This window comes from Actinoplanes sp. HUAS TT8, assembly GCF_051380535.1.
Taxonomy (GTDB): Bacteria; Actinomycetota; Actinomycetes; order Mycobacteriales; family Micromonosporaceae; genus Actinoplanes.
Window position 1 is genome coordinate 9555063 of the sequence record NZ_CP195646.1, and the last position, 57272, is coordinate 9612334.

General features: G+C 68.6%; 50 protein-coding genes, 3 tRNA genes, 1 other RNA gene and 1 pseudogene (2 of these 55 cut by a window edge). 34 read left to right on the top strand and 21 right to left on the bottom strand.

Features of this window, described 5'->3' with window-relative positions; translation table 11 throughout:
* Both ACSHV8_RS42525 and ACSHV8_RS42530 read right to left on the bottom strand, forming a co-directional pair.
* A protein-coding gene (locus tag ACSHV8_RS42525) for a DUF885 domain-containing protein (RefSeq protein WP_436525571.1) crosses the window boundary here: on the bottom strand, positions 1–862 show its 5' portion. The gene continues 809 nt to the left of window position 1, outside the view; only the first 862 of its 1671 coding nucleotides appear in the window; it begins with the start codon at positions 860–862; its stop codon lies beyond the left edge, outside the window.
* Between the two features lie 43 nt (positions 863–905).
* Positions 906–1964, bottom strand: a complete 1059-nt coding sequence (locus tag ACSHV8_RS42530) for a PHP domain-containing protein (protein ID WP_436525573.1) — start codon at positions 1962–1964, stop codon at positions 906–908.
* A 110-nt stretch (positions 1965–2074) separates the two neighbouring features.
* Here ACSHV8_RS42530 and ACSHV8_RS42535 point away from each other — a divergent pair, with 110 nt between their 5' ends.
* A complete protein-coding gene (locus tag ACSHV8_RS42535; protein WP_436525575.1) occupies positions 2075–2632 on the top strand; it encodes a hypothetical protein in 558 nt (185 codons plus the stop codon).
* Between the two features lie 10 nt (positions 2633–2642).
* Positions 2643–3605, top strand: a complete 963-nt coding sequence (gene mtnA, locus ACSHV8_RS42540) for an S-methyl-5-thioribose-1-phosphate isomerase (RefSeq protein ID WP_436525577.1) — start codon at positions 2643–2645, stop codon at positions 3603–3605.
* Here the strand turns inward: mtnA and ACSHV8_RS42545 are convergent.
* Both ACSHV8_RS42545 and ACSHV8_RS42550 read right to left on the bottom strand, forming a co-directional pair.
* Positions 3602–4171, bottom strand: coding sequence for a DinB family protein (locus ACSHV8_RS42545; RefSeq protein WP_436525579.1), 570 nt, complete (start codon positions 4169–4171; stop codon positions 3602–3604). The genes mtnA and ACSHV8_RS42545 overlap by 4 nt on opposite strands.
* A gap of 45 nt (positions 4172–4216) precedes the next feature.
* The gene (locus ACSHV8_RS42550) at positions 4217–5170 is read right to left on the bottom strand and encodes a prephenate dehydrogenase (RefSeq protein ID WP_436525581.1); all 954 of its coding nucleotides are present in this window, start codon (positions 5168–5170) and stop codon (positions 4217–4219) included.
* Between the two features lie 325 nt (positions 5171–5495).
* Between ACSHV8_RS42550 and ACSHV8_RS42555 the strand changes: the two genes are divergently transcribed.
* The gene (locus ACSHV8_RS42555) at positions 5496–6488 is read left to right on the top strand and encodes an IS481 family transposase (RefSeq protein ID WP_436536968.1); all 993 of its coding nucleotides are present in this window, start codon (positions 5496–5498) and stop codon (positions 6486–6488) included.
* Positions 6489–6511: 23 nt separating this feature from the next.
* Here ACSHV8_RS42555 and ACSHV8_RS42560 read toward each other — a convergent pair whose 3' ends face one another.
* Complete coding sequence (locus tag ACSHV8_RS42560) at positions 6512–7117, bottom strand: M23 family metallopeptidase (RefSeq protein WP_436525583.1); 606 nt, start codon at positions 7115–7117, stop codon at positions 6512–6514.
* A gap of 77 nt (positions 7118–7194) precedes the next feature.
* Between ACSHV8_RS42560 and ACSHV8_RS42565 the strand changes: the two genes are divergently transcribed.
* The 4 genes from ACSHV8_RS42565 (at position 7195) to tadA (ending at position 8851) form a co-directional block, all read left to right on the top strand.
* Positions 7195–7533, top strand: coding sequence for a hypothetical protein (locus tag ACSHV8_RS42565; protein ID WP_436525585.1), 339 nt, complete (start codon positions 7195–7197; stop codon positions 7531–7533).
* A 101-nt stretch (positions 7534–7634) separates the two neighbouring features.
* On the top strand, positions 7635–7802 hold the full coding sequence (locus ACSHV8_RS42570; RefSeq protein ID WP_436525587.1) for a hypothetical protein: 168 nt from the start codon (positions 7635–7637) through the stop codon (positions 7800–7802).
* 90 nt (positions 7803–7892) lie between these two features.
* On the top strand, positions 7893–8408 hold the full coding sequence (locus ACSHV8_RS42575) for a tRNA adenosine deaminase-associated protein (RefSeq protein ID WP_436525589.1): 516 nt from the start codon (positions 7893–7895) through the stop codon (positions 8406–8408).
* A complete protein-coding gene (gene tadA, locus ACSHV8_RS42580; RefSeq protein ID WP_436525591.1) occupies positions 8405–8851 on the top strand; it encodes a tRNA adenosine(34) deaminase TadA in 447 nt (148 codons plus the stop codon). Before ACSHV8_RS42575 ends, tadA begins: the two co-directional genes overlap by 4 nt.
* A gap of 778 nt (positions 8852–9629) precedes the next feature.
* On the opposite strand, the gene deoD is transcribed toward tadA, so the two are convergent.
* The gene (deoD, locus tag ACSHV8_RS42585) at positions 9630–10343 is read right to left on the bottom strand and encodes a purine-nucleoside phosphorylase (RefSeq protein WP_436525593.1); all 714 of its coding nucleotides are present in this window, start codon (positions 10341–10343) and stop codon (positions 9630–9632) included.
* A 118-nt stretch (positions 10344–10461) separates the two neighbouring features.
* Between deoD and ACSHV8_RS42590 the strand changes: the two genes are divergently transcribed.
* The 6 genes from ACSHV8_RS42590 to ACSHV8_RS42615 all read left to right on the top strand — a co-directional run bounded on the left by ACSHV8_RS42590 (position 10462) and on the right by ACSHV8_RS42615 (position 19246).
* Positions 10462–10551, top strand: a tRNA-Ser gene (locus ACSHV8_RS42590).
* Between the two features lie 806 nt (positions 10552–11357).
* A complete protein-coding gene (locus ACSHV8_RS42595) occupies positions 11358–11699 on the top strand; it encodes an STAS domain-containing protein (protein WP_436525595.1) in 342 nt (113 codons plus the stop codon).
* Between the two features lie 124 nt (positions 11700–11823).
* Entirely contained in the window at positions 11824–15633 is a 3810-nt protein-coding gene (locus tag ACSHV8_RS42600; RefSeq protein WP_436525597.1) for a hypothetical protein, read from the top strand.
* 584 nt (positions 15634–16217) lie between these two features.
* A complete protein-coding gene (locus tag ACSHV8_RS42605; protein ID WP_436525599.1) occupies positions 16218–16817 on the top strand; it encodes a hypothetical protein in 600 nt (199 codons plus the stop codon).
* A gap of 198 nt (positions 16818–17015) precedes the next feature.
* The gene (locus tag ACSHV8_RS42610) at positions 17016–17564 is read left to right on the top strand and encodes a hypothetical protein (protein ID WP_436525601.1); all 549 of its coding nucleotides are present in this window, start codon (positions 17016–17018) and stop codon (positions 17562–17564) included.
* Positions 17561–19246, top strand: a complete 1686-nt coding sequence (locus tag ACSHV8_RS42615) for a hypothetical protein (protein ID WP_436525603.1) — start codon at positions 17561–17563, stop codon at positions 19244–19246. The genes ACSHV8_RS42610 and ACSHV8_RS42615 overlap by 4 nt, the downstream gene beginning before the upstream one ends.
* Positions 19247–20037: 791 nt before the next feature.
* Here the strand turns inward: ACSHV8_RS42615 and ACSHV8_RS42620 are convergent.
* Both ACSHV8_RS42620 and ACSHV8_RS42625 read right to left on the bottom strand, forming a co-directional pair.
* The gene (locus ACSHV8_RS42620; RefSeq protein ID WP_436525605.1) at positions 20038–20787 is read right to left on the bottom strand and encodes a restriction endonuclease; all 750 of its coding nucleotides are present in this window, start codon (positions 20785–20787) and stop codon (positions 20038–20040) included.
* Positions 20784–20984, bottom strand: coding sequence for a hypothetical protein (locus tag ACSHV8_RS42625; protein ID WP_436525607.1), 201 nt, complete (start codon positions 20982–20984; stop codon positions 20784–20786). The genes ACSHV8_RS42620 and ACSHV8_RS42625 overlap by 4 nt, the downstream gene beginning before the upstream one ends.
* Before the next feature lie 278 nt (positions 20985–21262).
* On the opposite strand from ACSHV8_RS42625, the pseudogene ACSHV8_RS42630 reads away from it, so the two are divergent.
* Positions 21263–22501: pseudogene (locus ACSHV8_RS42630) on the top strand (IS701 family transposase).
* Between the two features lie 154 nt (positions 22502–22655).
* Here the strand turns inward: ACSHV8_RS42630 and ACSHV8_RS42635 are convergent.
* Positions 22656–22743 (bottom strand) — tRNA-Ser (locus ACSHV8_RS42635).
* An 83-nt stretch (positions 22744–22826) separates the two neighbouring features.
* Here ACSHV8_RS42635 and ffs point away from each other — a divergent pair.
* From ffs to ACSHV8_RS42680, 9 genes are all read left to right on the top strand, one after another.
* Positions 22827–22922: signal recognition particle sRNA small type (gene ffs / locus ACSHV8_RS42640), an RNA gene on the top strand.
* A gap of 92 nt (positions 22923–23014) precedes the next feature.
* Positions 23015–26275 carry a DNA polymerase III subunit gamma and tau gene (locus ACSHV8_RS42645; protein ID WP_436525609.1) on the top strand — a complete coding sequence of 1087 codons (3261 nt, stop codon included), beginning with the start codon at positions 23015–23017 and terminating at the stop codon, positions 26273–26275.
* A gap of 346 nt (positions 26276–26621) precedes the next feature.
* A complete protein-coding gene (locus tag ACSHV8_RS42650; protein WP_221502375.1) occupies positions 26622–26921 on the top strand; it encodes a YbaB/EbfC family nucleoid-associated protein in 300 nt (99 codons plus the stop codon).
* Positions 26922–26925: 4 nt separating this feature from the next.
* Positions 26926–27519, top strand: coding sequence for a recombination mediator RecR (gene recR / locus ACSHV8_RS42655; RefSeq protein WP_436525611.1), 594 nt, complete (start codon positions 26926–26928; stop codon positions 27517–27519).
* A gap of 409 nt (positions 27520–27928) precedes the next feature.
* Complete coding sequence (locus tag ACSHV8_RS42660; RefSeq protein ID WP_436525613.1) at positions 27929–28936, top strand: ABC transporter permease; 1008 nt, start codon at positions 27929–27931, stop codon at positions 28934–28936.
* Positions 28937–29008: 72 nt separating this feature from the next.
* Complete coding sequence (locus tag ACSHV8_RS42665; protein ID WP_436525615.1) at positions 29009–30787, top strand: ABC transporter substrate-binding protein; 1779 nt, start codon at positions 29009–29011, stop codon at positions 30785–30787.
* Between the two features lie 113 nt (positions 30788–30900).
* Positions 30901–31902 (top strand): ABC transporter permease, encoded by a 1002-nt coding sequence (locus ACSHV8_RS42670; protein ID WP_436525617.1) that lies wholly within the window; start codon positions 30901–30903, stop codon positions 31900–31902.
* 11 nt (positions 31903–31913) lie between these two features.
* Positions 31914–32936, top strand: a complete 1023-nt coding sequence (locus tag ACSHV8_RS42675; RefSeq protein WP_436525619.1) for an ABC transporter ATP-binding protein — start codon at positions 31914–31916, stop codon at positions 32934–32936.
* 19 nt (positions 32937–32955) lie between these two features.
* Positions 32956–33993, top strand: coding sequence for an ABC transporter ATP-binding protein (locus ACSHV8_RS42680; protein WP_436525621.1), 1038 nt, complete (start codon positions 32956–32958; stop codon positions 33991–33993).
* A gap of 94 nt (positions 33994–34087) precedes the next feature.
* Here ACSHV8_RS42680 and ACSHV8_RS42685 read toward each other — a convergent pair whose 3' ends face one another.
* The 5 genes from ACSHV8_RS42685 to ACSHV8_RS42705 all read right to left on the bottom strand — a co-directional run bounded on the left by ACSHV8_RS42685 (position 34088) and on the right by ACSHV8_RS42705 (position 39524).
* A complete protein-coding gene (locus ACSHV8_RS42685; RefSeq protein ID WP_436525623.1) occupies positions 34088–35656 on the bottom strand; it encodes a beta-N-acetylhexosaminidase in 1569 nt (522 codons plus the stop codon).
* A gap of 24 nt (positions 35657–35680) precedes the next feature.
* Entirely contained in the window at positions 35681–36043 is a 363-nt protein-coding gene (locus ACSHV8_RS42690) for a hypothetical protein (RefSeq protein ID WP_436525625.1), read from the bottom strand.
* On the bottom strand, positions 36043–36714 hold the full coding sequence (locus tag ACSHV8_RS42695; RefSeq protein ID WP_436525627.1) for an HNH endonuclease family protein: 672 nt from the start codon (positions 36712–36714) through the stop codon (positions 36043–36045). Before ACSHV8_RS42695 ends, ACSHV8_RS42690 begins: the two co-directional genes overlap by 1 nt.
* A 102-nt stretch (positions 36715–36816) precedes the next feature.
* A complete protein-coding gene (gene leuA / locus ACSHV8_RS42700) occupies positions 36817–38541 on the bottom strand; it encodes a 2-isopropylmalate synthase (RefSeq protein WP_436525629.1) in 1725 nt (574 codons plus the stop codon).
* A 185-nt stretch (positions 38542–38726) separates the two neighbouring features.
* Positions 38727–39524 carry a hypothetical protein gene (locus tag ACSHV8_RS42705; RefSeq protein ID WP_436525631.1) on the bottom strand — a complete coding sequence of 266 codons (798 nt, stop codon included), beginning with the start codon at positions 39522–39524 and terminating at the stop codon, positions 38727–38729.
* Positions 39525–39682: 158 nt separating this feature from the next.
* Between ACSHV8_RS42705 and ACSHV8_RS42710 the strand changes: the two genes are divergently transcribed.
* From ACSHV8_RS42710 to ACSHV8_RS42720, 3 genes are all read left to right on the top strand, one after another.
* The gene (locus ACSHV8_RS42710; RefSeq protein WP_436525633.1) at positions 39683–40948 is read left to right on the top strand and encodes an aspartate kinase; all 1266 of its coding nucleotides are present in this window, start codon (positions 39683–39685) and stop codon (positions 40946–40948) included.
* Positions 40949–40956: 8 nt separating this feature from the next.
* A complete protein-coding gene (locus ACSHV8_RS42715) occupies positions 40957–42012 on the top strand; it encodes an aspartate-semialdehyde dehydrogenase (protein WP_436525635.1) in 1056 nt (351 codons plus the stop codon).
* A gap of 92 nt (positions 42013–42104) precedes the next feature.
* The gene (locus ACSHV8_RS42720; RefSeq protein WP_436525637.1) at positions 42105–42665 is read left to right on the top strand and encodes a hypothetical protein; all 561 of its coding nucleotides are present in this window, start codon (positions 42105–42107) and stop codon (positions 42663–42665) included.
* Between the two features lie 384 nt (positions 42666–43049).
* Here the strand turns inward: ACSHV8_RS42720 and pyrE are convergent, their stop codons facing one another.
* Complete coding sequence (gene pyrE / locus ACSHV8_RS42725; protein ID WP_436525639.1) at positions 43050–43580, bottom strand: orotate phosphoribosyltransferase; 531 nt, start codon at positions 43578–43580, stop codon at positions 43050–43052.
* Positions 43581–43731: 151 nt separating this feature from the next.
* Between pyrE and ACSHV8_RS42730 the strand changes: the two genes are divergently transcribed.
* Complete coding sequence (locus ACSHV8_RS42730; RefSeq protein WP_436525641.1) at positions 43732–44028, top strand: hypothetical protein; 297 nt, start codon at positions 43732–43734, stop codon at positions 44026–44028.
* A 167-nt stretch (positions 44029–44195) separates the two neighbouring features.
* Here ACSHV8_RS42730 and ACSHV8_RS42735 read toward each other — a convergent pair.
* Positions 44196–44272, bottom strand: a tRNA-Pro gene (locus tag ACSHV8_RS42735).
* Positions 44273–44390: 118 nt separating this feature from the next.
* Positions 44391–45284 carry a metallophosphoesterase gene (locus ACSHV8_RS42740; RefSeq protein WP_436525643.1) on the bottom strand — a complete coding sequence of 298 codons (894 nt, stop codon included), beginning with the start codon at positions 45282–45284 and terminating at the stop codon, positions 44391–44393.
* A gap of 25 nt (positions 45285–45309) precedes the next feature.
* Between ACSHV8_RS42740 and ACSHV8_RS42745 the strand changes: the two genes are divergently transcribed.
* Complete coding sequence (locus tag ACSHV8_RS42745; RefSeq protein ID WP_436525645.1) at positions 45310–45762, top strand: GatB/YqeY domain-containing protein; 453 nt, start codon at positions 45310–45312, stop codon at positions 45760–45762.
* 72 nt (positions 45763–45834) lie between these two features.
* Here ACSHV8_RS42745 and ACSHV8_RS42750 read toward each other — a convergent pair whose 3' ends face one another.
* Positions 45835–48225, bottom strand: a complete 2391-nt coding sequence (locus tag ACSHV8_RS42750; protein ID WP_436537189.1) for a transglycosylase domain-containing protein — start codon at positions 48223–48225, stop codon at positions 45835–45837.
* Between the two features lie 333 nt (positions 48226–48558).
* Between ACSHV8_RS42750 and ACSHV8_RS42755 the strand changes: the two genes are divergently transcribed.
* Positions 48559–48861 (top strand): WhiB family transcriptional regulator, encoded by a 303-nt coding sequence (locus ACSHV8_RS42755; RefSeq protein ID WP_014695048.1) that lies wholly within the window; start codon positions 48559–48561, stop codon positions 48859–48861.
* On the opposite strand, the gene ACSHV8_RS42760 is transcribed toward ACSHV8_RS42755, so the two are convergent.
* The 3 genes from ACSHV8_RS42760 to ACSHV8_RS42770 form a co-directional block, all read right to left on the bottom strand.
* Positions 48862–49989: an ArsA family ATPase gene (locus tag ACSHV8_RS42760; RefSeq protein WP_436537191.1), complete on the bottom strand. Its 1128-nt coding sequence runs from the start codon at positions 49987–49989 to the stop codon at positions 48862–48864.
* A gap of 85 nt (positions 49990–50074) precedes the next feature.
* Positions 50075–51028 (bottom strand): ArsA-related P-loop ATPase, encoded by a 954-nt coding sequence (locus ACSHV8_RS42765; RefSeq protein WP_436525647.1) that lies wholly within the window; start codon positions 51026–51028, stop codon positions 50075–50077.
* Between the two features lie 33 nt (positions 51029–51061).
* On the bottom strand, positions 51062–51847 hold the full coding sequence (locus ACSHV8_RS42770; protein WP_436525649.1) for an Rv0361 family membrane protein: 786 nt from the start codon (positions 51845–51847) through the stop codon (positions 51062–51064).
* Between the two features lie 115 nt (positions 51848–51962).
* On the opposite strand from ACSHV8_RS42770, the gene ACSHV8_RS42775 reads away from it, so the two are divergent.
* The 5 genes from ACSHV8_RS42775 to ACSHV8_RS42795 form a co-directional block, all read left to right on the top strand.
* Positions 51963–52118, top strand: a complete 156-nt coding sequence (locus ACSHV8_RS42775; protein ID WP_203683121.1) for a DUF4177 domain-containing protein — start codon at positions 51963–51965, stop codon at positions 52116–52118.
* Positions 52115–52600: a RidA family protein gene (locus ACSHV8_RS42780; protein WP_436525651.1), complete on the top strand. Its 486-nt coding sequence runs from the start codon at positions 52115–52117 to the stop codon at positions 52598–52600. The genes ACSHV8_RS42775 and ACSHV8_RS42780 overlap by 4 nt, the downstream gene beginning before the upstream one ends.
* Positions 52601–52695: 95 nt before the next feature.
* Positions 52696–53514, top strand: a complete 819-nt coding sequence (locus ACSHV8_RS42785; RefSeq protein WP_436525653.1) for an MBL fold metallo-hydrolase — start codon at positions 52696–52698, stop codon at positions 53512–53514.
* A complete protein-coding gene (locus ACSHV8_RS42790; RefSeq protein WP_436525655.1) occupies positions 53511–57110 on the top strand; it encodes an adenylate/guanylate cyclase domain-containing protein in 3600 nt (1199 codons plus the stop codon). Before ACSHV8_RS42785 ends, ACSHV8_RS42790 begins: the two co-directional genes overlap by 4 nt.
* Positions 57111–57141: 31 nt before the next feature.
* Positions 57142–57272, top strand: partial view of a serine/threonine-protein kinase gene (locus tag ACSHV8_RS42795; protein WP_436525657.1) — the start only. Its footprint extends 850 nt past the window's final position; the window shows 131 of its 981 coding nt (coding positions 1–131); the start codon lies at positions 57142–57144; its stop codon lies off the right edge, out of view.

Here is a 57272-nt window from a genome sequence, read left to right on the forward strand (position 1 = left end):
TGCGGGCCGGGTCGGCGTCGAGCACGACCACCGCCTGATCGACCGTGGCGCCGGGGCCGGCGATGACCGCCGAGACCGCGGCCATCTCCCGCTCCAGGCGATGCAATTCCTCAAATCCCCAGAGGTACGTCTCCTGCAGATCCACCTTGGCGCCGAGGAAGTACTGCGAGGCCAGGGCGTACCGCTCCGGCCCGGCGGCCTCCTTCTCCCGCCCGCGCGGGGCCAGCTCGTCGCGCAGGAATCGGCCGAAGTCGGACGTCGCCGCGGTCGCCACCTCGGCCGCCTTGCGCAGCTCGGCGCTGAGCGCGCCGGAGGCGTCGAGCCGGTCGGCCAGCCCGTGGAAAAAGTTGTCCCGCGCCGGGTCGGTCCACGCGTCGCACTGCTCGGCCACGGCCGCCAGCTGGGCCGATGCGCTGATCAGGCCCCGATCGGCGCCCTCGAGCAGAGTCCGCCGGTACTGCGTGAGCGCGGTCGGGAACGCGGCGAGCCGGGTGGCGATGTTGGCCACCGCCTCCTCGCCCTCGGTCGGCATCAGGTCGAACGTCATACGCAGCCCGTGCAGACTACTGACGATCACGTTGACCTCGGTCGCGGCGAATCCGGTGTCGAGCCGGGTCAGCTCCAGCCCCAGCCGCTCCATCATGGCTTCCTTGGCGACCTGCTCGGACTCGTGCTCCGGCTCGATCACATCAAGATCATTGAGGGTACGGCGGGTCAGCTCGGCCTGGGCCGCGAAGCCCTCGGGCGAGAGGTCGTCGGTCTTGTCGTCGTAACCCGAGATGCCGACCGAGGTCGCGCCGGTCGGGTTCAGCTCGGCCCAGTCATCGACGTATCGGTCGGCGAGTTCGTCAATTTGTCCCACCGCCCGACCCTATGGGATCTCCCGTCGCGGGAGTCATCCCATTTCACCCATGCGATCGGGTCCATTCCAGCAGACGGTCGGCCGTCCAGGTGTTGACCACCCGATCGGCCGGCACCCCGCACAGCGCCGCCCGCTCGCAACCGTTACCCAGCCAGTCCAGCTGGCCCGGCGCGTGCGCGTCGGTGTCGATGCTGAACCGGCAGCCGGCCTCGACCGCCACCGTGAGCATCCGTTTCGGCGGGTCGAGCCGGTCCGGCCGGGAGTTGATCTCGACCGCCTTGTCGTGCTCGACGCACGCGGCCAGCACCTTCTCCAGGTCGAAGGTGCTCGGCGGGCGGGTCCGGGCGGTCCGGTGGGCGGCGTCACCGGCGCCGGCCGCGGCCACCTTCCGGCCGGTCATGTGCCCGAGCACGTCCAGGTGCGGGTTGGCGATCGCGGCCAGCATCCGCCGGGTCATCTTGGCCGAGTCGTCCCGCAGCTTGCTGTGCACCGAGCCGACCACCACGTCGAGCCGGGCCAGCAGCTCGTCCTCCTGGTCGAGCGAGCCGTCCTCGTTGATGTCGACCTCGATGCCGGTGAGGATCCGGAAGCCGTCCGGCAGCTGCGCGTTCAGCTTCGCCACGTGGTCGAGCTGGCGGCGCAGCCGGTCCGCGGTCAGGCCGTGGGCGACGGTGAGCCGCGGCGAATGGTCGGTGAGCACGAAGTACTCATGGCCGACGTCGGCCGCGGCCAGGGCCATCTCCTCGATCGGGGACCCGCCGTCCGACCAGTCCGAGTGCACGTGCAGGTCACCGCGCAGCGCCGCCCGCAGCTCGGCCGCCGCGGCCGGCAGGTCGGTGCCCTCGGTGCTGAGCAGCCGCCGCAGGTAGACCGGCTCCTCGCCGGCCAGGGACTCGGCCACGCAGCGGGCGGTCACGTCGCCGACACCGGTCAGCTTGGCCAGGGTCCCGGCGGCGGCCCGCTCGACCAGCTCGTCGTGCGGTGTCCGGGACACCGTCGCGGCCGCCGACCGGAAGGCCTTCACCCGGAACGTCGCCTCGTTCGCCCGCTCCAGCAGGAACGCGATGCGCCGCAGGTCGGCGACCGGATCACGAGATGCCATGACCCCACATTAGGCGCTGCCGGGGATCGGGGTTGCCGGACAAAGATCGGCATCGGTATGTTCCCTGCGCCGTTCCGGGGGACGGGCGGCGGCAAGGGGGAACAACCGCGATGCCCGTTTCGCTTCGCGCCACGATCTCGGTCGTCGTCATCGCCGCGTTCGGCCTGCTGATCGTCGTGGTCGGGGCGCCCGGGCACGGCTACCCGCTGATCGCCGGCGGGGTCGTCGTGGTGGCCGCCGTCGGGCTGCTGATGCGGGCCGGGCCCGGGTCGGCGACCCGCGGTCCGTCGGGTCTGACGTTCGCCGCGGGAGTGCTCGGCGCCCTGCCCAACGTCCGGGTCGACGGCGGGCACGCGGACGTGATCCTGCTGGAGAAGGGCCTGGTCTTCGTGCCCTGCCCGGACAAGACCGACGACGGCGACAAGCGGGTCGGCGCGCTGCTGGCCGGCCACGACCCGGCCGACCTGGCCACGCGATACCGCTACCTGGCCTACGACGACGTCGCGACCGTACGGGTCGACCGCCCGGTGCCGATCGACGCGACGCTGCTGCTGCACGACGGCCGCACGGTCACCGTGCGGGAACGCTGGACCGCCGAACGGGTCGACCGCAGCGAGGACGTCTTCCTGGAGATCCTCAGCGACCTGAGGGACAAGGCCGATCGGTAGTCTCGATCGCATGCGGACGATCGACTGGGTGGACGGTGCTGTCGAGATCATCGATCAGACGGCGCTCCCCGGTGAGCTGCGGGTGCTCCGGTTGCACACGGTCGGCGAGCTGATCGCCGCGATCCAGTCACTGGCGGTCCGTGGCGCTCCGGCGCTCGGCGTGGCCGGGGCGTTCGGCGTCGCGCTGGCCGCCCGGGTCCACGGCGACGACCCGGGCGCGCTGGACCTGGCCGTGCACCGGATCGAGACGGCCCGGCCGACCGCGGTGAACCTGGCCCGCGGCGCCCGCCGAGCCGCCGACCTGCTGCCCCTGGGCCCCGACGCCGTGCTGGCCGAGGCGTGCGCGATCCGGGACGAGGAGATCGCCGCCTCCAAGTCGATGGCCTTCCGCGGCGCCGACCTCGTCGTCGAGCTGCGCGGCGACCGGCCCCGGCTGCTCACCCACTGCAACACCGGCGGGCTGGCCGCGGTCGTCATCGGCACCGCGCTCGGCGTCGTCGGCGAGCTGCACCGCCGCGGGAACCTGGGCGGTGTGATCGCCAGCGAGACCCGGCCGCTGCTGCAGGGCGCGCGGCTGACCTCGTGGGAGCTGACCCGGTGGGGCGTCGAGCACCGGGTCGCAGTCGACTCGGCCGGCCCGTTCCTGATGGCCCGCGGCGAGGTCGACGCGGTCATCCTGGGCGCCGACCGGATCTGCGCCAACGGCGACGTGATCAACAAGATCGGTACGTATTCGCACGCGCTCGGCGCCCGCCGGGCCGGCATCCCGTTCATCGTGGTGGCCCCGGAATCCACGGTGGACGTGGCCACCCCGACCGGCGCGCACGTCGACATCGAGGACCGGGGTGCGGCCGAGGTGACCGCGTGGAGCGACGCGGTCAACCCGGCCTTCGACGTGACCCCGTACGACCTGGTCACCGCGATCGTCACCGACCGCCGGGTGATCCGGGTCGACCGCGGCGAGAAGCCCTAGCTCTCCTTCGACCAGGGCTTGAGCCACGGCGTCTCGGGCCAGCCCTCGGCCGCCGCCATCAGCGGGTACGCCGTGGCGCCGTCGACCGACTCACGGATGATGTCGGCGTGACCGGCGTGCCGCGCGGTCTCCTGGATCAGGTGCAGCAGGATCCAGCGCACCGTGAAGTGGTCGAGGTCGGGCCGGTTCCACGGGACCGAGTGATCGACCGGGATCCGATGGTCCAGGCCCACCTCGGCCACGGTCTTCTCGGTCTCGGCGGCGACCGCGTCGTAGCGGGCGAACAACTCCTCGACCGTCTCGCCGTCGGCCAGCTTGAAATTCTCCTGGTAGGCCCCGAAGTCCGGCTTCTGGCCGGCGCCGCGGACCTGGCCGAGCCAGTTCTCCTCGGTCGAGGCGCAATGCTTGATCAGGCCACCGACGCTGAGCGGACTGGCGCTCGGCGTGGCCCGGAGCTGCTCCGCGGTGAGGCCGTGCGCGGTCAGCTTGATCACGTAGCGCATCTGGGCGAGGTAGCTGAGCAGGCCGTCCTGCTCGTTGCTGATGGGTCCGACCTGACCGGGCATGCCGACTTCTCCTGTACGTCGTGGTTCTCGCTGTCGAGAACCACGCTAGGAGCTGAAGCGGTCAGTTTCTGGCCGCATTGTCGAGAGTTCGGTTCCGTCGACCGATGTCACCCAGCCGCCGGACCGTCCGAGGGCCAGTAGCGCGTCGGCGTCGGCGGTCATCCGGCCGGGCGCGCCCGGGGTGGGCGGCCAGGATTGCCGGAGTTTCGTAGATTTTTCGAGATAAGGGAGGATTTTTGCGGTCGGGGCGGTGTCGGTGAGGTCGTCGCGCAGCCGGATCAGGTCGGCGATCACGGCGTCCAGCTCACGGTGGACCGCGGGGGCGTTACCCGCGCACATCGCCGCGATCAGTTCGGCGCGGGTGCCGGCGACCCGGGTGCCGTCACGGAACGAGCCGGCGGCCAGCGTCGCGCTCAGGGGTGCGCCGGCCAACGTCGAGGTCAGGGCCGCGGCCAGCAGGTGCGGGACGTGACTGATCCGGGCGACCGCGTCGTCGTGCTCGTCCGCGGTGATCGGCACCACCCGGGTGCCCAGCGCGGTGAAGAGCCGGGCCAGCGTCAACCAGTCGGCCAGGTCGGTGCTGTGCGGCTCGACACAGAGCACCCAGATCGCGCCGCGGAACAGGTCGGGGTCGGCGGCGGCGAAACCGGACGCGGCCGTCCCGGCCATCGGGTGGCCGCCGACGAAACGTGGCACACCGTGCTCGTCGGCGAGAGCCCGGACCGGGCCCTTCACCGAGGTCACATCCGTCACCAGGCCGCGGTAACCGGCCAGGTCGGCCAGCACTCGCGGCAGATGCGGCAGGGGTACGGCAATCGCCGCCACCTCTGTTCCGTCGACCGCCTCGGGCGCGGAGTCGAGGATCCGGTGACCCGCCGCGCGGGCCAGCTCCCGGGTCGCGGGGTCGGCGTCGAACCCGGTCACCTCGTGCCCGGCCGCCGCGAGGGCCCGCAGCAGCGAGCCGCCGATCAGTCCGAGCCCGATGACCGCAATACGCACGCTTGCAGTTATAGACGCCGGGGCCCGTGCGGATGCACGGGCCCCGGAATGATCTCGTCTTTTGTGCTCTGACCGTGCCCACCCGACCACGTCGCCCTTTCGGGCCTCGCGTTCTGGCCGCGCCAGCGGCCTGCGAGGGTCGGAAGGGTCCCCGCGGGAGCGACGATCCGGACCACGGCGGACCTAGGTGTGATGTCCGGGGACGTTGGTCGAGGAAATGTAACCACTCGATCTGAGGATCGGGGCTGGATCTTGTGAACAGATGAAGGCCTCCGGCTGTGCAGTGGAGCTGTCTAGACAACCACTGAGCAGGCTGGAGGCCTTCATGTCCCACGCTAACGCCGCGTTGACCCCGCGGGCGCGATTGCGGCTGGCGCGTCTGATCGTGGATGACGGCTGGTCACCCGCACGAGCGGCCGAACGCTACGACGTGTCCTGGAGAACGGCCGCGAAATGGGCCGCTCGTTACCGCGCCGAGGGCGAAGCCGGCATGACCGACCGCTCGTCACGCCCGCACCGGCAACCGAACCTGACCCCGGCGCCGACCGTCCGCAAGATCGTGCACCTGCGCCGCAAACAACGCCTCGGCCCGGTCCCGATCGCCGATCAACTCGGCCTGGCCGCCTCCACCGTCCACGCCGTCCTGCGCCGGCGCCGCCTCAACCGGCTCTCCCACCTCGACCGCGGCACTGGCGAACCGATCCGCCGCTACGAACACGATCAGCCCGGTGACCTGCTGCACGTCGATGTCAAGAAACTCGGCAACGTACCCGACGGCGGCGGGCACCGCTTCCTCGGCCGTGTCCAGGGCAGGAAAAACAAGGCCGCCACGCCCGGCAAACCCCGCAACCGGCACCACAACCCGCTCATCGGCACCGCATACGTGCACACCGTCATCGACGACCACTCCCGCGTCGCCTACGCCGAAATCCACGACGACGAAACCGCGATCACCGCCACCGGCGTCCTGCAACGCGCCGTGGCCTGGTACGCCGAACGCGGCGTCACCACCCGCCGGGTGCTGTCCGACAACGGCTCCGCATACAAATCCCGGCTCTGGCACACCACCTGCCACGACCTGGGCATCACCGTGAAAAAGACCCGCCCTTACCGGCCACAGACCAACGGCAAGATCGAACGCTTCCACCGCACCCTGGCCGACGGCTGGGCCTTCGCCAAGCTCTACACCTCAGAGAAGGCCCGCCGCGCCGCGCTACCAGCCTTCCTTCACGACTACAACCACCACCGACCCCACACCGCCATCGGCAAACGCGCACCCATCACCCGGTTGAACAACCTGGCTGGACATCACACCTAGGACATGAAGATCTTGATCTTGATTTAGGCCTTGCAGTGGGTCGTGTTGCGCCAGCCGCGCATGGCCTTGCCCGGGCTCAGCTGACCGCCTTTGCGCCACGAGGCGAGGTACGTGTACGGCCAGATCACGCCGCGGCGCACCTTCCAGTCGCCCACCTTGGCGCACGGCGCCGAGATGCCGTAGTGCAGGTGGCAGACGCCGCTCGCGTTGCCGGTGTGGCCCACCTTGCCGAGCAACTGGCCGGCCTTGACCCGGACGCCCTTCTTGATGCCGGTGGTCACCGACTGCAGGTGCGAGCCGTAGTAGCGCACACCGTCGTCGCCGAGGATCGAGACGAACAGGCCACCGTTGTACGGCCCGTCCTTCATCCCCTTCTTGAACTTGTCCTTGAGGCTGATCTCCAGGACCACGCCGCTGGTCGTGGCCACGAACTTGGAGCCGCACGCCGCGAAGATGTCGGTGGCCTTGTAACCCGCGTGGGTCTTGTGCCAGGACACGTTCTTGGCGGCGACCGGGAACACATAGGTCTTCGTCGCGGCGTTGGCCGGCTCGGCCGTACCGGCGACGCCGTATCCGGTCAGGAGCACGGCCGCGACGGTCAGGCTGGAGAGGATTCGGAGTAACCGCACCGCGACATCCTGGCAGACAGCGTCGATACGGGTTGTCCCGGCTAGGCTGGCGGCCAGGACGCCGGGAGGGATTCGAGATGCAGCCTCAACCGCCGCCGGGCTACTACGCCGGCCTGCCGCCGCGCCCGATCTACCGGGAACCGAACCCGATCGGCGCCGGCCCGGTGCTCAGCGGGCTCGCCTCCGGCGCGGTGTGGGTGCTGCTCTTCGGCAGCCTCGGGCGCGACCTGGCGTCGTACGCATGGTGGACCGTCTGCGCCGCGGTCAGCGCCTGGCTCATCGCCCTCGTCCTGACCCAGCTCGGCGACCGTGGCGTGGCGCTCGGCGTCGCCTGTTCGAGCGGGGTCGGACTCTCCGTGGCGATGCTCTTCGTGACACTGCGATGGATCGACACCTCGAACTTTCCGCTCTGGTGACCGGCCCGATCCGGCGACGCTCCGGAAGGCCTTGATCGCTTTCCGAACGGGTGTGGACAGACCCTTGACGAAGGCCGGTTCCGCTCGGCACTCTCGGCACCATGGCCCCCTCACCGCAGCGCCTCGACGAGGATCGCTGTCGCCGCCGTCTGGAACTGCTGGCGGCCCTGGCGCACGCCAAATCGGTGCGTGAGTCGGCGCCACCGCAACGGGTGCGCGGGATGCGGTTACGCGAGCTGATCGCCACCCGCCGCCGTAGCACCAACTGATCTAGCTACGAGAAAGGGCGTGGCGCGTCGCGCCCGCCGCCCCACCAGCTACCGTCAGGCGCTGAGGATTAGAACCGCGTTGGGGGAATCGTGTCGATTTTCGCTGCCGCTGTCGCCCGGGGAAAGAACGGGTGGACTGCGTCGGAGCTGGACCTGACGGGCCTGGCCGACATCGACGAGGTGGTGGATGCGCTCCGGGATGCCGAGCCGGACGCCGAGCTGGCGCTCTTGTTCGTCGAGAGCGACGACGAGTACCTCGCCGTCCTGCGCCTGGACGAAGGTGAGGACCTGCGGGTCTTCGGATCCGACTCGGCCTTTGCCGAGGAGTCCCGGATCGGGTCGGTGCTGCTCGGCGAGGTGGAGGCGCCGGCCGTCGAGGTCGACGACCTGGCCGCCCAGGCCGACGACGACGAAGACGACCGGCCGGCCGCCGACCCGGACGCCGACCCGGTCGGAGACGCCGAGTTGCTGAACGACCTGGGCGTCCCCGCGCAGCGCCTGCTGGCACTGTGCGGCATGGAGGGCATGCTGCCGTCCGACATCACCGCCGAGATCTGCCAGAAGATCGGGTGCGGCGATGAGATGGAGGAGCTGCGCGAGGCGTGATCCGTCGCGAGCGGCATGAGTTGTGGATGCGGCGGGCCCTGTCCGTCGCATCCTCCTCACCGGCGGACGTGCCGGTCGGCGCGGTCGTCCTCGACCCGTCCGGCGTCGAACTGTCGGTCGCCGGCAACGAACGTGAACTCACCGGCGACCCCACCGCCCACGCCGAGATCCTGGCCCTGCGCCGGGCCGCCGCGAACCGCGGCGAATGGCGTCTCGAAGGCTGCACCCTGGTGGTCACCCTGGAACCGTGCACGATGTGCGCCGGCGCCCTCGTCCTGGCCCGGATCTCCACCCTGGTCTTCGGCGCCTGGGAACCCAAGACGGGCGCGGTCGGCTCGTTGTGGGACGTCGTCCGCGACCCCCGGCTCAATCACCGGCCCGAGGTGTACGGCGGCGTCCTGGAACCCGAGTGCGCCCAGCTCATGCGAGATTTCTTCCGCTAACCCCCGATTAGGTACGGCCACAACGCCCAGCCCGCCCCGCGTCCCCCAAGCCCCGCCGATGCCCACGCGACGCCGCAGCCCACTCCCGCCCGCCCCGCGGGTCCCGCCCCCAGCTGGCGCTGAGGGTCGTCTCCCAGGCCGCGAAGCAGCCCTCAGCAACAGCTAACCCGCGTGCCGCGCACCAGCCAAGCCCGGCCCCGCACCGTTCTCTCAGGCCCGCACCGTTCTGCCCGGCCGCACCGCTCTGCGCGGCCCGCCCAGCTCCGCGTGGCCCAGCCCACTCCTGCTTGCACCGCGTGGCGCGCCGGCCGAGCCGGCCCGCACCGCTTTGCCCGGCCGCACCGCTCTGCGTAGCCCGGCCAACTCCGCGTGGCCCAGCCCACTCCTGCTTGTGGCGCGGGTTGCGGTGCTCGGCTGGTGCTGAGGGTTGTCTCGCGGGTCGCGAAGCAGCCCTGAGCACCAGCTGGCCCGCGGGGAGCGTGGGGCGTGGGTGTGTGGCATGTGCAGGAGCGCGGGTCGCGGGCGTGCAGGGCGCGGCGGGGCGTGGGCGTGGTGGACCGCAGGCGCGGCGGGAGCGCGGGCGTGCGAGGCGCGGGTGCGGCGGGCGTGTCGGAGTGCGGCGGGGGGGGCCTGGGGGTCGCGGCGCGGGGGCCGGCCCGCCCGACACAACCCACCCACCCCACTGGGGGAAGCCCCGCTGACCATTGTCGCGGGGAATGGCGTGGTCGTGCGGGCGGGCTGTGGACAACCCGCCGGTGTGGATGACCGGGCTGGTTGGTCAGGCGTCGGCGGTGATCGTGTTCAGGCCGATTTTGACCATGTTCGAGAAGCCCTGTTCGCGCTGGTCGGCCGGCATGGCCTCGCCGCGCTTGATGTGGTCACTCACGGTCAGGATGGTGAGGGCTTTGGCGCCGTAGCGGGCCGCGATGGTGTAGATCGCGGCCGACTCCATCTCTACGGCCAGGACGCCGTAGAGGGCGAGCGTGTCGTAGAGGTCGGGCCGGTCGGTGTAGAACGCGTCGGCGGCCAGGATCGGGCCGACCCGCATCGGGATGCCTTGCGCCTCGGCGGTGTCGACGGCGGTGCGGAGCAGGCCGAAGTCGGCGACCGGGGCGTAGTCGACCAGGCCGTCGAAGCGGGTGCGGTTCATGTTGGAGTCGGTCGCCGAGCCGATCGCGGCGATGACGTCGCCCAGGTTCAGGTCCATGGCCAGGGCGCCGCAGGAGCCGATGCGGATGACCGACTTCACCCCGTACTCGTTGATCAGCTCGTGGGTGTAGATGGACGCCGACGGCATGCCCATGCCGGAGCCCTGCACCGAGACGCGCTGACCCTGCCAGGTGCCGGTGAAGCCGAGCATCCCGCGGACCTGGGTGTAGCAGACCGCGTCCTCCAGGAACGTCTCCGCGATCCACTTGGCCCGCATCGGGTCGCCGGGCAGCAGAACTCGCTCGGCGATCTCTCCGGGCTTGGCCCCGATGTGCACGCTCATGCCGTCATCTCCGTCTTCGCTCGATTTCTCTGGCCGATCTTGCCAGGTCAGCACGGCCACGGGCGGTTATGGGTGACCCGGCGACGAGCGGTCTGCGGCGTCCGGTAACGTACTTCCCGGTGGTGTGTCCGAGCGGCCTAAGGAGCACGCCTCGAAAGCGTGTGAGGGTTTACGCCCTCCAAGGGTTCAAATCCCTTCACCACCGCCATCGGAGAGCCCGATCCACACGGATCGGGCTCTCTTGTTTTCTCCCGTCACATACGTCACTCTGTGTGCCCTGATTCCGGATCGCCCGGGCGTACCGCGTCCGCCTAGTCCGTTCGGTTGTTACCCATGATCAGCGCCGTGTGTGTAACAACGAGATGTCGTCGCACGTCAACGCCTTGAATTACGGACTGTAGTGAATCATGGACGGCCCAGCGACATAGGGTGTTGCGCAAGTCACGCAACCCAAATACACCGGATCAGACAATGCGGTTCCGACCGGGCGGTGAGAAACATTCACAGAAACGCCCCAACGCAGGTTCGTCGATGCCTGTCGTAGATTTGACACGTGAGAGTTGAGCATCACTGGTGGAATGGCGACGTCCGGCTCCAGCGCCGCGATGTCTACGTCCGCACCGACGGCAGCACTTGGGAAGTCGAGGCCCAGTTGGGCGGACCTGAGGGTAAGTCGAAGGTGCAGCAGTGTCCCGGCCGGGCGTCAGCGATGATCCTGGCCGACGCGTGGCGTGGTCCACGCTGGCGGTGGCGCGAACTGTAAATCGCGCCAGGAGCCAGGGCTGCGCCGTCGGTGCTTGACTGTCTCGGCCAGCCTTTGAGATGGGCCGGACCCCACAGGGGTCCGGCCCGTTCGTATTCGTGGGGGCCGGTCGCCCGTACACGCAAGATTTTTCGTGTGTTGGGTCTTGGCTCGTGTGTCAAGCCGGTCCGCGACGCACCTTCAGTCCGATGTGCGCGATTCCTCGCAATCTACCCTGAAATTCCGTAGAACTTGGGTAGAAAGCGATTGCCATGCGCGCCACCATCACCGAGCACCGCCCTGATGTTGCCGTGCTGCACCTCAAAGGCGAGCTCGACGCGGACACCGCCGAGGAGCTGCGCGTCGTCTTCTCCGGGCTGCTGGATCGTCCGGTACCGCGAATCGTGGTCGACCTGACCGAGCTGAAGTTCTGTGACTCGATCGGGTTGAGCACGTTCATCATCAGCAAAGAGGTGATCGCGGCCCGGGGTGGCTGGCTCAGTTTCGCCGCCGCCAATCCGTTCCTCACCCGGCTGCTGCAGACCGTCGGCCTGGCCCGCTACTTCGCGATCTTCCCGGAGGTGGATGACGCGATCGCGGCCGGCCAGCTGTGACGTCGGAACGGACACGTCGCCGCCTTGGAGCTGCTGATTCCCAAATAATGGAATAGTTACCTGAGTAGATATTCACCCTGGCAAGATCCTGGCCGATTGATCGCATCGGCTGCCGGGGGATGTCGTGAGGCGTTGGATCGCCGCTGTGCTCAGCGGTCTGGCTCTGGCGGCGGGTATGCCCGCGGCGGCGTATGCCGAGGACACGCCGCCGGCCGCCGCGGCCTGCGGCGGCGCGCTCGCCTTCGGCACGCCGATCGCCTGCGACTCGATCTCCGGATCCCGGCGGGACCGCTACACGATCACCACCACCGTTCCCGGCGAGCGGGTGATGACCCAGCTCTACGCGACAAGCACCGGCGGCAGCCTGCAGGCGGTGCTGAACAGCGGCGACGGCACCTGCTTGTTCGGTTCCTACTCCGATGAGTGCACGGTCGCCGTTCCCGGCACGTACCCGATCGACGTCTCCCTCTACAACGGTGCGGGCAGCGGGTCGTACGCGATCGGGGTCCAATCCCGCGACAACCCCGCGGCCTGCACCACGCTGGACCCGGCGACCTTCGTCGTGGACGGCGATCGGCTGCCCCGGGCACTGGCCGCCGGCGCCCCGGGCGACTGCTACCGCTTCGCCGGCTCGGCCGGGATGGGGCTGCGGGTCGAGACGACCGCCACCAGCCGAGTCGACACCCGGTCGGCCGACGTGCGGGGCAAGGTGTGGAGCCCGTCCGGCGACCCGGTCTGCTCGATCCAGTTCGACACCGGGACCTGCGCGCTGACCGAGGACGGCGTCTACACGTTCTTCCTGGCCGACATCTACGGCGGCCCGCTCGACTACACGTTGCGGCTGGTCCGGACCGATCGGCCGGTCGGCTGCCCGACGCTGAAGCAGGGCGGGTACGGAACGCCGGCCGCTGATCAGATCGGCGACGCCTCGCTGGGCAGCTACTCCTACACCTGCTTCGCGGTGCACCTGAGCGCCGGCGCGAAGACGGTCCGGACCAGCGACGGTGGGCAGGTCCACTGGGAACTGAGCGACACGAGCGGGACGGTCTGCACCGAAGCCGGCGAGTACTACGGCGAGCAGTGCCGGCTCCCGGCCGAGGGCGACTACACGCTCTGGCTGCGGAACCCCGATTGGACGTACGAGCCGTACAAGTTCCAGGCCTCGGTGATCGACCTGGCCGGCAGCGCGGGTTGCCGGCCGTCCACCGGCACCGACTGGGACGGGCCGGCCGTCAGCCTGACCGCGGCCACCCCGATCGAGATGTACTGCCAGCCGTTCACCGCCGCACCCGGGGACCGGGTCGTGGCCTACACCAGCGGCGGCGGCGCCAGCTGGATCAGCGACGGCACCGGCACCCGGATCTGCGCCCCCGACGAGTCCGGGCCGGCCGGGTGCGTGCTGCCCGGCACCGGCCCGTACCGGGTGATCGGCCAGCAGAACGACCTCCGGAACGTCGACCTGCAGATCCGGCGGCTGTCCGGCCCGTCCGGCTGCCCGGTGGTCACCCCCGGCGCGTACGGAACCGCCCCGGCCGGTGCCTACGCGGCCAACCGCTGCCGCGTCCTGGACGTCCCCGCGGCCGGGAAGTACCTGGTCCGCCCGGTCGACGACACGAACAACGAGCAGTGGGCCGAGATCTACACCGCGGCCGGCACCAAGGTCTGCGACACCGGCTCGTTCTGCGACTTCCCGGCGGCCGGCCGCTACACGATGGTGATCGGCGGCAGCGGGGTGCGGGACGGCGCGTACGCGACCGTCTTCACCGCCCCCGGCGGCGCCGGCTGTGTGCCGGTCACCGTGCAGGGGCTGGCCACCGGCGCGGTCCGCGGCTCGTTCACCGCGCTCGGCGAGACCGACTGCCTGGAGGTGGACGCCCCGGCCGGCGCCCGGATCGGCGTGCTCACCCCGCCCAAGGCGAGCGGTGTGGCCCGGCCCGACTGGAAGGTGATCGACGCGGCCGGGAACAGCCTCTGCGCGAGCGACTCGAGCCGCGACTGCGAGCTGACCGGGGCGGCGCCGTACCGGCTGCTGCTCAACGCCCCGAAGGACAAGGTCACCGGCGACTACGCGGTGGCCGTGCAGCGCCTCGACCAGATCACCGGCTGCGGGTCGCTGCCGCAGGGCGCGTTCGGCAACACCGTCGGCGTGACCACCACGTTCTCCAGCAGCCGGTTCGCTGCCTGCTGGAGCATCCCGGCCGATCAGCACGCGACGACCGAGCTCGTGTCGTTCGCGCCGGTCAGCGGGACCGGGGCGGCCACGCTGAGCGTCCGGGACAGCGCCGGGGTGCAGGTCTGCGGCATCCGTGACTACACCTCGACGCAGTCGCTGAACTGCACGTTCGAGCCCGGCCAGGCGTACACGGTGGTGATGACCGCGGCGGCGTCGAGCTTCCAGTACCGGATCACCCGCAAGGACGTCACGATCGCCGGAGCGACCTGCCAGACGCCGTCGAACACGGCGCTCGGCGGGCCGGCGATGACCGGGACCATGACGGCACCGGACGACCTGCGGTGCTACCGGGTGATCGCCGCGGAGACCGACGACTACTGGCTCGGCGTGCGCAGCGCCGGGGGCGCCGCGCGGTACTGGATCTACGACGCCTCCGGGGCCGACCGGTGCAGCGGATACGTGGTGCCGTGCCGGGTCTCCGGATCGACGGCGTACCTGGTGATCGTCTGGCCGACCAAGACCGGATCCATCCCGTACGCGGTGGACAGCTGGCACCTCGCGGCCGACGGCCGTCCGGTCGCGCAGTGCCCGGCCGCCTCGGCGGTGCCCGGGTTCAGCCTCACCGGCACCCTGGACGACCGGACCACCGCGGGCTGCGTCGCCGTGCCGATCACGGGCGGCAGCCGGTACCTCGGCGCGATCGTCACCAACACCGAGGGCGGGAGCGCGCGGCCCGAGCCGTACTTCTTCACCACCGGCGGCACCGGGACCGGGCTGACCGCCTGCGACCTCGGCGGCCCCGAGCGGCTCTGCGGCGTGCGCCTGGCGTCCTCCGGCACCGGGACCGGGCTGTTCGTGGTGACGCCGACCGGGGTGGGCGGGACGTATCCGTACCAGGTCCGGACCACCTGCCCGTACAAGACCTGCCCGAACCCGCCCGCGTACACGCTCACCTCGGTCACGCCGTCGAGCGCGCCGAACAGCGGGCCGGTCACGCTGACCCTGCGCGGGAGCACGCTGACCACCGGGGACACGGTGCGGCTGGCCCGTACCGGATCGGCCGCCGTTTCCGCGACGATCCAGAGCGTCGACAACGGGATCCTCACCGCCACCGCCGACCTGACCGGCATCACGCCGGGCGCGTGGGACGTGACCGTGACCTCCGGCGCCGACGGGCGGGCGGCGACGCTGACCGGCGGACTCACCGTGACCGCGGCACCGCTGACGCTGGTCAAGGCACCCGCGATCAGCGGAACCGTGCGGGTCGGATCGACGGTCAAGGCGACCACCGGGACGTGGACCCCGGCCGCGACCGCCTACACCTACCAATGGACGGCCAACGGGGCGACGATCAAGGGCGCAACCGCTTCGGCGTACGTCATCCCGGCCACCCTCCGCGGGAAACGCCTCGCCGTGACCGTCACCGCCAAGCGCGCCGACCGGGCGAACTCGGCCGCCACCTCGGCCGGTGTCCTGGTCGGCTACGGGGTGGCGCCGAGAGCCACGACCGCCCCGAAGATCAGCGGGACGGTCAAGGCCGGACGCAAGGTCAAGGTGTCGGCGGGCGCGTGGACGCCACGGCCCGAGGCGTACCGGTACCAGTGGCTGCTCAACGGCAAGGCGATCAAGGGCGCGACCGGGTCGTCGCTGACCATCAGCCGCGCCTGGGCCGGCAAGAAGCTGTCCGTGCAGGTCACCGTCAAGAAGACCGGCTACTACGACGGCAAGAAGGCCAGCGGGGGCGTCACGATCGAGCGCTGAAAGACGGCGAGGGCCGGCCCGATCGGGGCCGGCCCTCGCCTGCACTGTTTTCGTGCCGGAGCATACGAGACCGGACGCGACCTCACTCAGGGGTATCCCCTAGTCACGGCGCGCGTGCTGACCGCGTACGGGAAACCGGTCTTGATTTTGATCCTCGTCCCGGAAAGCCGGTCCCCGGAAAGCCAAGAAGGCCGGACCCGATGGGTCCGGCCGTTCCGTGATGGCGGAGGATACGAGATTCGAATTCGTGAGGGATTTCTCCCAACACGCTTTCCAAGTCTGCGGGCCGAGGTACGGCGCTGCCCGTCACCGACTCTGAGCAGCGTTGCTGAATCGACGTCATACTTCACAGACGGCCGCGGCTGGGCCTGAACGAGACGGAGACTGAGACGGTTGAGGAACCCTGTGGCCTGGCCTGGCCTGGCCTGGCCTGGTTTTGGTGACGGCGTTCAGTCGCACACTGACACGAGGTGCCGCTTTGGGTAGGAGCGAGCTGGTTTTTAGTACTTGCCTGCTGAGGCTCCCGCTCGACATCGGCCCTTCGGCTACTCGCATCCGGGGTGCGGCTCTTCTATGGTGGTTCAGTGAATGGAATCAATTCCCAGCCGTTATGGGTACTCTTCGCCGTCGCATCCATTCCTGCCATGGCTGCGATCATCGCTGCTTTCGTCGCAGGAGGGTATGCCAAAGCCGCGAAAGCGAACGAGATCGAAGCTCAGCGGCTGCGGGATCTTGAGTCGCGGATTTCCGATCGAAAGTATGAGACCTATAAACCAATGGTGGCGCTGTTGGGTGACATGCTGAACAAGGATAAGTCAACAGATTTGCTTGCGAGCGGAGAAATCCCTTCGAAGCTTCACGACTTCACAACTTGGGCCAGCATATATTCATCCGATGAAGCTGTCCGAGCATTCCGCAACCTCATGCAGTCGACATACGTGGACGCTCCGAAAGAGATTGTTTTGCGGCTTTACTGTGATTTTGTTCTTGAGGCACGTCGAGACATTGGAAGGCCGGATACATCTACATCTTCGGAAGAGCTACTCGCGATGCGACTTACCGACATTTACGCCAGCGATGGCTTGAAATGGATTGTTTCTGAGCCGTTTGATGAAGTTTGTAAAAGAGCTGGCTGGTCGCCGCCGTGGATTGATGCTGGCAGAGCACGCCGTACTCGCCAGTGAAGTGCCCGTGGCACTGCTAGAAATTAAGTAAAGAGTTAGGTCGGCATATAGCTTCGCCTGGAGCAGCCTTCGCCTGCAGCTCGTTGAGCCGTACGGCGGGCCGATCGACCTAGCGCGTGCTCCCGCCAGAAGATCCCTGCTGAGGTGGTTTGAAAGCTCACTCGCGACCAAAGGTCGAGGCTCAACTATGCTGGGAGCATGGCTTCAGGTGGCAATGCACCTCGCGCGTTCGACGCTGAGCTCCTTCGCATCAGTAAGGCGACCAAGAGCGAACTCGACTTTTACGGCGAAGGTGTTCATATCGTCACGGCTACCTCGCGGACACTCCAGGAGCTTCAGCATCAAGCAAGTGCTGATCGTCTGGCTCTGGCAAGTTCGTTTCTCGTAGCTGGCCAGAGATTCATGCGTTTGCGGGGTGCGGGCCCGGAGTATCGAAGTGCAATCAGTCGTTTCTATTACGCCATGTATCACGCTGCAAGAGCGGTCGTTTATCACGTCTTTGGCGGAGACGATCATGAATCTCACTCAAAGCTTCCGACGAAACTGCCACGCGACTTTGTGAACGCCGCAGTCTGGACAAATGATTTAAAAGACGCGCGGAGCCGGCGCAACGCGGCGGATTACGATCCGTATCCGATGGACAATGCCTCGTGGCAGTCAATTGCCAACAGCCTTTCGGTCAAGGCTGCGCAGTTCTTGGTCGTAGCGCGCCAGTACCTGAAGAGGAAGGGTTGTGCGTACGTATGAGCGTCACGCCGTTTAACGATATCCCGGCCTACATCAGGGAAGAGTTCAGGCGGAGGGGGAACGTTGATGCGCTCGAAATCAATGTTCGCGCGTACCCGGACGAGACCAACTTTATCGTATTGGTCCGCGAGTCGGATTTAGCGGAGGCTGCTCAAATCGGTAATGAGCTCGATGACGAGATCTCATTTCCGGACAATAGAGCTTTTGTGATTGTGCGCAAAGCGCCTTCCGAACTGCTCGAAAGTAAATCTGCACCTTTCACTGATGGCGTCCAAGACCTGCGCGCGCTCGATTTGCAACGCCTAATCAGTGCGCGATCTCGTGTCTCTGAAGCACTTCCTAGCCTGTCCTACGTGCGTGACGCAACACTCAATCTTCCAGCGGTCACCGCAGGGCGGCATCAGTTAATATTCGGGCGGCGTGGCGCGGGAAAGTCGGCGCTTTTGGTTGAAGCGCGCCGTCGGCTCGAAGATGCTACTGCGATTTCGTGCTGGATAAACATGCAGACCTTGCGGAACGAGAGTCCAGACCGGGTATTTCTCTATGTCGTAGACGAAATGCTTGCGGAGATTGTCGCGAATCAGCATTCGTTGAACTCACAATCTCGGATCAGCATGAATGCGGCTTCCCTATATCAGCAGATCGAGGGAATGCTGACCCGTGATATCGTCACGCATGAAGATGTAACTCGACTTATTCCACTCGTTCAAAGGGTAGTCAAACGGTTCCTCGATGCCACTGGACTGCGTATCTACATTTTTGTTGACGACTTCTACTACTTGCCGCGGAGTCATCAACCGCTACTTCTCGACATGTTGCATGGATGCGTACGAGATTGTGATGCATGGCTAAAGATTGCTTCCATTCGGCACCTGACTCGGTGGTGGCAGTCGTCGCCGCCGCTCGGCCTGCAAACCATGCATGACGCTGATCTATTGGACCTCGACGTAACACTGCAGGATCCGGCTAAAGCAAAGAAGTTCCTAGAGACAATCTTTCTACGGTATGCCGAGCATGTAGGAGTACCTAGCCTTTCAAGGCTATTTCATCCAGCTGCTGTTGATAGATTGGTGCTGGCTTCTGGCGCTGTTCCACGTGACTTCCTTATCCTGGCAGCGAGTTCGATCGAGAAGGCGCAGCAGCGGCCGAAAGCCAAACTGGTTGGCGTTCAAGATGTGAATCAGGCGGCCGGAGACGCTGCGCAGGTGAAGATTCAGGAACTGGAAGAGGACATGGCTTCGAACGTCGCCTCGGCCCGGCGAACTGTTGAAGCTCTAAAGATTGTGCGCAACTTCTGCCTGGAAGAAACGAGCCATACCTACTTCCTGGTGGGCTATCGTCAGAAGGAAAGCCACCCTCACCTGTATAATATTCTGACTGACCTGCTGGATTTGCGCTTGATTCATTTGGTCGATAGCGGAGTTTCCGACCCTCATGCGGCGGGCCATCGATCAGAAGCATTCATGCTGGATTTGAGTCAATTCTCGGGCTCCCGTCTTAAGCAGGGGATACGAGTTCTTGACTTTTCGGGTGGCAAAATTGTTTCTAGGAAGACAAAGGGAGCTTCGGTTGGAGGAGTGGATAGAGCAGGCGACACGCCGCTGAAGGTCATCGCGATCCTTCGTGCAGCGCCAGCCTTTGACCTCAACTTCTTCTCGCATCTGGTCGGAGAAGCGCTCTAGCCTCGGCCCTTCGTTAAGGGGGTGTCCAAGGACTGGGCCGGAAATGAAGAAGTGCCTTCTGATCAGGGAAGATAGGACTCGCTGAGGGTCCAATATTCCTGTCACGGAAGGCACTTGCTGGGCACGGCCGTTTCATGATCGATAGTGGCGGAGAGTGACGATGCCCGCATCGGCGTGTCGGATATGGACGAAGCCCCGTTGAGACCAGGTCTTCTTCACGGAACTGGTCCAACGGAGCTCCGTCGTGCAGTCGGTCGCAGTCGAACAGTTTCCCGTCGAGGATGACGTGTGACCAGCCCCCGGCGGCGACCCGGCGCAGGGCGGTGTGCAGATCCTGAGCCTGGGCGGCCAGGACGGCGACGCCCTCGTCGCGGTAGCGGTACGCCCCGTGGCCCGGGAGACGCCGAAGCCGGCTCCCAGCAGCGTCAGGTCCTCGGCCTTGCGGAACTAGACGAGTACAAGAAGTGCCTGATAGAAGCAGGTCAAGGCGCGAGTTCCGGTCCTGGTGTCCCGGACTCTGCGCTCGGCGGCGAGCAGCCGTCCAAGGTGGCGTACGAGTTTCCTCGGGACGTCGAGCATGGCAGGATAAGCAATCACGTGGAGCCCTCTCGAACACCGGTTTCTGTCGCAAGGACTCGTCTATCGATGGCTCCACGCCTGTATCCAGCATCGTCCGGTACGCGGCAATCATCCGTGTCGTACCAAATCAGCCGCTATTCCTTACTGAGATCACCTCAGTGAGTTATTTGGGCCGGACTGGAGGTCCGGCCCAACGTCTTGGAGCCACCTGCTCAGCTGATCAGGTATTCATCTCTTATCTCATCCGCTGAATATTCTATAACCATAAATTGGAGGCTTCCATCTTTTTCGACTGGGTGCAGAATCGCGAAGTTTGTGCCAGAATCCGGCGCCGCTGAGACGACGAAGCGCAAGGTTTGCTGTTCAACGCCCCTGACGCATGCGGTCGAAGCATCGAAGTGGCAAGCGTCGAAAAATTGCTGAGCTTGGTAACGTGAGTAGAATAACGGAAGTATTTTGCCGTTATTAGGCAAGGTCATCCAGTTCCCTGTGATTTTGGAATTGCGTAGCTCCATGATGGTCCAGAAGGGCTGTCCTATGGCCTTTTCGTCGGGCAAGGCTACGGTGGCGACGATTTTCCCAAGGACAGATCCGAAGCTCGGAAGATCATTTCCCGCGAGGTGCGTGACGCCGTGGTCTTGCAGATATTTCTTCGCGCCCTGCTGAAATCCATTTTTAGAGATTAAGATGCCAATGGTGCTAGGCATGTCGCGTATCTTGCCGACGAACGCGATGGCCTCATCTCGTTCGATTGGTCGCTTGGTGTCTTTGCACTCGATCGCTACTCGGTGCCGAATTCCCGCCGTGACGAACTCATAGAAAACGTCGATATTATAAGCATTCCCGCGCGTGTCGAATACTGTAGCTCGACGCGCTACGACGATATTCTCGCCGTGTAAGTTGAGGAGCGTTCTGTAGACATACTCGACGTAGCTTTCAAACGATTCTCCCGAGTTGGTCATCCTGTGCTCCAGTCGTCGGTTCGCGGCTTCATGGATATCAGGTAGCAGGCGTCGATGCTCGATGTGCCGATCGGCTGGCCTGCCGACTTAAGCTGGATCATGAGGCGAAGTTCATAGCCCTGATCGTCGTGACGTTCCTTGAGCCCAGTCGCAGTGGAACCATGCGTTAGGTCCAGCTTGCGCTGGACGAAGGTCATCAAGACTCAAGCCGCTCGGCTGCTCGGTTGCGGCTCAAACCTGCGAAGGGCTCTCACCGCCGGCGGCGGCGCAGAGGGGAGTGCTGACTTGGCGCACGAAGCAGTGGCTACTTAGTACTCCAGCAGGAGATCTTCTGACCTGGTGTGGCGGTGTGGTTTGTCCGTGGACAGCAAGCAGCCACCGCTGAGTCTCGATGGTTGTGTGGACCCCGAAATCGGCGGTGGCTGCCGCCTACAGAGTAGATGCTCAGCGATGGTCTGAGCTGTTTGACGAGTTGATGAACCCGATCGAGGCACGGTTCGGCCGGCCCGAACCGCGGCGCCGGGTCCGAGGTTTTGTGCAAGGGCTCCTCGCACCGTTACCGGCGAAGAACTGCTGGACGATCGCCGAACACGCCGGCGACGACGGCCCGGGCGGGATGCAGGATCTGATCGGCCGTGCCAGCTGGGACGACGCCTTGGTCCGGTCTGACGTGCGGGCCTTCGTCGCCCGCAGGCTCGGGCATCCGGACGCGATCCTGGTCATCGACGAGACCGGCGATCTGAAGAAAGGCCGCAACACCGTCGGCGTCCAACGGCAGTACTCCGGCACCGCCGGGAAGATCGAGAACTGCCAGCTGTCGGTGCATCTGTCCTACGCCTCAACCCGCGGGCATGCCCTGCTCGACACCGCCCTCTACCTGCCGAAATCCTGGACCGGAAATCCTGAACGGCTGGCCGGGGCCGGTGTTCTCGACGAGGTCGGGTTCGCCACCAAACCGCAACTGGCCTGCCGGCTGATCGAGACCGCTCTGGCCGGCGGCCTGGCATGTCGATGGGTTGCCGGCGACGAAGCCTACGGCGGCGACCCGCAACTGGCCGCCGCGTTGCGGGGCCACCGGCTCGGCTACGTCCTCGCGGTCGCCTGCTCGCACCGCGTCCCGACCGGCCTCGGCGTTCAGCGAGCCGACCACCTCACCGCCGGCCTGCCGGACCAGGCCTGGCAGCCGATCTCCGCCGGCGACGGAGCGAAAGGCTACCGCTACTACGACTGGGCGTTCATCACCCTGCCCCTGGCCGCAGACCAGCACGCCGGACACCACTGGCTGCTGAGCCGCCGCAACCGCAGCACCGGTGAACTGGCGTTCTACCGCTGCTAGGCACCCCAGCCGGTCGCGCTGCGCCAACTGGTCACCGTCGCCGGCCGACGGTGGACCATCGAGGAATCGTTCCAAGCAGCCAAGACCGAACTCGGCCTCGACCAGCACCAACATCGCCGCTGGACGGCCTGGCACCGCTGGACCACCCTGGTCATCGCCGCCCACGCCTTCCTCGCCGCCGCGACCACCCTCTGCACCGCCAACGCCGAAGACCTGATCCCGATCACCGTCAACGAACTCCGGAGCCTATTCCACGACCTGATCATCAAACCCACCGCAAACATCGCCGCCGTGATCACCTGGTCCATCTTCCGACGCCGCCACCAAAACGCCGCCAGGACCAGCCACCACGAAAGACAAGCCCTCACCGAGCCCTAAACGGATCTCCTGCTGGAGTACTAGGCCAGCTCTGATAGTGAGGTTGGTGCCCCGGGTGGCTGTCCATGACCGCTCGCCGGACGCTGGCTGAGACGGAGATGAACGAAAGGCCGGACCCTGGGGTCCGGCCTGCTCGCGTCTGCCCTGGTGGGGCTGGCGGAGGATACGAGATTCGAACTCGTGAGGGGTTTCCCCCAACACGCTTTCCAAGCGTGCGCCCTAGGCCACTAGGCGAATCCTCCGTGCGCCAGAGTACAGACTTGCGTAAGGCGTTCGACGCACGGGGGTCGGCCGTCCCCGGTTTCGGCGGGCGGGTAGGGTGTGGATCAGCCCCTCGTGCGGCGTCATCCTGTGAACCTCCCCAGGGCCGGAAGGCAGCAAGGATAAGCGGGCTCTGGCGGGTGCACGGGGGGTCCTTTCTATCTCCGGCTTGGCATGCACGGTCGGGGCATGTCGTTTGTTCTTGTCACACCCTCGACGGAGAATGGCGCGGTCGTTCAGGAGGTGGCAGGAGTGGCTCTCGCCCTCTACCGGAAGTACCGACCTCGCACGTTCGCCGAGGTCATCGGTCAGGAGCACGTGACCGAGCCGCTGTCGCAGGCGCTGCGCAGCGGTCGGCTGAACCACGCCTATCTCTTCTCCGGGCCACGCGGCTGCGGCAAGACGTCGAGCGCCCGCATCCTGGCCCGCTCGCTCAACTGTGAGCAGGGTCCCACCCCGGATCCGTGCGGCGTCTGCATGTCCTGCAAGTCGCTGGCCAACGACGGTGCCGGCTCGATCGACGTGATCGAGATCGACGCGGCCAGCCACGGTGGCGTCGACGACGCCCGTGAGCTGCGGGAGAAGGCGTTCTTCGCGCCGGCCAACAGCCGCTACAAGATCTACGTGATCGACGAGGCCCACATGGTCTCGTCGGCCGGCTTCAACGCGCTGCTCAAGCTCGTCGAAGAGCCTCCGGAATATGTGAAGTTCATCTTCGCCACCACCGAGCCGGACAAGGTGCTCGGCACCATCCGCTCGCGGACCCACCACTATCCGTTCCGGCTGATCCCGCCCGCGACCCTCCGGCCGTACCTTCAGCAGCTCACCGACGCCGAGGGCATCACCGTCGAGCCGGCCGTGTTCCCGCTGGTGGTCAAGGCCGGCGGCGGCAGCGCCCGCGACACGCTGTCCGTTCTCGATCAGCTGATCGCCGGCGCCGGGCCGGACGGTGTGACCTACGCGCGGGCCGTCAGCCTGCTCGGCGTCACCGACGCGGCCCTGATCGACGAGATGTGCGACGCCCTGGCCGACGGGAACGGCGCCGCCGCCTACGAGACGATCGACCGCGTCGCCGAGGCCGGCCACGACTCCCGGCGATACGCGTCCGACCTGCTGGAACGCCTCCGCGACCTGATCGTTCTGCAGCAGGTTCCGGACGCGGTGGCCAAAGGACTCATCGACGGGCCGGCCGACCAGCTCGAAGCGATGCACCAGCAGGCGTCCCGGCTGGGCGCGGCGACACTGTCGCGCTGCGCCGACATCGTGCACACCGGCCTGGTCGAGATGCGCGGGACAACCGCGCCCCGGCTGCTGCTGGAACTGATCACCGCGAGGATGCTGCTGCCCGGGGCCGATGACTCCACCGGGGCACTGCTGCAGCGACTGGAGCGGTTGGAGAAACAAGGGCCGATTTCCGACGTACGGGGGGTCAGCGACGCCCCGGCCGTAACGGTGCCCGGTGATGAGGATTCGGTCGGCGCGGTCGCGCCCGTCTCCGGGGGATCCGGTGGGGGGTTGGCGGCGGCGCGGGCGGCGGCTGCCGCGGCGGCTCGTAGTCGGTCGGGGCCGGCTCGGCCGGTTTCGCCAGCTCCGGTTGCTGCTGCGCCTGAGTCCGCTGTTCCGGCGGCGCCGGTTTCCGCACCTCCGGTGCCGGCGGCTCCGGTTTCCGCGCCCTCGGATTCTGTGGCGGGCGTTGCGCCGGCCTCCGCTCCGCCGGCCGCGTCGGTTTCCGAGCCGCCTGCCGCTGATCCTGAGGCGGTCGACTGGAATCGGGTCGCCGACGGCGGGCAGCACGAGGACGAGCCGTCGTGGGAGGAAGAACCGCCGGCCGACACCGAACCGGTCGCCCAGTCGCGCCCGCCCGCCGGATTGCCGCAGGTCCGTGCCGTCTGGGAGGCCTTCGGCGCGAAAGACTCCAAGATCCAGGCGATGCAGGGCAGCGGCATCGGCCTGCGTGACGTCGAGGGCGAGGCGGTCTTCTTCACGGCGCCGAACCCGCGCTACGCGGAACGGTTCCTCACCTTCGCCGACCACATCGCGACCGAGTTCACCAACGAACTCGGCGGCCGCTGGCAGATCCGCTGCGACGTCGGCGACGGCACCGACACCGCGGCCCGCAACGCTGCCCCGCGCAGCCGCCCCCAGCCCGCCGAGCAACCCGCCGGCCGCGACCACGCCGGGGCCCGGGACCAGTCGGCGGCCCGCCGCATGCCGGCCGCCCGGCCGCCGTCCACCGCCCCGGAACGCAACACCGGCCGCACCGAATCCCGCCCGTCCCGCCCCCAACGAGCCCCGGCCACCGACGCCGACGACGACTGGCCGGCGCCGTTACCACCTGAGCCGATCGACGACGACCCGTACGCGCCCGGTCCTGTCGACCACTCAGACGCGCCCGCGCCTTATTCGGGTGGGCCCGCACCGAGTGCTGTGGAGTCGCCCGCTGGGCGTGCACCCGCTTCCGCGCCGCCCCCGGGTCACATGCCCGCCTCCGGGCCGCCTGCGGGTCACGCACCTGCTTCCGGGCCGTCTGTGAGCTATGGGGCGGCTTCTGCGCAGTCCGGGGGGCATGCCGCTTCTCCGCGCCCCGATGGGCATGCGGGGGCCTCTGAACGGCCCGCGGATCACGGGGTCGTTTCCGGGCCGGCGGCTCAAGCGGCCTCCGATGACGGGGACACTGACTGGCCGGAGCCGGTTCGGCCGGGGTCGGCCGCCGTGCGGGCGGTTTCGCCTCCGGCGGACGACGACTGGCCGGAACCGGTAAAGCCGGGCACCTGGCCGCCCGCCTCGACTGCTCCGGTCGCCGACAGCGTTTCCGCGGCTCCCGTGACCAGTGGTGTGGCACCCGTTGCCGCTCCCGTCGCATCGGTGAGTCCTACCGAGGCTGCGGAAGATTCGTGGGCCGCGCCGGGGACATCGCCTGCGCCTGGGGTGCCAGAGGCCGCGGAAGGGCCGCCGTGGCCTGAAGATTCAGCGATGTCGGCTGCTGCTCCTTCGCGGCCGGCTGAGCCCGCGGATTCGGTCGGTCCGCCGTGGCCGGTTGATCCCGCCGCTTCGTCGGCTCCGGCCGGCCCGCCCTGGCCGACTGACCCCGCCGCCCCGCCTGCTGCTTCGGCGCCGGCGGCTCCGGCTCGTTCGGCGGCGATGGAGGCGGCTCGGGCTGCGGCGGCGCGGGGTGGGAACGCCAGTCCGAGTAGTGGGCTGGCGGCGGCCCGGGCGGCCGCGGCCAACGCCGCCAAGGGCGGTTCGAGCCGGGGGGCGGCCCCGGCGGCGGCGAGTCAACCTGCGGCGGCGGGTGGTTCCGCCTGGGCCGATGGGACTCCGATCGGGGAGGCGCCCTACGACCCGGAGTTCGACGGTCCGCCGCCCGCGGCCGGGGGGTTCGAGGGCTTCGACCCGGGGGACGAACCGCTCGACGAGGTGATCGACGAGAAGACGGCTCGTCAGAGCAGCGAGGAGCAGGCCTTCCAGCTCCTCCGGGACGCTTTCGGAGCCGAGAAGATCGGCGAGGTCTAGCCCACCCCGCAGCCACGCCGGGCGGTGGCTCGCTCGCGTTCAAGCACCATGTCGCCCCGTTTCGGGTAAGGCGTGATAAATGCCGTACGGGAAAAGCAAGCAATGGTGAGCAGGCCGCAGCCGTGAGAAAGCAGCGGACCGCGCCGCGTGGGGTAAGCGGGAGGAAAGGCCACCGGAAGCGGACCGGATCACGGCGCGATGGTGGGCTGACCGGGATCCGCGAGCGCGGCGGCTACGCTGGCGGCGGTTGACAATGGCGGGTCGCCGATCATCGACGGTGGCCTGTCCAGTACGAGTGAGCGACTACTTGAGGAGCAATGCGATGCGCCCCGGTGCACAGCCGAACATGCAGCAGCTGATGAAGCAGGCGCAGAAGATGCAGCAGCAGGTCGCCCAGGCTCAGGCCGAGCTGGCCGAGGCCGAGCTGACCGGCACGGCCGGCGGCGGGCTGGTCACGGTGACGGTGACCGGGCTGGGCGAGTTCAAGGCCGTGAAGATCGATCCGAAGGCCGTGGACGCGGACGACGTGGAGACGCTGGAGGATCTGGTGCTGGCCGCGATCCACAACGCCGCCGAGGCGCAGCGTGAGCTGGCCGAGCAGAAGATGGGTCCGGCGACCGGCGGCCTCTCCCTGCCGGGGTTCTGATCCCGTGTATGAGGGTGCCATTCAGGACCTGATCGATGAGCTGGGCCGGCTGCCGGGCGTGGGCCCGAAGTCGGCCCAGCGCATCGCTTTCCACGTCTTGTCGGCTGATCCGGCGGATGTGAATCGGCTGGCGACGGCGCTGCGCAAGGTGAAGGAACTGGTCCGGTTCTGTACGACCTGTTTCAACGTGGCCGAGTCGGAGCAGTGCCGTGTCTGCCGCGATCCGCGCCGCACCAACGAGGTGTTGTGTGTGGTGGAGGAGCCGAAGGATGTCGTCGCGATCGAGCGGACGGGCGAGTTCCGGGGGCGGTACCACGTGCTCGGCGGGGCGATCAACCCGCTGGAGGGCGTCGGGCCGGATAACCTGAAGATCCGCGAGTTGCTGATCCGGGTGGGGACGGGGGAGGTCAAGGAGTTGATCCTGGCCACCGATCCGAACACGGAGGGTGAGGCGACGGCGACCTATCTGGGCTTGTTGATCAAGCCGATGGGGCTCTCGGTCACCCGGTTGGCGAGTGGTCTGCCGGTCGGCGGCGACTTGGAGTACGCGGACGAGATCACCCTCGGCCGGGCCTTCGAGGGACGCCGCGCGATCTGATTTTACCTGCGGTAACAACGCTGTAACGCCGTGCAAGCAGTTTGGCCCGGATTGGCTACTTGCGAGCCCCTTACGCGGTACCTTCCGTTTGTTCGGCGTCTAGGTCACGGTGACATCACGAGGGAGACACGGAAGCATCCGTGTGCGGTCGGTGAGCTTGACCCGGGCACCGCACTAGGTGAATGTTCCTCTCGATGGCGGCCACACCCGCCGTCAGGTGCCCTCGTGGCTCCGGCCTGATTCGGGCCGGTCGCGGCGAGGGCCGGCACTCGAGGCATGCGATAACCGATCGGTTTACCGCTAGCAACGTGGGCCATCGTCTCCGGGCCGTGGGAGCTTCCGTGTACCACGTGCCTGAAGGCCGTGGACTCCTTGCTGCGTGGTGGCCGGGAGAGGACCGGCGAAACAGATGTCGCTTGGCCCAGAAGCGTCGGTCACCGACGAGGAGTCGGCACCGTCGGCCGACCCGGCCGAGGTTCGGGGGCCCGCCGAGAAGGCGATCGCCGGCCGGTCACTGAAACAGATCGCGTGGCGTCGCCTGAAACGGGACAAGGTCGCGATCGCCGGTGGCGTTGTCGTTCTCCTGCTGATCCTCGTGGCGTTCCTCGCCCCGGTGCTGACCCATCTCTTCGGTCACCCGATCAACGAGTGGCACGGGGACGAGATCGACGCCACTTTCGGCACCCCGAAGAAGCCGTGGGGCGGCATCAGCTCCGAGTACATTCTCGGCGTCGAGCCGACCACCGGCCGGGACATCTTCAGCCGGATCGTGTACGGCGCGCAGACCTCGCTGCTTGTCGCGTTCCTCTCGGCGTTCTTCTCCACCTTCCTCGGCGTGCTCTTCGGCACCGCGGCCGGTTTCTTCGGCGGCTGGATCGACGCGACGATCAGCCGGGTGATGGACTTCCTGCTGGCCTTCCCCCAGCTGCTCTTCTCGATCGCGCTGGTCTCGGTCCTGCCGGATTCGGTGTTCGGGTTCAGCGGGCGCTGGTCGCGGATCGTGGTGCTGGTCGGCATCATCGGCTTCTTCGGCTGGCCGTACATCGGCCGGATCGTCCGCGGGCAGACACTCTCCCTGCGCGAGCGGGAGTTCGTCGAGGCGGCGCGCAGTCTGGGCGCCCGTTCCCCGCGGATCCTGTTCCGGGAGATGCTGCCCAACCTGGCCGCCCCGATCCTGGTGTACGCCACCTTGATCATCCCGACGAACATTCTCACCGAGGCCGCACTCAGCTTCCTCGGCGTCGGCATTCCGCCGCCCAACCCGTCGTGGGGCGGCATGCTGTCGGACGCCGTGAGCGTGTACTCCATCGATCCGATGTACATGATCATCCCGGGCGTCACGATCTTCATCACGGTGCTGGCCTTCAACCTCTTCGGTGACGGCCTGCGCGACGCGCTCGATCCGAAGGCCCGCTGATCGTCCGGCGGCTGGAACATCGCATGTTTCGCGGACCATTCGGTTCCGCTGTTCGAGGAGGTAGGAGTACAGGTGTCCACGAAGATTAGGGCGATTGCGGCGGCCGGCGTCGCTCTCGCGCTCGGTCTTACGACCGCCGCGTGCGGCGGTTCCAAGAGCGATGACAAGAGCACTACCACCACCGGCAAGTCGGCCTACAACGCTGCGGTCACCGACGTGGTCAACGCGTCGACGGTCAAGGGCGGCACGATCAACCTGTGGAGCGCGCAGGACGCGGACTACTGGGACCCGGCCCGCGCCTACTACGCGTTCGTGTGGAACCTGAACCGGCTCTACACCCGCAAGCTGGTCGACTACGCCGCGGCCCCGGGCAAGTCCGGCCTGGAGCTGCAGCCCGACCTCGCCTCCGCCCTGCCGGAGATCAGCGCCGACAAGCTGACCTACACGTTCAAGCTGCGCAGCGGCATCAAGTTCGACGACGGCACCCCGATCACGTCGAAGGACATCAAGTACGGCATCGAGCGGGTCTGGGCCGCGGACGTCATCTCCGGCGGTCCGGTCTACCTCCCGGCCGTGCTCGACCCCAAGGGTGAGTACAAGGGTCCGTACAAGGACACCGACCCGAACAAGCTGGGCCTGAAGTCGGTCACCACTCCGGACGACTCGACCATCGCGTTCAAGCTCGCGGCGCCGTCCTCGGACTTCCTGTACCTGCTGGCGATGCCCGGCTCCGGCCCGGTGCCGCAGAAGCGGGACACCGGCGCGAAGTACACCACGGCCCCGGCGTCGTCCGGCCCGTACATGTTCAAGGAAGGCAGCATCCAGCCCGGTAAGGGCGCGGTCTTCGTCCGGAACCCCAACTGGGACCAGGCGACCGACCCGATCCGCAAGGCGCTGCCGGACCAGATCAACTTCACGGTCACCACGAACGCCGAGGACATGGACAGCCGGCTCATCGCCGGCACCGCCGACCTCGACATCCAGCAGACCGGCGTGCAGGCCACGGCCCGTACGAAGATCCTGCAGGACCCGACCCTGAAGGCGAACGCGGACACTCCGACCACCGGCTTCCTCCGGTACGCGGCGCTGTCCACCACGGTTGCCCCGCTGAACAACATCGACTGCCGTAAGGCGCTCATCTACGCCGCCGACCCGACGTCGCTGCAGACCGCCCGTGGTGGCCCGATCGCCGGTGGCGACATCGGCACCAGCATGCTGCCGCCGAACATCGCCGGCTCGGACACCAAGTACGACCCGTTCAACCGCCTGCAGGGCAAGCCGCAGCTGGACGAGGCCAAGAAGGCGCTGACCGCCTGTGGCCAGCCGAACGGTTTCGACGTGACCATCGCGGTCCGTAACAACAAGCCGGCCGAGGTCAAGAGCGCCGAGGCGCTGCAGGCTTCGCTGAAGGCCGCGAACATCAACGCCAAGATCGACCAGTACGACGGTTCGCAGATCGCCTCGGTCGTCGGTTCGCCGAACAACGTCAAGGCCAAGGGCTACGGCATCATGATCTACGGCTGGGGCGCGGACTACCCGACCGGCTCCGGTTACATGCAGCCGCTGGCCGACAGCCGCTTCATCCCGGCGAACGGTAACTCGAACCTGCCGGAGATCAAGGACAAGTCGATCGACGCCCTGTTCGACCAGGCGCAGGCCGAGACCGACGCGACCAAGGCGGCCGACATCTACGGCCAGATCAACCACAAGATCATGGAGGGCGCGTACTACCTGCCGTTCGTGGTCGACAAGGCGCTCAACTACCGCAACCCGCGGCTGACGAACGCGTACATCCACCAGGCCTTCGGCATGATCGATGTGCAGGCCCTCGGCGTCAGCGACGGCAAGTAAGCGTCGTCTGCCTTTAATGGCAACGGGTAACTCGAAGGGTTGGTGAAGGCCGCCCGCGGCGGGCGGGCATCGGTTCTCGCAACCGATGCCCGCCCGTCCTTCGGCCGAACGTCGTGCTGGCTTATCTCATCCGGCGGCTGATCAATGCCGTCCTGACGCTGCTCGTGGTCACGCTCGTGACCTTCGGCGTCTTCTTCATGGTGCCGAAGCTCACCGGCAGTGATCCCGCGCTGCTCTACATCGGCAAGACGTCCGACGCCGTGTCGATCGAGGGCATCCGGGTCAAGATGGGTCTCAACGACCCGGTGCTGGTGCAGTACGGAAAGTTCCTGAAGGGCATCGTCGCCGGCCGGGACTACGCCAACGGCCCGGACGTTCAGCACTGCCCGGCCCCGTGCCTCGGTTACTCGTTCAAGACCGAGCAGGAGGTGACGCCGTTGCTGATCAGCGACCTGCCGGTGACGGTGTCGCTGGCGATCGGCGCCGCCATCCTCTGGCTCCTCGGTGGCATCGCCACCGGTGTCATCTCGGCCCTTCGAAGAGGCACCCTGCTGGATCGGTCGGCGATGACCACCGCCCTCGCGGGTGTCTCCTTACCGATCTACTTCACCGGCCTGCTCGCCTCGCAGATCTTCGTGTATTGGCTGGGCTGGCTGCCCGCCAGTCAGTACGTGCCGATCACCGAGGATCCCGGCCAGTGGTTCGTGCAGATGATCCTGCCCTGGACCACGCTGGCCTTCCTCTTCGCGGCGACCTACGCCCGGCTCACCCGGGCCAACATGCTCGAGACCCTGGGTGAGGACTACATCCGTACGGCGCGGGCCAAGGGCCTGCGCGAGCGGACCGTCATCGGCAAGCACGGCCTGCGGTCCGGCCTGACCCCCCTGGTCACCGTCTTCGGCCTGGACCTGGGCGCGCTGCTGGGCGGCGCGGTGCTCACCGAGGCCGTCTTCAACCTGCGCGGTCTGGGTTACCAGGCGCTCACCGCGATCCGCGGCAACGACCTGCCGGTGATCCTGGGTGTCACCCTGATCGCCGCGTTCTTCATCGTCATCGCCAACCTGGTCGTCGACCTGGTTTACGGCATCATCGACCCGCGCGTGCGGCTGGGCTGAGGGGAGCGGACATGGCACGCCCATTCCTCGAGGTTAAGGACCTGAACGTCCGGTTCGAGACGGACGACGGCATCGTGCAGGCGGTCAGCGACTCAAGCTTCTCGCTGGAGCCCGGCAAGACGCTCGGCATCGTCGGCGAGTCCGGCTCCGGCAAGAGCGTCACCTCGCTGGCCCTGCTGGGTCTGCACCGGACGCGCAGCAACGCCAAGGTCAGCGGCCAGATCTGGCTCGACGACCAGGAGCTGGTCACGGCCTCTGAGGCCGACGTCCGCGCGCTGCGGGGCGGCAAGATGGCGATGATCTTCCAGGATCCGCTGAGCGCGATGCACCCGTACTTCACGGTCGGTTCGCAGATCGTCGAGGCGTACCGGGTGCACCACCCCAGCGCGAACAAGAAGATCGCCCGTGAGCGGGCCATCGACATGCTGGCGCGGGTCGGCATCCCCCAGCCGGCGCGGCGCTTCAACGACTACGCCCACCAGTTCTCCGGTGGTATGCGGCAGCGCGCGATGATCGCGATGGCGCTGGTCAACGACCCGAAACTGCTGATCGCGGACGAGCCGACCACGGCCCTCGACGTGACCGTGCAGGCGCAGATCCTCGACCTGATCCGGGATCTGCAGGAGGAGTTCGGCTCCGCGGTCATCATGATCACGCACGACCTCGGCGTGGTGGCCGAGCTGGCCGACGACGTCCTGGTGATGTACGGCGGCAAGGTCATCGAGAAGGGCCCGGCGATCGACCTGTTCCAGCGGCCGCAGCACCCGTACACCTGGGGTCTGCTCGGTTCGATGCCGCGCCTGGACCGTGAGGTGCGCGAGCGGCTCACCCCGGTCAAGGGCACGCCGCCCAGCCTGATCAACCTGCCGTCGGGGTGCGCCTTCCACCCGCGCTGCCCGTACGCGGGACGCAACGGCAACCGGTCGTTCACCGAGATCCCGGTGCTGAGCGGCGGGGCGCACGCGGTGGCCTGCCACCTGCCGGCCGAAGAACGTGACCGGCTCTTCAAGGAAGAGATCGCACCGAACCTCTGAGCGGGGAAGAGAGAGAACGATGAGCGAGAACCTGCTCGAGGTGACCGGGCTGCAGAAGCACTTCCCGATCACGAAGGGGTTGTTGAAGCGCCAGGTCGGCGCGGTCCGCGCGGTGGACGGCATCGACCTGGCCGTTCATTCCGGCGAGACGCTGGGTCTGGTCGGCGAGTCCGGCTGCGGTAAGTCGACGGCCGGGCGGCTCTTCACCCGGATCCTGGAGCCGACCGCCGGGAAGATCGTCTTCGAGGGTCAGGACATCAGCCACAAGTCCGTGACCCAGATGCGGCCGCTGCGCCGCGACGTCCAGATGATCTTCCAGGACCCGTATTCGTCGCTGAACCCGCGGCACACGATCGGCACGATCATCTCGGCGCCGCTGCAGATCCAGAACATCCCGACCCCGCAGGGCCTGAAGAAGGCCGTGCAGGAGCTGCTGGAGCTGGTCGGCCTCAACCCGGAGCACTACAACCGGTACCCGCACGAGTTCTCCGGCGGTCAGCGCCAGCGCATCGGCATCGCCCGGGCCCTCGCCCTGCGGCCGAAACTGATCATCGCCGACGAGCCGGTCTCCGCGCTCGACGTGTCGATCCAGGCGCAGGTGGTCAACCTGCTGGAGGACCTGCAGAGCGAGTTCGACCTGACCTACGTCTTCATCGCGCACGACCTGTCGGTGGTCAGGCACATCTCCGACCGCGTCGCCGTGATGTACCTGGGCAAGGTCATGGAGATCGCGCACCGCGACGACCTCTACAAGAACCCGCGGCACCCGTACACGGTCGCGCTGATGTCGGCCGTCCCGGTGCCCGACCCGGTCCGGCGGGACCGGGCCCAGCGCAACCGGGTGCTGCTCACCGGCGACGTGCCGAGCCCGATCAACCCGCCCTCCGGTTGCCGTTTCCGCACGCGCTGCTGGAAGGCGCAGGACATCTGCGCGACCGAGGAACCGCCGCTGGTCACCCGGCTGGACGACCCGGAGTCGCACCTGACCGCCTGCCACTTCCCGGTCGTCGACGACGAGGCGGTCGAGGGCCGCACACCGGCCGCGGCTCCGGCCTGACGATCAAAGATCAAAGTCTGAAAACGATTATTTGGTACGGCCTGAGCCGCCTCCCGCATCGTCGGCGAGGCGGCTCGGTCGTTCCGCCCGCGCGTCAGGACCAGCTGATCTCGGGCGCCCGGTAGAAGTGCACGTCCCGCCAGATCCACCGCTGCCCGTAGAGGCCGAGCCGGTCCCGGAACGAGACCCAGTCGTGCGTCGACCACGGTGACCAGGCCAGTTCGGCGATCGCGGCCATCCGCGGGAACGCGTTGAACTCCACGTCGCCGTAGTCGCGCAGCGTCTCCGACCAGAGCGGCGCCTCCACCCCCAGCACCGCCTCCGGCGGGACGCCGTGGGCCCAGGTCGCCGGGTCCCAGTCGTACGAGGTGGGCACGTCGATGGTCCCGGCCCAGTGCAGCCCGCCGGGGGTCAGCAGGTCGTACTGCATGTCCAGGTAGGTGCGGTCGGCCGGCGACATGATCACCCGCGCCCCGGCCCGGGCGGCCGCGGCGACCGCGGGCCGATCCCGGGTGACCGCCCAGTACTGCAGGACCGCCTCGGTCGCGGCCGGCGCCGCCGCGATGTCCTCCCAGCCGCCGGCCGTCTTCCCGTACCTGGCCACCAGCGGCAGCACCCGCTGCTCGAAGGCCACGTAGTCGGCGTGCGGGGTGGACATCGCCTCGTCACCGCCGAGATGCAGGTACGGCCCGGGGGTCAGCGCCGCGAGCTGCCGGACCACGTCCTCGACGAACCGGTAGGTGATCTCCTTACCGACGCAGAGCGAGCTGTACCCGACCCGGATGTCGATGCGCGGCCGTGGCGCCACCCCATCGCAGGTCAGCTCCGGATAGGCCACCTGGGCGGCGTTCACGTGCCCGGGCATGTCGATCTCGGGGACGATCGTGACGAACCGGCGGGCCGCGTAGTCGACCAGGTCCCGGTAGTCGGCCTGGGTCAGGAAACCGCCGCCGATCCCGCGCACGCCGGTCCCCGGTCCGCCGCCGACCGTGGTCAGCCGGGGCCAGCCGTCGATCTCGATCCGCCAGCCCTGGTCGTCGGCGAGGTGCAGGTGCAGGTAGTTGATCTTCAGGCGGGCCAGCTCGTCGATGTAGCGCTTCACGTCGGCCGGCGGGTGGAAGTGCCGGGCCAGGTCGAGCATCGCTCCGCGGTAGGCGAACCGCGGCCGGTCCCGGATCACGCCGGCCGGGATGGTCCAGTCTTCATCACGTACCGTAATCGCTTCTATGGCCGAGGGAAGCAGTTGTCGCAAGGTCTGCGTGCCCGCGAAAAGGCCGGCGGGGTCGTTGGCGCGAAGCGCCACGGCCGTGGTCCCGATCTCCAGCCGATAGCCCTGGTCACCCATCCACGGGTCGGCCACGGTGTTGATCCGCAGGTCGATGGTGCTCTTGCCCTCCGGCCGGACCGACAGGGGGAAGCCGGTGGCCGGGCGCAACGCGGCGGCCAGCTGATCGGCGACGGGCCCGGCGGCGCCGGAAGCGGTGATCACGGTGTCCGCGGTGAGCCGGAACGGCTCCGATTTCGACGGCGTGACCTCGGCCGGCGCCGGGATGACACTACCCAGCGTCAGGGCCGGCGGAGGCCGATGGCCCGCCGAGCCGGTCGTCACGGTCAGCAGCAGAACGCCCGCGACGACCAGCCGGGAAACTGTCCGGATTCGCACCCCCAGGCAGCCTAGGGGTATCGATCAACCTTCCGGGCGGTTGAGCAGGCCGACCGCGATCGCGTGCACGGCGTCGAGGTCGGCCGGATCGGCCAGCGTGGTCTTACCACCGGTGACGGTGTACCACTCCTCGGCGTCCTTGTACTGCACCCGCAGGATGAGGTCCTTTCCGGCGAGCTCGGTGCGCAGCGTCAGGTCGCCGGTGACGACGCCGACCTCGTCGGTCATCACGCCGCCCGGACCGGGCACGATGTCGGTGCTCTTACCCGGGTTCTCGGCCGTCGCCGGCTCTTTCGCCGCGGCCTCCGGAGCCTTCTCCGGCTCTTTCGCCGGCGCCTTTTCCGGCTCCGTGGCGGGCGCCGGCGTGCTCTGTGCGGAATCGGTCATCAGCAGGTCCCCAGCATCTCCTTCAAGGCGTCCTTCTCCTTCTGGGTCACGGTGAGCTCGTAGTGGCTTTTCACCGTTACCCAATCCGTGGCGTACGCGCACCACTCGTCCTGCGCCGGCGGCTTCCAGGTCGACGGATCCTGGTCGCCCTTGGACCGGTTCGAGCCGGCCGAGACCGCGACCAGCTGCGGGCGGTCCAGGTCGTTGGCGAAGCCCTCGCGCTGGTCGGTGGTCCACTTGTTGGCGCCGGACCGCCAGGCGTTGGCCAGCGGCACCATGTGGTCGATGTCGACCTGGCCGGGAGCGGTCAGGGTCTTGTCGTCGTAGATGCTCTTCCAGGTCCCGGCGACCACATTGCACCCGGACTTCTTCACCTTGGTGCCGTCGCGCTCCAGCACGGAGTCGCGGACGTCGCAGTTCTTGCCGGTGCTCTTCCAGTGCGGGAACTTCTCGCGGCTGTAACCGGACATCGTCCCGGTCTTGGCGACCACGGTCAGCTTGCCGAGCAGCGCCTCGGCGTCCTTGGCGCTGGTGCTGCCGGCATTGCCGGACCCGGAGGTCGGCGCGGCCGTGCCGCCGAAGTCGCCGGCGTCGACGACCTCACAGCCGGCGGTGAGGGAGGCGGTGATCAGAAACGGAAGGAACCATCGAACGGCGTTACGTGGGGGCACCCGCTCAGCGTAAGGCCGTGACCCCCGTACCGCCTCTCGGCGGCACGGGGGATAGCGGTGGCGCGGGTGACTGGTGGGACGCTTTCAGTCAGACCGGTGACATCAGCGAGCGCGGTTGATCGCGCTGGTGACGGCCTTGATCGACGCGCTGACGATGTTGGCGTCGATGCCGACGCCCCAGAACGCGCGGTCGCCGACCTCGACCTCGACGTACGCCGCCGCCTGGGCGTCCCCGCCCGAGGTCAGCGCGTGCTCCTGGTAGTCCAGCACCCGGGCTTTGATCCCCAGCGGCTCGACGGCCTGCGTGAACGCGTCGATCGGGCCGTTGCCCAGGCCGACCAGCGGCCGGCGCACGCCCCGGTGCATCACCTCGACGTCGATCTCGACCTTGCCGTCCACCGTGGCCGTGCTGTAGCTCTGCACCTTGAACGCGCTGGCCAGCTGGTGCTCGACCAGGTACTCGCCGGCGAAGATGTCCCACATCTGCTGCGGGGAGACCTCGCCGCCCTCCTCGTCGGTGTGGTGCTGCACCACGCCGGAGAACTCGATCTGCAGCCGCCGCGGCATGTCGAGCTTGTGCTCCTCCTTCATGATGTACGCCACCCCGCCCTTACCGGACTGCGAGTTGACCCGGATGACCGCCTCGTACGTGCGGCCGACGTCCTTCGGGTCGATCGGCAGGTAGGGGACGCCCCAGGTGAAGGAGTCGATGTCGGTGCCGGCCGCGTCCGCGTCGGACTGCAGCGCGCTGAAGCCCTTCTTGATCGCGTCCTGGTGCGAGCCGGAGAACGCGGTGTAGACCAGGTCACCCGCGTACGGGTGCCGCTCGTGGACCGGCAGCTGGTTGCAGTACTCCACCGTGCGCTTGATCTCGTCGATCTGGGAGAAGTCGACCTGCGGGTCGATGCCCTGGGAGAACAGGTTCAGCCCCAGCGTGACCAGGTCGACGTTGCCGGTGCGTTCGCCGTTGCCGAACAGGCAGCCCTCGATCCGGTCGGCGCCGGCCAGCAGGCCCAGCTCGGCCGCGGCCACCGCGGTGCCGCGGTCGTTGTGCGGGTGCAGGCTCAGGATCACGCTGTCGCGGCGGGGCAGGTTACGGTGCATCCACTCGATCGAGTCGGCGTACACGTTCGGGGTGGCCATCTCGACCGTGGCCGGCAGGTTGATGATCAGCGGCCGGGCCGGGGTGGGGTCGATCACGTCGATCACGGCCGAGCAGATCTCCAGCGCGTACTCCAGCTCGGTGCCGGTGTACGACTCGGGCGAGTACTCGTAGAAGATCTCGGTGTCCGGGGTGTGGATCTCCGCGTACTTCTGGCAGAGCCGGGCGCCGGTGGTGGCGATGTCGGTGATCCCGTCCCGGTCCAGGCCGAAGACCACCCGGCGCTGCAGCACCGAGGTCGAGTTGTAGAAGTGCACGATGGCTCGCTTGGCGCCGCGGATCGACTCGAAGGTCCGGTCGATCAGGTGCTCCCGGCACTGCACCAGCACCTGGATGGTGACGTCGTCCGGGATCAGATCCTGCTCGATGAGCTGCCGTACGAAGTCGAAGTCGGTCTGGCTGGCCGCCGGGAAACCGACCTCGATCTCCTTGTAGCCCATCTTCACCAGCAGCATGAACATCCGCCGCTTGCGTTCCGGGGACATCGGGTCGATCAGCGCCTGATTGCCGTCCCGCAGGTCGACCGCGCACCAGCGTGGGGCGGTCTCGACGACGCGGGCGGGCCACTGCCGCTCGGGCAGGTCGATCGCGAACTGCTTCTGGTACGACTCGTAGCGCTGGAAGGGCATCGAGCTGGAACGCTGAGAGTTTTCGAACGTGGACATGTGACTGCTCCAGTCAGGAAGAAGACGAGCAGGCGGCGCGCGTCACCACCGCGACGGGGTGCCGGCCTGGAATGAGGCCCCGTCGCGGCAGAGAAGGAGGAGGTTCACCTGCCACATGTCGCAACCCACGTTACGTGATCCACATCTGGGCGGCCATCCGAACGACCGGATGGTGGGATTCACTCTCAGCCCGCCGCCGCGGACGGCGCGAGGGCCGGATCCGTCGACGATTCCGGCCCGCCCATCCCCATCGCCGAGCCGCCGACCTCGGGCCCGGGGAACTGCACGGTCGCCGGGGCGGCGACCTGCCGGACCAGCTTGAGCACGCCGAAGCCGACCCGGGCGGCGGTCAGCAGGCCGTCCGGGGCGTAGCAGTAGACGCCGACGTCGACCGGCGCGTCCAGCGACGCGGTGATCGAGTCGACCGAGTAACAGGCGCCCTGCGCACCGGCCAGCGGCTGCACCGCCGAGACGGCCAGCGCCGAGTCCCGGTCGGTGAAGACCGGCAGCCACTGGCGGAACAGCCGCTGCACCCGCGGGTCGAAGCGGCTCGGCACCTTGTCACCCTTGGCCGCCACGTGCACGCAGCCGGGCGTGACCGGGATCGCGGTCATCGACAGGGTGCACTGGTAGACGCCGTTCGGGTTGCGCACGATCGAGACGTCGGCGGTGCCGCCGAGCGCGCCACTGGCGATGTCGACCCGCCAGGTGCCGTCGTTCGCGACCGTGGCGACCACGTTGCGGGGGACGCCGTCGCCGCCGGTGAACGAGTAGAGCGCGGCGTAATGCCGGTCCAGCGCGAGCGCGGCCAGGCCGGCCAGCTGGACCCGGGCGTCCGGGCTCCCGGTCGGCGCCGACGCCGAGGCGGACGTGGCCGGGGCGGCGTCGGGCGCGTCGTCACCGCCGCAGCCGGACAGGCCGAGGGCCAGCACGACGGCGGTCAACGCGGACAGGCCGCGTCCGGATCCGGAGGGAAGGCGCACCGAGACATTCTCGCCTCATACCGCCCTCCGGAGGCGACACGCCGTACTGTGACGCTCGGCGTGTCGTACCGGAACGGCCGGATTCTGGGATCGTCTGTCGAGGTCGCGACCCCACGCGGCTAGGGTGGTGGCGATTGCCCTGAAAGGATTGGTTGGCCGTGGCTCTTGTGGTGCAGAAATACGGTGGCTCGTCGGTGGCGAACGCCGAGCGCATCAAGCGCGTGGCCGAGCGCATCGTGGCCGCCCGCAAGGCCGGTGACGACGTGGTCGTGGTGGTCTCCGCGATGGGTGACACCACGGACGAGCTGATGGACCTGGCCAACCAGGTCAGCCCGCTCCCGCCCGGCCGCGAGCTCGACATGCTGCTCACCTCCGGCGAGCGCATCTCGATGGCCCTGCTGGCCATGGCCATTCACAACCTGGGGTACGAAGCTCGGTCGTACACGGGCTCGCAGGCCGGCGTGCTGACCACCTCGGTCCACGGCAAGGCCCGGATCATCGACGTGACCCCCGGCCGCCTGCGGACCGCGCTGGACGAGGGCGCCATCGCCATCGTCGCCGGCTTCCAGGGCGTGTCGCAGGACACCAAGGACATCACGACTCTCGGCCGCGGCGGTTCCGACACCACCGCGGTCGCGCTCGCCGCGGCGCTGCACGCCGACGTCTGCGAGATCTACACCGACGTGGACGGGGTCTTCACCGCCGACCCCCGGATCGTCCCGGACGCCCAGCACATCAAGAAGATCACCTACGAGGAGATGCTTGAGCTGGCCGCCGGCGGGGCGAAGGTGCTGATGTTGCGATGCGTGGAGTACGCGCGGCGCTTCAAGGTCCCGATCCACGTACGCTCTTCCTACTCGAACAAAGAAGGCACGCTCGTCACCGGCTCGATGGAGGACCCTGACGTGGAGCAAGCACTGATCACCGGGGTCGCGCACGACCGCAGCGAGGCCAAGATCACGATCGTCGGTGTCCCCGACGAGCCGGGCGCGGCCGGGCGGATCTTCGAGACCGTCGCGCAGGCCGAGATCAACATCGACATGATCGTGCAGAACGTGTCGACCGAGGGCACCGGCCGCACCGACATCTCGTTCACCCTGCCCAAGGCTGACGGGTCGACCGCGATGGCCGCCCTCGACAAGATCAAGGGCCAGATCAAGTTCAAGAGCCTGCTCTTCGACGACCACGTCGGCAAGGTCTCGCTGATCGGCGCCGGCATGCGCTCGCACCCGGGCGTGGCCGCCTCGTTCTTCGCCTGCATCGGCGAGGCCGGCGTCAACATCGAGATGATCTCCACCTCGGAGATCCGCGTCTCGGTCGTCTGCCGGGACACCGACCTCGACACCGCGGTTCGTGCCGTGCACGACCAGTTCGAGCTCGGTGGCTCGGAGGAGGCCGTCGTCTACGGCGGTACAGGCCGGTAAGCCGGCCGATGGCGCGGCCCACGCTCGCCGTCGTCGGAGCCACCGGTTCCGTCGGGACCGTCATGCTCGACCTGCTCTCGTCCCGGCGTGACGTCTGGGGCGAGATCCGGCTGATCGCGTCCACCCGCTCGACCGGCAAGTCACTGATGTGCCGGGGCGAGTCCCTTCCCGTGCGCTCGTTGACCGCCGAGGCGTTCGACGGCGTGGACGTGGCCATGTTCGACGTGCCCGACGACGTGGCGGCGCACTGGGCCCCGATCGCGGTGTCCCGGGGCGCGACCGTGGTCGACAACTCGGCCGTGTTCCGCATGGAGCCGGATGTGCCGCTGGTCGTGCCCGACGTCAACCACGACGTGCTCGGGCACCGCCCGCGCGGCATCGTCTCCAGCGCCAACTGCACGGTCGCGGCGATGATCATGGCGGTTGCGCCCCTGCACTTCGAGTACGGACTGCGCGAACTCGTCCTGGCGTCGTACCAGTCGGCCTCCGGGGTCGGCCAGGTCGGCGTCGACACTCTCCACGACCAGCTCACCAAGGTCGCCGGGGACCGGCTGCTGGGCTCGCGCCCGGGCAACGTACGGCAGGCGGTCGGCGACGACCTCGGCCCGTTCCCGGCCCCGCTCGCGCTCAACGTGGTGCCCTGGGCCGGTCAGATAGCCGCGCTGGGCTGGTCGTCCGAGGAGCTCAAACTCCGCAACGAGACCCGCAAGATCCTCGGCCTGGCCGCGCTCAAGGTCTCGGCCACGTGCGTCCGCGTGCCGGTGGTGACCGGCCACTCGGTCGCCGTCCACGCGGTCTTCGCCGCCGAGGTGGCCGCCGACGGCGCCCGTCAGGTGCTGCGCAACGCGCCCGGCGTGATCCTGGTCGACGACCCGGAAGCCGGCGAGTTCCCGATGCCGATCGACGCCGTCGGCACCGACCCGTCCTGGGTCGGCCGGATCCGCCGCGCCATGGACGACCCGCGCGCCCTGGATTTCTTCGTCACCGGCGACAACATGCGCAAGGGCGCCGCCCTGAACACGGTTCAGACCGCCGAGCTCCTGGCCGCCGAACTCGCCAAGTGACCTCAACCGCCCCCGGCCCGCGTCGCCATCTGCCGGCGCGTCCCTCTTTGTGACCGTGCGCCAGCGGCGTGCCCCCTCTTCCCGGAGTCAGCGTGTCTCTCGCCCCACTCGGCGGTTTGTCCCTCTCCCGGTTCGCCGGTCCGCGGTTCGACGCCGGGCCGGTGTTCGGCATGCCGGCCGGGGTCCGCTTCGACGGGGTCGAACGGTGGCTGTGGTGGGGGCAGGACGTGACCGGTGAGGACTGTGTGGCCACCCTCGGCGGCCGGCCGGTGATCTTCGCCACGGGCGCCGAGTGCCAGGCGGCGTTCCCGACCCTGACCCTGGCCTCGGGCAAGCGGGACGACGACTTCGACCCGGTTCCGGTCGACCTGGGTCCGGCCCAGATCTGGGTACGAGGTGAGCGCCTCGCCGTCCCGGTCGAGAGCGTTCTGAATTTGTGGAACCTGGCGATCGATGTCGCGTACTCGACCGGCCGCCCGTTCCCGCAGCGGAGCCGTCGCCACGACCGTTGCTACGACAAGCTGATGGCCCACCACTCGCCGTACCTGTTCGGCGTCGACGAGTACCACCCGATCTGGTCCCCGTCCGAGCTCACCCTGCTCCGCCAGACCCTGGCCCGGGCCACCCACGTCCTCCGCTCGGCGCTCTCCTGATCACTCGGCTGGCGCTGAGGGCTGTATCCGAGCCCTCGGGACAGCCCTCAGCGCCAGCCGAGCGGGCGGGAGTCGCGGCTGGGGCCGGAGTTGCGGCGGCGTGGCGTCGGGCCGACGCGGGGATCGCGGGTGGGGGCGGGAGCCGTGGGCGGGCAGGTGCTTTGCGCGGGGGTGATCCACTTCGGTCGTGGACGGGTTTGTTGCTCTGACCGCAACCACCCGACCACGTCGCCCTGGAGGGTCTCGCGTTCTGGGCGCGCCAGCGCCCTGCGAGGCCCGGAAGGGTCCCCGCGGGAGCGACGATCTGGACCACGGCGGACGTAGGAAATGAAGAATTTGAAGTTGATGTGACGCACCGGGTGCGCGCCACATCAAAATCGGGCGTCAGGAAGCCGCGGCGTCCAGATCTGCCCTGGTCAGCAGGGCGCGGAGGGTGATGCCGTCGTCGGCCAGGGCCTGGGCGCCGCCCTCCTGGCGGTCGATCACGCAGAGCGCGTGGTCGACGTGCGCGCCGAGTTTGCGCAGCTCACCGGTGGAGATGACGACCTGGCCGCCGGAGGTGACGACGTCTTCGACGACCAGCACGCGGCGGCCGGCGACTTCGGCGCCCTCGGCGAGGCGGGCGGTGCCGTACTTCTTGGCTTCCTTGCGGACGAACGCGGTGGGCAGCTGGGCGTGCCGGGCGAGGGCGGTGACCACCGCGATGCCGCCCATTTCCAGGCCGGCCAGCACCTCGGTGCCTTCCGGGATCAACACGGCGAGCCGTTCGGCGAGTTTGTCGAGGAGTACGGGGTCGGCCTCGAACTGGTACTTGTCGAAGTATTCGTTGGCGACGCGGCCGGACCGCAGCGTGAATTCGCCGGTCAGGCGGCTAACGGTGCGGACCTGGCGGGCGAGGTCGATGGAGTCAGTCACAAGGTCCCAGCTTGTCAGGCGGTGCTGCGGCGACGCGCGACCACCCCGGTCGTCACCCGTTGGCGTACTTGATCTCCGCAATACGGCATTCTATGTCTGTTTGGGGTAGTTTTCGCCTAATTAGCGGCTTGTGCCCGGAAGGAACATTGCTGTGACGCCCTTCGCCATCCTCTTCCTGCTCGCCTTCGCCGGATCGTCGTGCTTCGCGCTCGGCCGGGCCTTCGGGCGGGGCGAGCGTTATGAGCGCGGCTATCGGGAGGGTTTCCGGGACGGTGAGACCGGTTCGCTGGCCCGGGCCACGCGGTTGATGCAGCTCGGCGAGCGGCCGACGATCGCGCCGGTGGTGGAGACCATGCTCGGGCCCTACTGCGTGCCGCAGCAGATGGCGCCCCGGCCGGTCGGCCCGGCGGTGGCCGGTATTCCGGTGCGTCCGCAGTTCGCGGTCTGAGCGGTCGGGGAGGTATCCCGAGATCGTTCCGGGGCCCCAGCGGCGGCTCAGGCCCGTTAACGGGCCCTTCCTGATCAACTGCTCGGGTGGGGCTCGGAGTTAGCCCGAAAAACAGTTCAGGGCCGGTTCTCCGTTTCCGGAGGCCGGCCCTTACTGGTGCAACTTTTTGGTCGGGGTGGCGGGATTTGAACCCACGGCCTCTACGTCCCGAACGTAGCGCGCTACCAAACTGCGCCACACCCCGTTGCTGCAGAAAGAATACTAGCGGACCCGGGCGCAGGCCCGAAATCCGGTACCCCCTCGCAGCGTATTAGCAGGTCAGGGCCGCTTTCGGGCGGTCCCGCCGATGGCCGGCGGCCGGGTCATCGGGGGATCAGAGTCAGCACCGACGCCTCCGGCCGGCACGCGAACCGGATCGGCGCTGTCGGGTGCGTCCCCATCCCGGCCGACACGTGCAGCCAGGCGTCCGAGCCGGGCCACCGGTGCAGCCCCTTGGCCATCCGGGTCGGCAGGTCGCAGTTGGTCGTCAGGGCGCCGTAGCCCGGCACGCACACCTGCCCGCCGTGCGTGTGCCCGGCCAGCAGCAGCTCGAAGCCGTCCGCGGCCATCGGGTCGAGCACCCGGGAGGCCGGCGTGTGGGTGACACCGAGGTGCAGGTCGACGCCGGCGCTGATCGGCCCGGCGACCGACGGGTAGTCGTCGCGCTCGATGTGCGGATCGTCCACTCCGACCAGTTCGATCGAGCGGCCTCCGGCCTTGATGACGGTACGGGCGTTGTTCAGATCGGCCCAGCCGGCGTCGGTGAACGCGGCCCGCAGGTCGTCGTAGGGGAGTTCGGCGCCGTGCACGTACTCCCAGTCGGGCAGCAGGTACTGCAGCGGGTTCTTGAGGACCGGGCCGGTGTAGTCGTTGCTGCCGAAGACGAACGCGCCCGGCACGTCGAGCAGGGGTTCGAGCGCGCGCAGGACACCGGGCACCGCGTACGGCGACGACATGTTGTCGCCGGTGACCACGACCAGGTCCGGGTCGGTGCCGATCAGCCCGGCGACCCATTCCTGCTTGCGCCGCTGGTCCGGCATCATGTGCAGATCGGACAGGTGCAGGATGCGCAGCGGTTCCGCGTCCGGTTCGAGCACCGGGACGTCGAAGCGCCGGAGCGTGAACATGTTCCGCTCGATCAGGGAGGCATAGGCGAACGTCGCACCGCCGACGGCGGCCAGCGCGGCGGCTGCGGAAATAAGGGAGCGCTTACGCATGACGGCAAGGGTAGTTTCTCCGTCCATGGGAACGCTGAAAGACCGCCTGAACGATGACCTGCACGCCGCGATGAAGTCCCGGGACGATCTGACCACGTCCACGCTCCGCCTGGCCCTGTCCGCGGTGCGCACCGCCGAGACCACCGGCGACGAGGTGCGGGACTTCTCCGACGACGAGGTTCTGGCGGTGCTGACCAAGGAGGCGAAGAAGCGGCGGGACGCGGCGTCCGCGTTCGCCGGAGCGGGTCGGGCCGAGCAGGCCGCGAAGGAGACCGCCGAGGGCGAGATCCTCGACCGCTACCTGCCCAAGCAGCTCACCGACGCGGAGATCGCCGAGATCGTCGGTCAGGCCCTGTCGGCCGGCGGCTTCACCGGCAAGGCCCAGATGGGACCGGCCATGAAGGCGGCTCAGGCCGCCGTGGCGGGGCGCGCGGAGGGCGGCCGGGTCGCGGCCGAGGTGCGGCGTCAGCTGGGCTGAGATCAAAGATTTGAGGGGTACGACGAAGCGGGCGGGAGACCGAGGTCTCCCGCCCGCTTCATGTGGTCCTACCTACCGTCTACCCGGTTTCGTCGGGGTACCGGCCGGCGGGTTCTGCTGGTTCTTCTTGCCGTTGCTGACCTCGATGGTGACCGCACCACCCTTGATCGTGCGGTCCTCGGAAGTACCCGCGGCGGTGCCGGCCGGGCAGTCCGAGTCGACCGTGGGACCGGTCACCGGGTCGAAGCCGGCGCCGCTGATCTTGTCCTTGGCCGAGCCCATGGAGTCACAGGTCACGTCCGGAACGCTGCGCAGGTCGCCGATCGAGATCTTCTCGTTGTCCGGCTTCTTGAACTGGACGCTCGGCTTGCCCTTCATGTAGTCGGCAAGCGTGTGCTGCACCGTCGTGTTGATGACCGGGTGCGACATCTGGTCCGAGTGGTCCTGCCAGTCCGGCACGGCCATGTAACCGGCGACGACCAGCGACGTGGTGCCGACGATCAGCGACGCGGTCTTGCTGTTGTCGGTGGTGCCGGTCTTGCCGAAGACCGGGTGGTCGACGATCCCGTGAGTGTTGCCGGCCGTGCTGTTGCCGCCGCAGCTGCCGAGCTGGGCCGAGTCGCCCACCGGGCAGCGGGCCGCGTCCAGGGCCGCACGGGCGACGTCCTTGGTGGTGGCCTGGATGCAGTGCGGCTTGCCGACGTCGATCTTCTCGTTGTCGCTGGTGGTGATCTGCTCGACCGGGGTCGGCTCGCAGTACTTGCCGTCACCGGCCAGCGTCGCGTAGGCGTTGGCCATCTCCAGCGGGGTGGAGTTCATGACGCCGAGGGTGAAGGCACCCCAGGTCGACGCGGCCTTGGCGTTGTCGATGTCCACCTGCGTACGGAACTGGATGCCGAACCGCTTGGCCACGGCGACCACGCTGTCCGCGCCGACCTTCTGCTCCAGCGGCACGAAGAACGTGTTCACCGACTTGCCGAAGCCGGTCCACATGTTGAAGACGCCGGCCTCCTTGGCGCTCGCGTTGCGCGGGCACCAGTCGTCCGAGCCGGGGCAGGACGAGGGGGTCCCGTAGCCGGCCTTGTACTTCGAGTGGAACACCGCCGGCGCGTTGATCGGATAGCTGAGCGGGATGCCCTTCTCCAGCGCGGCCACCATGGTGAACATCTTGAACACCGAGCCGGCCTGGTAACCGCTGATGTCGCCACCACCGGTGATCAGCGGGTTCGTCGTCTTCGGGAACGAGCCGCGGATCTTCTTGGCCGCCTTCTTCGGGTCCGGCGAGATCTTGTTCGTCGGGTGATCCGGGTCGTCCAGCGCGTACTTACGGTTGGTCGCGAGGATGCGGACCTTGCCGGTGCCCGGCTCGACGCCGGCCAGCAGCAGCGCGTTCTTGCTGGAGTCGGCCTGCTGGTCGGCGATCTCGGCGCGGGCCGAGGCCTGACCCTTCAGGTCCATCGTCGTGACGACCTTGTAGCCGCCGGACTTGAGGCGACGCTCACGGTCGTACGTCGTGGCGCCGAACGCCTCCTGGTCCATCCACCAGCGGTAGAAGTAGTCGCAGAAGAAGCCCCAGCTGTTCTTGGCGACCGAGACACAGCCGTTGCCGACCGGCTTGACCTTGGTCGGGATCTTCTCCTTCTTCGCCTTGTCGGCGTCGGCCTGCGTGATCGCGCCCATCGCCTGCATTCCAGGGATGATGTAGTTGTCGCGGCGGGCCTGGATCTGATCGTGACCCGACTTCACGGTCGGGTTGAAGCTGGTCGGGGCCTTGACCATGCCGGCCAGCATGGCGGCCTCGGCGACGTCGAGGTCCTTGGGCTTCTTGTTGAAGTAGACCTGGCTGGCGGCGTAGATGCCGTAGGCCTGGTTCCCGAAGGGCGCGATGTTGAGGTAGCGCTCGAGGATCTGCTCCTTGGAGAGCTGCTTCTCGATCTGCAACGCGTACTTCATCTCGGTGATTTTGCGCTTCGGGGTGTCCTTCGTCGCGTCGACCACCTCCTGCGGGTTGGTGGCCGAATACGCCAGGGACATTCGGACGTACTGCATCGTGAGCGTCGAGGCGCCCTGCTGAGCGCCGCCCTGGTTGTTGCTCACGAACGCACGGGCGACACCCTTGAGGTCGACACCGTTGTGCTCGTAGAACTTCCGGTCCTCGGCGGCGACGATCGCGTTCTGCATGTTCTTGGAGATGTCCTTGAGCGGGACATCGCTGCGGAACTCGTCGTAGAACTGCGACAGCAGGGTCCGGCCGTCCGAGGCATATACGCGGGTGATCTGCGGGGAGCTGAAGTCCTTGAGCTCACTGGGCAGACTCGCGAACCCCGACCCGCCCGCCTTCGCCGCGAGGCCGGACATCGCCGCGGCAGGGAAGGCGGCCGCGGCCACCACCACACCGGCCAGCAGGCCACATACGAGCAGCGACGTCGCGTTCGTGAAGATGTTGTGATCGCGTCTGCGCATCCAGGAGGTCACCCGAGGCAGGATACGCGAAGACCGCACGCGACCGCCCGTCGAGCAGGTGGCCTTCGCCCGTTATGAGTGTGACGTGTCACCCGGATCGCCGGGGCGATTTCCCCTATCTGCACCAAAGATACCCCCGTTCGGTCCTTGCGCCTGGACCGCTTTGCCCGGAACTACCGGGCTATACGTATTTGAGGGACAACGTTGCGTAATCACCCAACTACAGAGCATGATGGTCCGGCGAGACATCTCGCATGACGTCTGCGCGGCATTGGGGGACATGGGCTGCCGCGCTGGACGTTCGGGGGTGAAAGCAAGGGGGGACGTTTACCAATGGGGATGATCAGCGACTGGCCCAGCATGGCGGCGTGTCAGAGTGGCGACCCTGACGCACTGTTCGTGCAGGGCGCCGAGCAGAACGTGGCGAAGAGGATCTGCCGCAGCTGCCCGGTGCGCTACGAATGCCTCGCCGACGCCCTGGACAACCGGATCGAGTTCGGCGTCTGGGGAGGCATGACAGAACGGGAACGGCGCGCTCTGCTGCGCCGCCACCCGCACGTGGCGAGCTGGCGGAAGATGTTCGAGGCCGCTCTGAAGGAGAAAGGCGCCGACAAGGTGCTGGTCTCCACCCGCTGATCAGGCGAGCAAAGCGCCGATCGTTCGCAGCCCGTCGACGTCATGGACGTCGGCGGGCTGTGCTGCGACCGAGGTCGTCGGCACCTGCGGGAACGCCTCGGTGAAACCGGCCGCGACGCGGATCTCCCGCTCGGCCTGACGCAGCAGCCCGGCGTGGATGCGCAGCACGTCGGCGGTGACCGGCTGATCGCCGGCCTCGTCCAGACGTTGCGCCGCGGCTTCGCTGTCGGCCGCGTCCAGCCCGGCCTCCTCGGCCTGATGCATCCGGTTCAGCACCAGGCCGCTGAGCGGCATCCGCTCGGCGACCAGCCGCTCGGCGAAGTAGGCGGCCTCCCGGATGGCGTCCCGCTCCGGCGCCGCGACCAGCAGGAACGCGGTCTGCGGGTCCTGCAGGATCCGGTACGTCTGGTCGGCCCGCTGCCGGAAGCCGCCGAACATCGAGTCCAGGGCGGCCACGAAGCCCGACAGGTCGGTCAGCAGCTGCGCGCCCAGGATCTTCTGCACCGCCCGGGAGAACAGCCCGAACGACGCCGTGACCAGGCTGAACATGCTGCGCCCGCCGCGTGCGGGGGCCAGCAGCATCCGCAGCATCCGGCCGTCGAGGAACCGGGACAGCCGGGCCGGCGCGTCCAGGAAGTCGAGCGCGGAACGGGACGGCGGGGTGTCGACGATGATCAGATCCCACTCGTCGCCGGCACGCAGCTGGCCCAGCTTCTCCATCGCCATGTACTCCTGCGTGCCGGCGAAGGTCGAGCTCATGGCCTGGTAGAACGGGTTCGCGAAGATCTCGGCGGCGCGCTCCGGCTTGGTGTGCTGCTCCACCACCTCGTCGAAGGTGCGCTTCATGTCCAGCATCATGGCGTGCAGCTCACCGCCGGACCCCGTCGCGTCGATGCCCTTGACCTGGCGTGGGGTGTTGTCGAGCTCGGTCAGGCCCATCGACTGGGCCAGCCGGCGGGCCGGGTCGATCGTCAGCACCACCGTGCGGCGCCCGTGCACCTCGGCTGCCCGCAGCCCGAGCGCGGCGGCCGTGGTGGTCTTGCCGACCCCGCCCGACCCGCAGCACACCACGATCCGGATGCCCGGATCGGCGAGCAGGCCGTCGACGTCGAGCCGCGGAGCGGTCACCTCAACCACTACTCCAGAGTAAGGCGTCTTGATCGGACGCGGCGTGATCAAACGCACTGAGCTGCCCCGCAGGGGATAACCGAAGTCAAACCGATAAGAGGCGTTCGGCGAGGACATCCAACCCGGCGCGATCCACCCCGTCGGGGAGTTGCGGCAGCTCGACCATGGGCCGGCCCCGCTCGGCCAGCTCGACCCGGAGCGACTCCTCCAACTCCCGCCGGGTCAGGTGGGCCTGGGCCTCGACGGCCAGCCGGTTGACGGTGGCCGGGGCGGCCGGCAGACCGGCCGCGACCAGGCCCCGCTTGATCTCCGCCTTGGTCGCCCGGCCGCCCGCCAGCAGAGGTGGCCGGGCACCGTTCAGGATGATCCGCCCGACCCGGATGCCCAGGCCGCTGAGCTCGTCGACCGCGTCCAGCGTCTCCTGCACCGGCATCTCCTCCAGCAGGGTGACCACGTGCACCGCGGTGATCGGCGAGCGCAGCAGCGAGGAGACGCCGTCGCTCTGGGTCTTGATCGGGCCCATCTTGGCCAGCCGGGCGGTCTCGGCGGTGACGTTCAGGAAGCGGCCGATCCGGCCGGTGGGCGGGGCGTCCAGGACCACCGCGTCGTACACCCGGCGGCCGTCCGACGACCGGGTGGTGGCCTCCTTGACCTTGCCGGTGAGCAGCACGTCGCGCAGGCCGGGGGCGATGGTGGTGGCGAAGTCGATGGCGCCGACCTTGCGCAGCACCCGGCCGGCCGCGCCGAGCTTGTAGAACATGTCCAGGTATTCGAGGAGGGCCTCCTCGGGGTCCACCGGCAGGGCGCGGACCTCGCCGCCGCCCGGGGTGGTGGTGATCCGGCGCTCGGCGTAGGGCAGCGGGTCGAGCCCGAAGAGCTGGGCGATGCCCTGACGGCCCTCGACCTCGGCCAGCAGCGTGCGGCGGCCCCCGGCGGCCAGGCCCAGGGCCAGCGCGGCGGCGACACTGGTCTTCCCGGTGCCGCCCTTGCCGGTCACGATGTGCAGTCGTTCCGGCCAGTTACCGTGATGCTCGCCCATGTCGTCCACGTTACGGCGTTCGGGAAATCAGTCTCAGCCGGAGACTTCGCAGACCAGCCATCCGGTCTTGCGCACGACGGTGAACTCCAGCTCCTGGGCGGCGGTCTTCTCGTCCTCGGTCGACATGACGACACGTACGCCGACCTCGGCCTCGCCGTTGGCGCCGTTCGTCACCGACGGGTCGTCCCAGCGGAACGTCGCGCCCTCGTAGCCGTCGGCGTAGTCGCGGATCTGCTGCACCCGGTCGTTGAGCTTGGTCGTGTCCCGGGCCTTACGGCAGACCAGGTCCTGGGCGGCGCCGGCGTCCTGCTGGGTGTAGACCGCGGTGAGGAAGCGATTGACCGCGGTCGCCGGGTCGGGTGAGCCGGTGTCGTCGGAGTCCCGGAACAGCAGGTAGGCCGAGACGGCCCCGCCGCCGCAGAGCGCGAACGTGGCCACCAGCGCGGCCGAGACGAAGATCGAGGAGCGCCGCGACGGCGTACGGCCGTCCGCCCCGGACGTGTGTGATCCGCCGCCCAGGCCCACCCAGATCGGTTCCGGCTCGGGTGGCTGGATCTCTGCCGGCGGGGAGTGTTCCCAGGCCAGGTGCTCGGGCGGGGCGTACTGCCACTCGCCCGGCTTCTCGTGCTGAGCGTGCCACGGGCCCTGCGGGGGCGGCTGATGCCACGCCTCGACCGCCGGGTGCTCCATCGTCGCGTCGGGCAGCGAGTGCCGCGCGTAGTGCGGCGGCTCGGGGAGCGGGAGCGGATCGGGTGGCGGGATCGGCGTCGGTGGCTCGGGCTCGGGGAGAGGCGGTTCCGGATGTCCGGGCTGCGTCACGTCACCCTCCGCGTTCACTTACGTGCTTTCCGTGCATATTCTCGCTCAGCCTAACCAACCGGCCCGACCGCCGGGCCCTAAGCTGTGCCGGTACCCGACTAAGGAGTGTCCGAGCATGCAGAAGTGGGAGTACGTGACCGTGCCCCTGCTGGTACACGCGACCAAGCAGATCCTCGACAACTGGGGCGAGGACGGCTGGGAGCTGGTCCAGGTCGTGCCGGGTCCGAACCCGGACAATTTGATCGCCTACATGAAGCGAGCCAAGTCATGACGACGCCGGTCGCCGGTGAGGGCGGCGTCGACGCGTACGCGAAGCTGGCCGAGCTCGGTCTGACCCTGCCCACCGTGGTGCCGCCGCTGGCGTCCTACGTGCCGGCCGTCCAGTCCGGCAACTACGTCTACGTCTCCGGCCAGCTGCCGATGGTCGACGGCAAACTGTCGCAGACCGGCAAGGTCGGCGACGAGGTGAGCGCCGAGGAGGCCGCCGAGCTGGCCAAGATCTGCGCGCTGAACGCGTTGGCGGCGATCGAGTCGCTGGTCGGCCTGGGCCGGCTCGTGAAGATCGTCAAGGTGACCGGGTTCGTCGCTTCGGCGCCGGGCTTCACCGGTCAGCCGGCCGTGATCAACGGTGCCTCCAACCTGTTCGGCGAGGTGCTGGGTGAGCAGGGGCGGCACGCCCGCAGCGCGGTCGGCGTGGCCGAGTTGCCGCTGGGCGCGCCGGTGGAAGTCGAGGTCATCGCCGAAGTGGCGTGATCTTGTGCGGGTTCGGCCGGTTTTGCTCACCGAAGGTGACCGGAACGGACATCGTGTCTCGGCTCACTCCGGGATCGCGACGTACGATTCTCGGCATGGGGGGTGCTGAGCCCGCGTTGGCTGAGGTCGACCGGCTGCCGGGTTGGGTGTCGCTGCTGCGCGCTCCCAACCCGGGCCCGATGACGTTGGACGGCACGAACACGTGGATCCTGCGGGCGCCCGGGGCGGAGTACGCCACCGTGGTCGATCCCGGTCCGCTCGACGAGGGGCACCTGAGCCGGATCGCGGAGCAGGGCCCCTATCAGTTCATCTTGATCACGCACGGTCACCATGATCATGTCGAGGGTGCCGAGCGGCTGTCCGAGCTGCTCGGCGGCGTCGCGATCCTGGCCGCCGACCCGGCGCACTGCCGGCACGGTGAGCCGTTGGACCCGGACGAGAGCCTCGGTGGGAACGGTCTGGAAATACAGGTCCTGGACACTCCGGGGCACACCCTTGATTCGGTGTGTTTCCTCGTCGAGTGTGAGGGCGAGCGCGTGATGTTCACCGGCGACACGATCCTGGGCCGCGGCACCACGGTGGTGGCCGCGCCGGACGGCGACCTGAGTTCCTATCTGTCGAGTCTCGAGCGGCTCAGGGCGTACGAAAATGTCCTGATGTTGCCGGGCCATGGCCCGGTCCGAGCCGACACGGCCGCCCTGGCCACGGAGTATCTGAACCATCGGATCGAACGCCTCGCGCAGGTCCGGGCCGCGATGGCCGCCGGCGCGCGGACGCCCGAGGCGGTGGTCGACGTGGTCTACCCGGACATCGACCCGCGCGTGCGGTTCGCCGCCGAGTGGTCGGCGGCCGCGCAGATCGAGCACCTGAATCGGGAATCAGCGGCCGGGGCCGACGGTTTGGATCGGCTGTGACCTGCCCCGTGTGTGGCACCGTCGCTGTGCCCGGTGCGCGCTTCTGCCACCACTGCGGTTCGGCGCTGCCCGCTGCCGCCACGCTGCCCGCCGCCGAGCGGCGGATCGTCACCGTGCTCTTCGGCGACCTCTCCGACTTCACCTCCTGGTCCGAGGATCTCGACCCGGAACGCGTCGGCGCGGTCACCGACCGCGTCCTGGCCGCGCTGGCCGGCGCGGTGAAGACGTTCGGCGGCCACGTGGACAAGCTGACTGGTGACGGCATCATGGCGGTCTTCGGTGCCCCGGTGGCGCACGAGGACGACGCCGAGCGCGCGGTCCGCGCCGCGCTGAGCATGCAGCGCGCGGTCCGCCGGGTGCTCGACGACGAGCGCGGCGGCGGCGCCCCGCTGGGCCTGCGCGTCGGCCTGAACACCGGCGAGGTGGTCGCCGGCATGCAGGCCGGCATCGAATACACGGTCATCGGCGACACCGTGAACACTGCCGCCCGGCTGGCCGACGCCGCCGCGGTCGGCGCCGTCTACGCCGGCGAGCGCACCAGCAACGGCACCCGGCACGTGGCCTCCTGGCGGCAGTTGCGGCCGCTGCGGCTCAAGGGCAAGCGTGAGCCGGTGCCGACCTATGAGCTGCTCGGTCTGCACGACGCCCCGGGCACCCGCTCCGGCCTGGGCGACGAGGCGCCGTTCGTGGGCCGCGAGACCGAGCTGGGCCGGCTCTCCGGGCGGCTGGCCGAGGCGATCGACTCGGGCACGCCGCGAGTGCTGGTGATGACCGCCGAGGCCGGCATCGGCAAGTCCCGCTTCGCCGGCGAGGTGAAACGGCTGGCCGCGGGCTACGAGGTCGGCACCGGACCCTATGCCGGTCACGGTGCCCGGGTTCTGCGCGTGCGCTGCCGCGCGTTCGGCGAGCGCCGCCGCTACGCCCCCCTGGCCGACCTGGTCCGTAAGGCCGCCGGCCTGCCCAAGGACGTGGTCACCTCGGTCGGCCGCACGGTCGTCGAGGAGCGGCTGCGCAAGGTCGCCCAGCGGCTCGGCGTGCCCCTGGACATCGACCGGCTGCTGGTCCTGCTCGGCTACGGCGAGGCCCCGGTCAACCCGGGCGGCCCGGCCGCGCCGGCCGACTGGCCGCGCAGCGCCAAGCGGGTCGACGCCGAGGCCATCTCGGTCGCGGTCGCCGACCTGCTGAACGCGATGGCCACCACGACCCCGCTGATGGTGATCGTGGACGACCTGCACGATGCCACGGCCACCACCGTCGACGCTCTCGGCAGCACGTTGTCGCTGCTGGAGGGCCCGGTCGTGGTGCTGCTGCTCGGGCGGCCGGAGCTGGTCCGTACGGGCGCGCTGACCCGGGTGGCCGACGCCGAGGTGCACAACCTGCCGCCGTTGCGCGGGGCCGACGCGTCCCGGCTGCTCACGTCGTATCTCAGCGGCGGCAAGCTCCCGCAGCCGGACACCGACCGGATGCTCGCCACCGCCCAGGGCAACCCGTTCTACCTGGCCGAGATGGTCACGCTGCTGATGGAGCGCGGCGCGCTGACCCCGGCGATCGGGGCCAACGCGGCCGGCAAGTGGCAGCTCGCGGCCGGTTCGCTCGGCAGCCAGCTGCTCTCCCGCGACCTCGCGGCGGTGCTCGCGGCCCGCATCGACGCGTTGCCGGCCGAGCCGCGGGCGGTGCTGCGCGACGCGTCGGTGGCCGGCACGACCGTGCCCACCGGCGTGCTGGAGGCGCTGCACGAGCGCCGCGCGCCCGGCGAGGAACTTGAGCCGGCGATCGACGAGCTGCTGCAGCGCCGCATGATCCACCGCAGCCGGGGCGGGTTCCAGTTCACCACCCCACTGATGCGCGAGGGGGCGTACGCGGGTATCGGCAAGGCCGACCTGGCCGAGCGCCACGGCTACCTGGCGACCTGGGCCGCACCGGAGACGGTCGGCCGGCACGCCGACGGGGCGACCCGGCTGAACCTGACCGACAACGAGCGCGACGCGTTCGTGGCCACCCACGCCGAGGCCGCGATCGAGCTGGCCGACGCGGTGCGCCTGCGGCCGGACGCGACCGTCCGCGAGGTGGCCGCCCTGGCCGTGGCCGCGCTGGGCCGGATGGCTCGGCGGGCGCTGGCCAACATCGAGCCGGCCGCCGCGATCGAGTACGCGGAGCGCGCCACCGTGCTGGCCGGCGGCGACCTGCCCCTGCCGGACCAACTGGTGCTGGCCCGCGCGCTGCTGCGCCTGGGCCGGGCCGAGGAGGCGCTGGCCTCCGGCGAGAAGATCACCAAGAGCGCCGCCGAGGACCCGGTCTGCCGGGCCGAGGCGATGATCGTGGTCGGCCGGGCCCACGAGGCGCTGGGCGACAGCGGTCAGGCCGTCGCCGCCTGGCAGGAGGCGCTGGAGGTGGCCACCGAGGCGCAGCTGCTGCCGGAGCGCGCCAACGCGATGCGCCGGCTCGGCATGGCCGACTTCCTGAACGGGCGGCTGAGCCAGGCCAGCAGCCGGTTCGCCGCCGCCTACCAGGTGACCCTGGCCGCCGGTGACCGGCACGGCCAGGCCTGGGCCCTGCAGAACCTGGCCTGGGTGACCACCACCCGGGGCGACTTCGCCGGCACCGACGCGGTGCTGGGCCGGGCCGCGCGGCTCTTCGCCGAGCTCGGCGACCCGGTCGGCCGGTCCTGGCTGCGCGGCACCACGGCGTTCGCCCGGCTGCTGGCCGGCCGGCTGCAGGAGGCACGCCGGCTGGCCCGGATCTTCCTGCCCTTCGGCGACCGGGTCGGCGAGGGCTGGGCGGTCGGCACGCTGCGGGTCGTCGAGGCGTATGCGGCCGCTGAGCTGGGCGATCTGGGCGCGGCCGACAGCCAGGCCCGCCGCGCCTACCGGGAATTCCAGGAGGTTTCGGACGACTGGGGCTGCGGGCTGGCGATGGTCGTGCGCGGTGCGATCGCCCGCGGATTAGGTGAGTTCGATCACGCCGCCGACCTGCTCGGTGACGCGCTCTGGTTCGCCGACCGCACCGGCCACCCGCTGCTGCTCGGCATGGCCGGCACGCTGCACGGCTTCGTCGCGCTGCAGCTCGGCGACCTGGCCACCGCCGAATCGGCCGCCCGCCGGGTGATGACCGCGGTCGAGCCGCACAATGCGCTCGCGCCGGCCCAGGTCGGGCCCCGGGTGCTGCTGGCCGAGGCGCGGACCCGGGCCGGGGACGCGGCCACCGCGATCGGGCTGTTGGCGCCGATCGCCAGCGACACGTCGGCGCCGTCGCTGCTGTTCTCGCGGCGGCACGCGCTCGCGTCGTACTCGTCCGCGCTGCTCGCCGAAGGCCGGGTCGCCGAGGCCCTGACCTGGATCGAACGGGCCCGCGAGGTCCCGGCCGAGGATGTGCGCAGCGGGGTGGTGGCGTCCATGGTCCGGGCCCGGGTGCTGGCCGCCGCGGACCGGTGCGTGGAGGCTCGCGTCGCGGCCGACGAGGCGGTCCGGCTGGCCCATTCGACCGAGCAGGCCAGCGAGCGTCTCGCCGCTCAGGAGCTCCGCGACACCCTGGCGTTGACCGGCGTCGAACCCGCTCCGGCGGAAACTGTCGCCTACGCGTCTGACGTGCCCGGATGATCTCCGCGCGCTCTGGCGTATTTTCTAAGCCGTGACGGAGACACCGCCTGGCGCCCTGCCCGTGCCATATGTCCCGGGCATGTCCGGCTTGTCGGTCATGGCCCGTGGAGGCTACGCGACCGTGTACCGGGCGACCCAGGATTCCGTCGGGCGAGAAGTCGC

What these genes read in the sequence shown, in the direction of transcription:
- ACSHV8_RS42530 (WP_436525573.1), bottom strand. Translation starts at nt 1,964, where the DNA reads ATGGCATCTCGTGATCCGGTCGCCGACCTGCGGCGCATCGCGTTCCTG.
- ACSHV8_RS42535 (WP_436525575.1), top strand. Translation starts at nt 2,075, where the DNA reads ATGCCCGTTTCGCTTCGCGCCACGATCTCGGTCGTCGTCATCGCCGCG.
- mtnA (WP_436525577.1), top strand. Translation starts at nt 2,643, where the DNA reads ATGCGGACGATCGACTGGGTGGACGGTGCTGTCGAGATCATCGATCAG.
- ACSHV8_RS42545 (WP_436525579.1), bottom strand. Translation starts at nt 4,171, where the DNA reads ATGCCCGGTCAGGTCGGACCCATCAGCAACGAGCAGGACGGCCTGCTC.
- ACSHV8_RS42555 (WP_436536968.1), top strand. Translation starts at nt 5,496, where the DNA reads ATGTCCCACGCTAACGCCGCGTTGACCCCGCGGGCGCGATTGCGGCTG.
- ACSHV8_RS42565 (WP_436525585.1), top strand. Translation starts at nt 7,195, where the DNA reads ATGCAGCCTCAACCGCCGCCGGGCTACTACGCCGGCCTGCCGCCGCGC.
- ACSHV8_RS42570 (WP_436525587.1), top strand. Translation starts at nt 7,635, where the DNA reads ATGGCCCCCTCACCGCAGCGCCTCGACGAGGATCGCTGTCGCCGCCGT.
- deoD (WP_436525593.1), bottom strand. Translation starts at nt 10,343, where the DNA reads ATGAGCGTGCACATCGGGGCCAAGCCCGGAGAGATCGCCGAGCGAGTT.
- ACSHV8_RS42595 (WP_436525595.1), top strand. Translation starts at nt 11,358, where the DNA reads ATGCGCGCCACCATCACCGAGCACCGCCCTGATGTTGCCGTGCTGCAC.
- ACSHV8_RS42610 (WP_436525601.1), top strand. Translation starts at nt 17,016, where the DNA reads ATGGCTTCAGGTGGCAATGCACCTCGCGCGTTCGACGCTGAGCTCCTT.
- ACSHV8_RS42615 (WP_436525603.1), top strand. Translation starts at nt 17,561, where the DNA reads ATGAGCGTCACGCCGTTTAACGATATCCCGGCCTACATCAGGGAAGAG.
- ACSHV8_RS42620 (WP_436525605.1), bottom strand. Translation starts at nt 20,787, where the DNA reads ATGACCAACTCGGGAGAATCGTTTGAAAGCTACGTCGAGTATGTCTAC.
- ACSHV8_RS42625 (WP_436525607.1), bottom strand. Translation starts at nt 20,984, where the DNA reads ATGACCTTCGTCCAGCGCAAGCTGGACCTAACGCATGGTTCCACTGCG.
- ACSHV8_RS42650 (WP_221502375.1), top strand. Translation starts at nt 26,622, where the DNA reads ATGCAGCAGCTGATGAAGCAGGCGCAGAAGATGCAGCAGCAGGTCGCC.
- ACSHV8_RS42660 (WP_436525613.1), top strand. Translation starts at nt 27,929, where the DNA reads ATGTCGCTTGGCCCAGAAGCGTCGGTCACCGACGAGGAGTCGGCACCG.
- ACSHV8_RS42675 (WP_436525619.1), top strand. Translation starts at nt 31,914, where the DNA reads ATGGCACGCCCATTCCTCGAGGTTAAGGACCTGAACGTCCGGTTCGAG.
- ACSHV8_RS42680 (WP_436525621.1), top strand. Translation starts at nt 32,956, where the DNA reads ATGAGCGAGAACCTGCTCGAGGTGACCGGGCTGCAGAAGCACTTCCCG.
- ACSHV8_RS42690 (WP_436525625.1), bottom strand. Translation starts at nt 36,043, where the DNA reads ATGACCGATTCCGCACAGAGCACGCCGGCGCCCGCCACGGAGCCGGAA.
- leuA (WP_436525629.1), bottom strand. Translation starts at nt 38,541, where the DNA reads ATGTCCACGTTCGAAAACTCTCAGCGTTCCAGCTCGATGCCCTTCCAG.
- ACSHV8_RS42715 (WP_436525635.1), top strand. Translation starts at nt 40,957, where the DNA reads ATGGCGCGGCCCACGCTCGCCGTCGTCGGAGCCACCGGTTCCGTCGGG.
- ACSHV8_RS42740 (WP_436525643.1), bottom strand. Translation starts at nt 45,284, where the DNA reads ATGCGTAAGCGCTCCCTTATTTCCGCAGCCGCCGCGCTGGCCGCCGTC.
- ACSHV8_RS42745 (WP_436525645.1), top strand. Translation starts at nt 45,310, where the DNA reads ATGGGAACGCTGAAAGACCGCCTGAACGATGACCTGCACGCCGCGATG.
- ACSHV8_RS42750 (WP_436537189.1), bottom strand. Translation starts at nt 48,225, where the DNA reads ATGCGCAGACGCGATCACAACATCTTCACGAACGCGACGTCGCTGCTC.
- ACSHV8_RS42755 (WP_014695048.1), top strand. Translation starts at nt 48,559, where the DNA reads ATGGGGATGATCAGCGACTGGCCCAGCATGGCGGCGTGTCAGAGTGGC.
- ACSHV8_RS42765 (WP_436525647.1), bottom strand. Translation starts at nt 51,028, where the DNA reads ATGGGCGAGCATCACGGTAACTGGCCGGAACGACTGCACATCGTGACC.
- ACSHV8_RS42775 (WP_203683121.1), top strand. Translation starts at nt 51,963, where the DNA reads ATGCAGAAGTGGGAGTACGTGACCGTGCCCCTGCTGGTACACGCGACC.
- ACSHV8_RS42780 (WP_436525651.1), top strand. Translation starts at nt 52,115, where the DNA reads ATGACGACGCCGGTCGCCGGTGAGGGCGGCGTCGACGCGTACGCGAAG.
- ACSHV8_RS42785 (WP_436525653.1), top strand. Translation starts at nt 52,696, where the DNA reads ATGGGGGGTGCTGAGCCCGCGTTGGCTGAGGTCGACCGGCTGCCGGGT.